Annotated in this window: 45 protein-coding genes (1 of these 45 running past the window's edge); 32 read left to right on the forward strand and 13 right to left on the reverse strand. The window is 47.1% G+C overall.

Annotated elements, in window-relative coordinates:
* Nucleotides 1–408: 408 nt before the first annotated feature.
* From GON05_RS11725 to GON05_RS11745, 5 genes are all read left to right on the forward strand, one after another.
* Nucleotides 409–783 (forward strand): hypothetical protein, encoded by a 375-nt coding sequence (locus tag GON05_RS11725; RefSeq protein WP_157319337.1) that lies wholly within the window; start codon nucleotides 409–411, stop codon nucleotides 781–783.
* A gap of 165 nt (nucleotides 784–948) precedes the next feature.
* Entirely contained in the window at nucleotides 949–1,341 is a 393-nt protein-coding gene (locus GON05_RS11730; protein ID WP_157319338.1) for a DoxX family protein, read from the forward strand.
* 202 nt (nucleotides 1,342–1,543) lie between these two features.
* A complete protein-coding gene (locus GON05_RS11735; protein ID WP_157319339.1) occupies nucleotides 1,544–2,875 on the forward strand; it encodes a hypothetical protein in 1,332 nt (443 codons plus the stop codon).
* A gap of 42 nt (nucleotides 2,876–2,917) precedes the next feature.
* Nucleotides 2,918–3,148 carry a hypothetical protein gene (locus GON05_RS11740; protein ID WP_157319340.1) on the forward strand — a complete coding sequence of 77 codons (231 nt, stop codon included), beginning with the start codon at nucleotides 2,918–2,920 and terminating at the stop codon, nucleotides 3,146–3,148.
* Between the two features lie 131 nt (nucleotides 3,149–3,279).
* The gene (locus tag GON05_RS11745; protein ID WP_157319341.1) at nucleotides 3,280–3,792 is read left to right on the forward strand and encodes a hypothetical protein; all 513 of its coding nucleotides are present in this window, start codon (nucleotides 3,280–3,282) and stop codon (nucleotides 3,790–3,792) included.
* 432 nt (nucleotides 3,793–4,224) lie between these two features.
* On the opposite strand, the gene GON05_RS11750 is transcribed toward GON05_RS11745, so the two are convergent.
* Nucleotides 4,225–4,503 carry a hypothetical protein gene (locus tag GON05_RS11750; RefSeq protein ID WP_157319342.1) on the reverse strand — a complete coding sequence of 93 codons (279 nt, stop codon included), beginning with the start codon at nucleotides 4,501–4,503 and terminating at the stop codon, nucleotides 4,225–4,227.
* Between the two features lie 309 nt (nucleotides 4,504–4,812).
* Between GON05_RS11750 and GON05_RS11755 the strand changes: the two genes are divergently transcribed.
* From GON05_RS11755 to GON05_RS11790, 8 genes are all read left to right on the forward strand, one after another.
* Nucleotides 4,813–6,699: a sensor histidine kinase gene (locus GON05_RS11755; protein ID WP_157319343.1), complete on the forward strand. Its 1,887-nt coding sequence runs from the start codon at nucleotides 4,813–4,815 to the stop codon at nucleotides 6,697–6,699.
* Nucleotides 6,680–8,221, forward strand: coding sequence for a response regulator transcription factor (locus GON05_RS11760; RefSeq protein WP_181646582.1), 1,542 nt, complete (start codon nucleotides 6,680–6,682; stop codon nucleotides 8,219–8,221). Before GON05_RS11755 ends, GON05_RS11760 begins: the two co-directional genes overlap by 20 nt.
* Nucleotides 8,222–8,233: 12 nt before the next feature.
* A complete protein-coding gene (locus tag GON05_RS11765; protein WP_157319345.1) occupies nucleotides 8,234–9,901 on the forward strand; it encodes an extracellular solute-binding protein in 1,668 nt (555 codons plus the stop codon).
* Nucleotides 9,902–10,073: 172 nt separating this feature from the next.
* On the forward strand, nucleotides 10,074–10,970 hold the full coding sequence (locus GON05_RS11770) for an ABC transporter permease (protein ID WP_309492383.1): 897 nt from the start codon (nucleotides 10,074–10,076) through the stop codon (nucleotides 10,968–10,970).
* Nucleotides 10,971–11,001: 31 nt separating this feature from the next.
* Nucleotides 11,002–11,877 (forward strand): carbohydrate ABC transporter permease, encoded by an 876-nt coding sequence (locus GON05_RS11775; protein WP_127455767.1) that lies wholly within the window; start codon nucleotides 11,002–11,004, stop codon nucleotides 11,875–11,877.
* 85 nt (nucleotides 11,878–11,962) lie between these two features.
* On the forward strand, nucleotides 11,963–13,525 hold the full coding sequence (locus tag GON05_RS11780) for an extracellular solute-binding protein (protein WP_157319346.1): 1,563 nt from the start codon (nucleotides 11,963–11,965) through the stop codon (nucleotides 13,523–13,525).
* A gap of 27 nt (nucleotides 13,526–13,552) precedes the next feature.
* A complete protein-coding gene (locus tag GON05_RS11785) occupies nucleotides 13,553–14,560 on the forward strand; it encodes a glycoside hydrolase family 130 protein (RefSeq protein ID WP_157319347.1) in 1,008 nt (335 codons plus the stop codon).
* 46 nt (nucleotides 14,561–14,606) lie between these two features.
* Nucleotides 14,607–15,557: a DUF1861 family protein gene (locus GON05_RS11790; RefSeq protein WP_157319348.1), complete on the forward strand. Its 951-nt coding sequence runs from the start codon at nucleotides 14,607–14,609 to the stop codon at nucleotides 15,555–15,557.
* A gap of 702 nt (nucleotides 15,558–16,259) precedes the next feature.
* Here the strand turns inward: GON05_RS11790 and GON05_RS11795 are convergent.
* Nucleotides 16,260–17,126 carry a DMT family transporter gene (locus tag GON05_RS11795; protein ID WP_157319349.1) on the reverse strand — a complete coding sequence of 289 codons (867 nt, stop codon included), beginning with the start codon at nucleotides 17,124–17,126 and terminating at the stop codon, nucleotides 16,260–16,262.
* Nucleotides 17,127–17,247: 121 nt separating this feature from the next.
* On the opposite strand from GON05_RS11795, the gene GON05_RS11800 reads away from it, so the two are divergent.
* Nucleotides 17,248–18,621, forward strand: a complete 1,374-nt coding sequence (locus GON05_RS11800) for an aminotransferase-like domain-containing protein (RefSeq protein ID WP_157319350.1) — start codon at nucleotides 17,248–17,250, stop codon at nucleotides 18,619–18,621.
* Nucleotides 18,622–18,671: 50 nt separating this feature from the next.
* Nucleotides 18,672–19,124, forward strand: coding sequence for a GNAT family N-acetyltransferase (locus GON05_RS11805; protein ID WP_157319351.1), 453 nt, complete (start codon nucleotides 18,672–18,674; stop codon nucleotides 19,122–19,124).
* 17 nt (nucleotides 19,125–19,141) lie between these two features.
* Here GON05_RS11805 and GON05_RS11810 read toward each other — a convergent pair whose 3' ends face one another.
* A complete protein-coding gene (locus GON05_RS11810) occupies nucleotides 19,142–20,491 on the reverse strand; it encodes an MATE family efflux transporter (protein WP_157319352.1) in 1,350 nt (449 codons plus the stop codon).
* 203 nt (nucleotides 20,492–20,694) lie between these two features.
* Between GON05_RS11810 and GON05_RS11820 the strand changes: the two genes are divergently transcribed.
* The 7 genes from GON05_RS11820 to GON05_RS11850 all read left to right on the forward strand — a co-directional run bounded on the left by GON05_RS11820 (nucleotide 20,695) and on the right by GON05_RS11850 (nucleotide 29,999).
* Entirely contained in the window at nucleotides 20,695–21,711 is a 1,017-nt protein-coding gene (locus tag GON05_RS11820; protein ID WP_157319354.1) for a response regulator transcription factor, read from the forward strand.
* Nucleotides 21,712–21,730: 19 nt separating this feature from the next.
* Nucleotides 21,731–23,521, forward strand: a complete 1,791-nt coding sequence (locus GON05_RS11825) for a sensor histidine kinase (protein WP_185157206.1) — start codon at nucleotides 21,731–21,733, stop codon at nucleotides 23,519–23,521.
* Nucleotides 23,522–23,631: 110 nt separating this feature from the next.
* A complete protein-coding gene (locus tag GON05_RS11830) occupies nucleotides 23,632–25,170 on the forward strand; it encodes an extracellular solute-binding protein (RefSeq protein WP_157319356.1) in 1,539 nt (512 codons plus the stop codon).
* An 81-nt stretch (nucleotides 25,171–25,251) separates the two neighbouring features.
* Nucleotides 25,252–26,157 carry an ABC transporter permease gene (locus GON05_RS11835; protein WP_246239056.1) on the forward strand — a complete coding sequence of 302 codons (906 nt, stop codon included), beginning with the start codon at nucleotides 25,252–25,254 and terminating at the stop codon, nucleotides 26,155–26,157.
* Nucleotides 26,157–27,020 (forward strand): carbohydrate ABC transporter permease, encoded by an 864-nt coding sequence (locus GON05_RS11840; RefSeq protein WP_157319358.1) that lies wholly within the window; start codon nucleotides 26,157–26,159, stop codon nucleotides 27,018–27,020. Before GON05_RS11835 ends, GON05_RS11840 begins: the two co-directional genes overlap by 1 nt.
* Nucleotides 27,021–27,072: 52 nt before the next feature.
* Nucleotides 27,073–28,581 (forward strand): sulfatase-like hydrolase/transferase, encoded by a 1,509-nt coding sequence (locus tag GON05_RS11845; RefSeq protein WP_157319359.1) that lies wholly within the window; start codon nucleotides 27,073–27,075, stop codon nucleotides 28,579–28,581.
* An 8-nt stretch (nucleotides 28,582–28,589) separates the two neighbouring features.
* Nucleotides 28,590–29,999: a sulfatase family protein gene (locus GON05_RS11850; protein ID WP_246239057.1), complete on the forward strand. Its 1,410-nt coding sequence runs from the start codon at nucleotides 28,590–28,592 to the stop codon at nucleotides 29,997–29,999.
* Here the strand turns inward: GON05_RS11850 and GON05_RS11855 are convergent.
* Entirely contained in the window at nucleotides 29,996–30,457 is a 462-nt protein-coding gene (locus GON05_RS11855) for a nuclear transport factor 2 family protein (RefSeq protein WP_157319361.1), read from the reverse strand. The genes GON05_RS11850 and GON05_RS11855 overlap by 4 nt on opposite strands.
* 298 nt (nucleotides 30,458–30,755) lie before the next feature.
* Here GON05_RS11855 and GON05_RS11860 point away from each other — a divergent pair, with 298 nt between their 5' ends.
* The 5 genes from GON05_RS11860 to GON05_RS11880 all read left to right on the forward strand — a co-directional run bounded on the left by GON05_RS11860 (nucleotide 30,756) and on the right by GON05_RS11880 (nucleotide 35,299).
* Nucleotides 30,756–31,109 carry a Na-translocating system protein MpsC family protein gene (locus GON05_RS11860; protein ID WP_127455782.1) on the forward strand — a complete coding sequence of 118 codons (354 nt, stop codon included), beginning with the start codon at nucleotides 30,756–30,758 and terminating at the stop codon, nucleotides 31,107–31,109.
* 414 nt (nucleotides 31,110–31,523) lie between these two features.
* A complete protein-coding gene (locus tag GON05_RS11865) occupies nucleotides 31,524–32,570 on the forward strand; it encodes a Nif3-like dinuclear metal center hexameric protein (RefSeq protein ID WP_157319362.1) in 1,047 nt (348 codons plus the stop codon).
* 24 nt (nucleotides 32,571–32,594) lie between these two features.
* Nucleotides 32,595–33,644 carry an ABC transporter substrate-binding protein gene (locus GON05_RS11870; protein WP_157319363.1) on the forward strand — a complete coding sequence of 350 codons (1,050 nt, stop codon included), beginning with the start codon at nucleotides 32,595–32,597 and terminating at the stop codon, nucleotides 33,642–33,644.
* Between the two features lie 4 nt (nucleotides 33,645–33,648).
* Nucleotides 33,649–34,428 (forward strand): ABC transporter ATP-binding protein, encoded by a 780-nt coding sequence (locus tag GON05_RS11875; RefSeq protein WP_157319364.1) that lies wholly within the window; start codon nucleotides 33,649–33,651, stop codon nucleotides 34,426–34,428.
* The gene (locus tag GON05_RS11880; RefSeq protein WP_157319365.1) at nucleotides 34,409–35,299 is read left to right on the forward strand and encodes an ABC transporter permease; all 891 of its coding nucleotides are present in this window, start codon (nucleotides 34,409–34,411) and stop codon (nucleotides 35,297–35,299) included. Before GON05_RS11875 ends, GON05_RS11880 begins: the two co-directional genes overlap by 20 nt.
* 790 nt (nucleotides 35,300–36,089) lie before the next feature.
* Here the strand turns inward: GON05_RS11880 and GON05_RS11885 are convergent.
* From GON05_RS11885 to GON05_RS11900, 4 genes are all read right to left on the reverse strand, one after another.
* Nucleotides 36,090–37,505, reverse strand: coding sequence for an S-layer homology domain-containing protein (locus GON05_RS11885; protein ID WP_157319366.1), 1,416 nt, complete (start codon nucleotides 37,503–37,505; stop codon nucleotides 36,090–36,092).
* A gap of 169 nt (nucleotides 37,506–37,674) precedes the next feature.
* Nucleotides 37,675–38,532, reverse strand: a complete 858-nt coding sequence (locus tag GON05_RS11890) for a carbohydrate ABC transporter permease (protein ID WP_127455907.1) — start codon at nucleotides 38,530–38,532, stop codon at nucleotides 37,675–37,677.
* A 20-nt stretch (nucleotides 38,533–38,552) separates the two neighbouring features.
* Nucleotides 38,553–39,440, reverse strand: coding sequence for a carbohydrate ABC transporter permease (locus tag GON05_RS11895; RefSeq protein WP_127455908.1), 888 nt, complete (start codon nucleotides 39,438–39,440; stop codon nucleotides 38,553–38,555).
* A 90-nt stretch (nucleotides 39,441–39,530) separates the two neighbouring features.
* Complete coding sequence (locus GON05_RS11900; protein WP_157319367.1) at nucleotides 39,531–40,787, reverse strand: sugar ABC transporter substrate-binding protein; 1,257 nt, start codon at nucleotides 40,785–40,787, stop codon at nucleotides 39,531–39,533.
* Nucleotides 40,788–41,207: 420 nt separating this feature from the next.
* Between GON05_RS11900 and bglX the strand changes: the two genes are divergently transcribed.
* The 3 genes from bglX to GON05_RS11915 all read left to right on the forward strand — a co-directional run bounded on the left by bglX (nucleotide 41,208) and on the right by GON05_RS11915 (nucleotide 47,811).
* Nucleotides 41,208–43,370, forward strand: coding sequence for a beta-glucosidase BglX (gene bglX, locus GON05_RS11905; protein ID WP_157319368.1), 2,163 nt, complete (start codon nucleotides 41,208–41,210; stop codon nucleotides 43,368–43,370).
* A gap of 31 nt (nucleotides 43,371–43,401) precedes the next feature.
* Entirely contained in the window at nucleotides 43,402–46,746 is a 3,345-nt protein-coding gene (locus GON05_RS11910; RefSeq protein WP_157319434.1) for a GH36-type glycosyl hydrolase domain-containing protein, read from the forward strand.
* A gap of 99 nt (nucleotides 46,747–46,845) precedes the next feature.
* Entirely contained in the window at nucleotides 46,846–47,811 is a 966-nt protein-coding gene (locus tag GON05_RS11915) for a LacI family DNA-binding transcriptional regulator (RefSeq protein WP_181646584.1), read from the forward strand.
* A gap of 136 nt (nucleotides 47,812–47,947) precedes the next feature.
* On the opposite strand, the gene GON05_RS11920 is transcribed toward GON05_RS11915, so the two are convergent.
* Nucleotides 47,948–48,418: a GlcG/HbpS family heme-binding protein gene (locus GON05_RS11920; RefSeq protein WP_157319370.1), complete on the reverse strand. Its 471-nt coding sequence runs from the start codon at nucleotides 48,416–48,418 to the stop codon at nucleotides 47,948–47,950.
* A 114-nt stretch (nucleotides 48,419–48,532) separates the two neighbouring features.
* Nucleotides 48,533–49,324, reverse strand: coding sequence for a class D beta-lactamase (blaOXA, locus tag GON05_RS11925; protein ID WP_157319435.1), 792 nt, complete (start codon nucleotides 49,322–49,324; stop codon nucleotides 48,533–48,535).
* Between the two features lie 156 nt (nucleotides 49,325–49,480).
* On the opposite strand from blaOXA, the gene GON05_RS11930 reads away from it, so the two are divergent.
* The gene (locus GON05_RS11930; protein ID WP_157319436.1) at nucleotides 49,481–50,863 is read left to right on the forward strand and encodes an aminotransferase-like domain-containing protein; all 1,383 of its coding nucleotides are present in this window, start codon (nucleotides 49,481–49,483) and stop codon (nucleotides 50,861–50,863) included.
* Nucleotides 50,864–50,902: 39 nt separating this feature from the next.
* On the opposite strand, the gene GON05_RS11935 is transcribed toward GON05_RS11930, so the two are convergent.
* The gene (locus tag GON05_RS11935) at nucleotides 50,903–52,273 is read right to left on the reverse strand and encodes a catalase (protein ID WP_157319437.1); all 1,371 of its coding nucleotides are present in this window, start codon (nucleotides 52,271–52,273) and stop codon (nucleotides 50,903–50,905) included.
* Nucleotides 52,274–52,698: 425 nt separating this feature from the next.
* On the opposite strand from GON05_RS11935, the gene GON05_RS11940 reads away from it, so the two are divergent.
* Entirely contained in the window at nucleotides 52,699–54,309 is a 1,611-nt protein-coding gene (locus tag GON05_RS11940) for an extracellular solute-binding protein (RefSeq protein ID WP_157319371.1), read from the forward strand.
* A gap of 1,044 nt (nucleotides 54,310–55,353) precedes the next feature.
* Here the strand turns inward: GON05_RS11940 and GON05_RS11945 are convergent.
* Nucleotides 55,354–56,634: a glycoside hydrolase family 125 protein gene (locus GON05_RS11945; RefSeq protein WP_157319372.1), complete on the reverse strand. Its 1,281-nt coding sequence runs from the start codon at nucleotides 56,632–56,634 to the stop codon at nucleotides 55,354–55,356.
* 28 nt (nucleotides 56,635–56,662) lie between these two features.
* Nucleotides 56,663–57,671, reverse strand: the 3' end of a protein-coding gene (locus GON05_RS11950; protein WP_157319373.1) for an alpha-mannosidase. It continues 1,748 nt past the right edge of the window; only the last 1,009 of its 2,757 coding nucleotides appear in the window; its start codon lies off the right edge, out of view — the gene reads right to left on this strand; its stop codon occupies nucleotides 56,663–56,665.

Genomic DNA, 57,671 nt, shown 5'->3' on the forward strand with positions numbered 1-57,671 from the left:
TCTCAAAATTAACCTACGTATACGCAAAGTGGCAGTCGGTTTCGTTCATTTTAACTATTTCTGCGAAATAGGCCACTTTGTGAGGGGAAGGGGAACTGAGGTCCCTTATTTCTATGTATTGGGCGGATAATCCACCAAATACATAGAAATAAGGCCCTGTAGTTCCCCGGAAAGCCGGGAACAGCACTGAGGGCACAAATAGTGCCCTCAGGTTCCGCTATATGCCATTGGGTGCAGCCTGGCAAGTTGGCGGGGGGGCTTGGCCGAGGCTGAGGCCAAGCTGAGGGGAACCGGACCTCTTATTTCCATGGATACTGTTTTATCCCACCAAAATCAGATGGAGTTGGATACTTCCAATATGTGTTAAGATATTAATGACACTCCAATTTCCAAATAGGAGCTAAGAGCATGAAGAAAAAAATAAGACAAATTATTGTTGGAGAAAAAGAATATGTATTTGTGATTAACAATCATTACAATCAAGGTGTAAGTGAAGTTTCTCTTTCAATATCGTTAAAGAAACTGAAGAACATGATCTGTTTATTCCACTTTTGTACTTGGGACGACCCAATTACGGGGAGCCCTCTTTTAGTTGGTTTCCCCTTAAGGAAGATTGGGACAGGCGATATTGAAAATTTCAATTTACATTACCCAAGAATAGTTAAGCATTTTATTCAGTATGGTCTGGAGAATGGTTGGAATGGGGCAAACAGAATAGTTTTCAATGATGGGCTAGAAATACTCAGTAAGTTTGGATATGACGTTATACCGCTAAAACCATGAGAAACATCTACTCCGCCGCGGTATCGGTGAGATAGAGTGTAAGAACATGGCTGCAGTGCAAGGAGATTTTACAAAAAATTTCCCCTATGTCGATTTCAGCAGTGTTTATTCGTTGTACTCTTAGAAGGACAAATTTTAGTGAATCAGTTAAAGGAGAGTTGGACAATGACAAGAACAATTTCTAAAGGACGGCTATGGACGGCGAGAGTGATGAGCGGAATAGCCATTTTATTTATGTTGCTTGACAGTATCATGAAATTATTTAAACCTTCATTTGTTGTTGATTCTGTCAATTCGCTTGGTTTCCAGGAACATCATATTTATGTGATGGGCATACTCGGACTTCTGTCAACCGTTCTTTATATGGTGCCACGTACAACGATTCTGGGTGCTATACTGTTGACCGGTTATTTTGGAGGCGTAATTGCGACTCAGGTTCGTCTAGATGCCCCGCTTTTCTCCACGATTCTTTTTCCTGTCTATCTGGCAGTATTGGTTTGGGGAGGTCTTTGGTTGAGGAATGAGCAAGTACGCAAAATTTTTTCTTTGCAACAGTAGTGTGAAGGGGGCAATTTATACGAAGTTAAGCTTAAATGGAAAATGCCCTATTCACAGATAAATGCTGCGCGGTTTTGATCTTTTTATAGCCGAATCTTTCATTATTCTTTTATTGAACTGCAGTAGTTTATTAAGAGAAGGAGTCTCATAATGACATTCCCTTATAATCGAAAGACCTATCAATCGAGGAGGAGAGGTATTAATGCAATCGCACGTACAATCGGGTAAGATCGTTCAGCATAATGCTCCTACTGTTACTGCCTCCAATTCATCGAGTACACTTGAAAACGTATCGGTAGGACGGCACCCAAAGGCGATGAGCCCGGCGCAGATGATGCACCTGCAGCGTACAATAGGCAACCGCTCGGTCGCTGAACTGTTTAAACAGCATTCGAAGGTAACCAAGGCTGTTGAGAAGCCGGATGAGACGATTGCCACTGCTGACTCGATTCAAGCGGCTCCTTCAGCCACTCAAGCGGATATTCAGCGCAAGGTTTACATTAAAAGAACGCTTTTTGGCGGCTACCGGAACAAAAGCAAATCGGGCCGCGGCAGCGAAGGCTCAGGCGAGCGTAACGTGAAAACGATGATGGAGGATAACAAGTCGCGCTATTTTAACAGCAAAAATGAGATGTCCCAGTATGCTGCAAATACCACAGAGAAAATTGGTTACGTCGAGAAGACGAGTACTTGGATTCGTATTCCGAATGAGTTGACGGTTATCGGGGAAAAACATACGGCCACCACATTGCATGATGTTGTCAAAGCTGTGGGAACTGACAAGTTCATGTATGAAGGATATACAGAACATCCTGCAGAAGCTGACGACAATCCTGAACTGCAAGCAAATATGCGTCAACGTGATGCAATCGGCGATGCGAAGTTTGGTGGCGTCGGCACCGGCCCGGGGACTAAATCGCATTATGCTGAAAGCTTTTATCCGAAAATCATTAGAGGCATGCAAGGTCTTAAAGTCAGACATGATTATCAGATTATGGGGTCGGAAGCGGAAAAGAATTTATTGGGTATGGCTATTCGGTTTGCCGCAAGTGCGGAGGAAGATTCTGGCCTCTATCAGACGTACTCAGCTCAGGAAGATTTGTGGAGAAACACCGCAACTAGCCTTGAAGGCGATAACAAGTCAGCAGCACCTTTGGTTGATGCAATGCTGACTGCGGGAAGCAGTAATCTGTTTACTACATTCGTGCAGGAATTGACGGAGTATGCCACAATGAAGATTCAAGAGGAGCAAGCTCGTGCATCGGCAGCGGACAAGAGCGCATTTGAAGCTAATTGGCATATGGCCAAGGTGGATTATGACGTTGAGGGGTCAGAAATCATGAAGGCGGAGAAGGCCCGTGATTTCTCCATGTTCCAGCATATTAAGAAAGCTAAGAGTGACGGTTATCTATTGTACGGACTAGGCGATTTGCATTTGAAGCGGATAAAAGAGCTGCTGGATGCCGAAGGCATCAAGTCGGTGGATATGAATACATTCATCAGTAATCAGGAAACGACTCACCCGCAGAGATAATGGTTTTTTATAAACAAAGGAGTAAGTGATTTAAAGGGATTAATGGAAACACACCGGAAGAATACGGGATACAAGCTGAAAGCGTTAACTTCATACCTATGGGGGATTCAGGCGCAGAATGAAAACGATTTGGAAATGATTCTTTATCATTGTATGAACCGTTGGGATAGTATTGAACCAAGGGTTGGGGCTGTGGAGGCTTGGATGGAGAAACGAATGCAGGCTGCCACGTGCAACCTCTTGTGGTACCTGGTAAGTGTGCTGCTAGGATAGTTTAGACCCTCAGTTCTTTGATGTGGGTCTTTTTCTTATGTTAAACGGGAGGATAGTTTATCACTTTGACGAATCTAGAATACGTAATTAATGAACCAACAAAAAGTAGGTGAATTATAATTTTAGAGAAGATGTATGCAAAGAACTTAATGGAATCGTTATTTTACCTTTTTATATTTATTAGGTCTGATCCAAAAAATCCTGTGCTTTATAATCTTTTAAAAAAGTATCAATCCTGGTTACATAAAGACTTGGTAATTAATTATCGTTCCATAAACAAGTTAATAAATGAATTAAAATTAGTTGAAGACCACCCGTATAAAACAAAAATTATCTCTATACTTAAGAAACTAAGATTATTTAGTGGAGCTACAAAAATTGAGAAGATTTATAAGAGCATTGAACCCATTAAGTACATATTAGAAAGTTTAATAAATGTAATGGATCAGGAAGAAACAGAAAAAATAAGGATTATGGCAAGTTCGGTACATAATTATCCATCATTCATTTTAGGTAATTATTACTGTAATTCAATTGATTTCTGGAATTTACACATTAGCTACTACAATAGAACATTTCAAAGTGACTTTATGAACGATTGGAAATATTTATTCATAGAGTATTACCCGAAGTACGATAAATGATTATCGGCAACGGGAAAGCCAGATCGGGGAACCATCCCTGAGTCTGTACCATTTAGGGAAAGAGGCTTAGGTTGATGAATACTGAAGAAAATGAGTTTTTAGCTTAAATAGGTGATTATAGGATACATGATAGTAAAATTGAGGGTATTTTCTGGGAAGACACCATTCTTTCGGTAACTTTAAAAGGTTATGAAGGAGGTACAATAGTAATAAAGTTCATTGGACTGCAAAGCGTTAATGCTAATAGACCTCTCGGAATGATACTTTATGCCATCAGTGAGTTGGTTAAGAACGCGCCATATCGTAAGTTTCGCTTTGCAAACTGGCGTGATGAAGATGATGCTTATCTTGAAATCATTTCGGAAGGCATAGAAATCCTGTATTCAATTAACGAGAACTATAGTTGAATATAGGTGATATGCTCATAGCATGTCATAAAAAGTATATTTGCCGTTGTCTAGCCTCTCCAAGAATCCAGATAATTAAGAAAAAGATTAGTGGAATAAACATAATAATTAAAAACAGATATATCCAAAACGCTGGTGTTCGAAATAACTCTACAATCGTCTCTATAAAGCTATTTTTAAAACGGTGTCGATCCACTCTTTTTAGCGAATCTAGTAAGAATTTACTAGAAAAATCTTGGTCATATTGTTTTAATTTTTCCCATAATAAATCATGTAATTCTTTGTTTCCTCCATAATTATCCATGTAAACACCACACCTATTCGCTGTAGAATTTTAACTTTCGCTATAATCAAATCATTATTCTTTTCCATTATAAGACTCGATTGATTGGATAAAGTTTCAACTTTTGGAAAAGTTTTTGGTGAGTCGCCTTAGCGATTAATCTCAACGCGCCAAGGACTTATGAAATTACTCTGGGTCGTGTGCCATCAAACAATCTTCACCAAAACGGTGAAGATTGTTTGACGTTACACAACCCAATATCTAAACATCTAAAAATTTTATCCATTTTTGCAATTTTGCTGGCTGCAAGAGTGACGAGGAGTCATTATAATGGGGGAAAGCCAATGTCTGTTATTGCGGGAAGAGGAAACAGCTATGATGAAGCATACCAATGTGCTCCAATACATCAATCAGCACTTCAAAGTGAAGCTAATATTGTCGCTTTCGGTTATTATTACAATTTGCTCGCTCGTCACCGGCTATATATCGTACAAAATGAATTTGAACTTGTTCGAAAGTGAGATCAGCAAGCAGTATCTGAAAACGAGCGAGCAAACGATTGAGCAGATCGGCTCCAAAATACAGGATATTTACCGCATCACGGACTTTGTGATTTTCAACTCTTATGTGGAACGAATTGTGCAAAATATGCACGCCGAACCGGCAGCCGGAGAAAGTGTCGAGTATCGCAATTTCATGCTGGAGCGGAACCTTGAGAATGTTCTGCTGCCGCTCAAGAATGAAACGACGCACATTCGTGCCGTCTACATCGTTGATTTGCAAGGCTACAACATGTATTTCAGCCAGGCGAACCCTTCCATTCAGCTTCAGTTTCCGGATTTTTACGAGCAGGTTAAAAAGGGGATGACCAATACTTCAGCAGAAATCGTCTGGCAGCGGATGAACATCCCGGATTTCTACGAGCCGACCGGGGAGAAGAGCAGTCTTGTCGCTGCGCGTTGGCTCAAGTCGACCGAGCAGCAGACGGTATACGGCATGCTGATCCTCATTATTGACGAACAATACTTCGGCAGTTTGTTAGATCCGCTCATGGCGGGACAAACAGCCGGGGCGTATATTTACGATAAATACGATCGACTGCTGTACAGCCGGGAACCCGAGGGCAGTCCCGTTTTCGATCCCGCCCCGGGTAAGGGGCCGGGCAGCTTCATCGAGCATCGCGACGGCAACGATTATTTGTTCGTGAAAAGCGTTTACGAACCCCGCTCGTTCAAGCTGGTTAGCGGCATTTCGCTCAACGATATTAAGGCTAAGGGGCGCAAGGTCTATCATCTGGCTCTTGCATTCGGGCTAGTTAGTATCGTGTTAATGGCGGTAAGCGTATCGTTCTTCAGCGGCAAAATGCTGAAACCACTACATGTGCTCGTGAGGGCGATGCAGCGGGTGCGCGAAGGCAACCTACGGACCGTCCTCCCACGTACGTCCAATGATGAGTTTGCTTTTCTCACCGACAGTTTTAACAAAATGGTCGCAGACATTCAGTCGCTCATTCAGGAGGTATACGTCAGCAAACTGAGTGAGCAGGAAGCCGAACTCAAGGCTTTGCAGGCACAGTTAAATCCACATTTTTTGCACAATGCGCTTAATTCGATTTATTGGAAAATCATGCTGCTCTACGACGACGAAGAAACAGCGGCGCTCGTCACCAGCTTGTCGGATCTACTACGCTATTCGCTCGCTCCCGTATCGACGTCGAGTACACTGCGAGACGAGCTTGCGCAAATCCGCAACTATATCAGGATTCAAGAAGCACGGCATGGCGATGAGTTGCATGTCAGTATCGAGGCTCCAGAGGAGCTCTTAAGCTGCCGTATGCAGCGGCTATTGCTGCAGCCCCTTGTCGAAAACGTATTTGTTCATGCGTTTATGGATCAGACGGCGAGCAAGCGGCTCGCGATTCGTGTCAGCAGACGGGAAACCGAGATTTGGGTTGAAATCGAAGATAACGGATACGGAATTTCTCCTGAAATGATCCATCAATTGCTCGACGACCGGACCTTGTATGACGAACGTGGTGAACGGGAGCGGCTCGGAGTGCGTAACGTGCTGCGACGTATTTACTTGGTGCACGGCGAGTCTTACGGAATGGATATTCGGCGGTTGAGGCAAGGGACGCTCATTCAAATCAAACTACCCTATGAAATGGAGTACACAGAGGAAAGGAGGATGGTTCCTGATGCGCATTCTGCTAGTTGAAGATGAACCTTTATTCCGCAAAGGCCTCGCCAAGATGATCGCAGGCAGCGAAGCGAGCTGGGAAGTTTGCGGTGAGGCGGAGAACGGCTTGGTGGCGGAGAGTCTCATCGCTGAGCTTCAACCTGATCTCGTCGTTACGGATATCCGGATGCCGGTCATGGACGGTTTGGAACTACTCCGAAGCACGAAGGCCGTCTTCCCGGACATCGAGTTCATTGTCATTACGGGGTTTCAAGATTTTCATTATGCGCAAACAGCGCTTCGCAGCGGGGCGCTCGATTTGCTCGTCAAGCCGTGCAGCAAACCTGATATGCATGAAGCCCTTGCTAAGGCGGATGAGTTTGTGCAAAAGAAGCAGATGGCCGCACGCAAGGAGGCGAGCGAGCATCAGCTCCGGCAGGAAAACGCGTTGCGCGCCGTGTTCCTGCGTTTTCCGTATCGCCAAGAAGCGGCTCCCGAGTTGGAAAGGGAGCTGCGCTGCAGCAGGTTGTTCGTGCTGCATGTTGCCGACTTCCTCCCTGAAGATCGTGGGTATATGAAGCGTGATGTGCCGCTTTTGCAATACGCAGTCCTTAACATTATGGGCGAGCTGCTTGATGTGTATGAGACCTTGGGCACGCTGTTGTTAATTGAAGCCGGACGTTTCGCCTTGCTTCTGCCTGCCGAAGCTAGCGCCGAAGAGGAGCGGCTTCTGGATGCAGCTTGCAGCACAGTGCGGCAATTGCTCGGTCTGACGGTCCTCGTTCATAATGCCGGCCACGTCCGCAGTCTCAGCGAGCTCGCCGACTTGTACGAGGCGGCACTGGCCGAGAGCACGCAGAGCCGTGTCTCTGCAGATCAGGGCGGCAAGCCGGAAGCTGCGCTGCCGGTCAACCGTGTCCGGCAGCAGCTCATTGGCGCTCAGGCAGCGGCATTAATCATGGCTGGGCAAGCGGAAGCGCTGCAGCAGTACTTGGATGAGCTGATAAAAGAAATGAGAGCTATGGACGCTGAAGCTCTGCCGATTGAGGCATTGTCGCTCAGCTTCGCCCTGCAGGACGTAGCACGTAAGCAGTTGGAGCGGGAGTATGAGGCTCGCGCTTTGACGGAGCGTATCGGAAAGCTGAACGAATGCCGCAGTGGAGATGAAGTGTGCGCTTGGATGAAGGCAGAGACGGAGCGGTTTATGCAGGATTATGTGGAATGGCAAAACCGTTACAGCTCTAACGCAGTGTTGCGGGCGGTCCGTTACATCGAAGAGCGCTATGCTGAGCAGCTTTCGTTACAGCAGGTCGCCTCGCACGTTCATTTGAACGCCGCTTATTTCAGTCATCTGTTTAAGAAAGAGACCGGCCGCAGCTTCGTCAATTTCCTAATTGACGTGCGTATGGACAAGGCGAAGCTGCTGCTGTCCAATACGAATCTGAACGTTACGGAAGTTTCGGGTAGAGTCGGGTACGATTTGCCCAATTATTTCGCTAAACTGTTCAAAATAAATACCGGCTTATCGCCAAAGGAATACCGCAAGCACATTACTATATAAGGGGGAGCGGAGATGCTGCATGTGCTGAAGCGTGCGGCCATGCCGCTGCTGGCGGCTGGTGCGCTAATTGTTGCCACAGCTGGTTGCTCGGCAAGCCCGAGCTATTACCGTGCCGAAGACGCGCCGAAAGCTTCGACGCCAGACAAAATTACGGTGACCATCTATGACCGTGGCAATATCCCGTCCAGCGAAGGGACGATCGAAAATAACAAAATAACAAAGTGGATCAACGAAACCGGAGAGGTGGAAGCGAGATTCGTGGCTGTTCCGCGATCTCAGTCGGAACAGAAGCTGAACGCGCTGTTCGCTTCAGGGGAAGCGCCGGACCTTATGTTGGAGTATGCGCCGCAAATAAAAAATACGTTGATCGACCGCAAACTGCTGCGACCGATCGACGACATGATTGAGAAGTACAGCACGACCTATAAGGAACTGTTGAGTAAGTATCCGGTACTGCGCAAAGCGGGTACTGGAGCGGATGGAAAGTTGTATCAGTTCGGGCGCATTAACGAGACAATTCCGACGCGAGGCATCTTCATACGAGCCGATTGGCTGAAGAAACTCCATTTGGCAGTCCCTACGACAACAGATGAGCTTTACGAAGTAGCCAAAGCGTTCACGGAGCAAGACCCCGACGGCAACGGTAAAAATGATACGTATGGTATTGCTTTACCCTATAACTCTGGTTATGTTCTAAGCGAAATGTTTGGCGTCACGTACCCAGACTTCGTCGTCAAGGACGGCGAGCTCGTGCACGGGTGGGATAATATTGAGGCATTAATAGCGTTCAAACGGAAGTTGTTCAGCGAAGGCCTGGTGGATCGGAACTTTTTGAGTGACAAGAACGGGGCACGGGCGAAGCAAGATTTTCTAAACAACCGAATTGGTATCTACATGGATCAATTTAATGTGCCGATCACCTTCTATACGGATACTTACGCGCCACTGAAGCGGAACGTGCCGAATGCCGAACTGACTGTCATCCCGTATCCGTCGACACCGGTGGGGAGGTTCAACTCGGTTTTCGTCAATCCGATTCAAATGACGGCAGTCGTCAATGCCGACACGAAGCATCCGGAAGCGGTGATGAAGTACGTCGACTTCGCATCCTCTGATAATTTTATGAAGACGATGTACTATGGGTTTGAAGGCGTCCACAGCAGGACCGAGCCGGGCAAATGCCCGGTTGTGACGGATCTGGACAAATGGAGGACGGAATTCAATTATGCCACCGGCGATTTTGCGATGTTAGCTTCACCGATCTTGGCCGGCAATTGCTATTACGCCACCGAGAAGCTGGATGTGCGCGATCCGCTTCAGCGCGAAGTCAAAAATATGTTTGAATTGAATTCGGAGTATGTCGATTTCTCCCTGCCAATCGCCGGCCCGACGAACGCCGAGCAAATGCCGCAGCTGCCCAAGGAGCTGCAGGCGATTTTGAATGCTACGAAAAATCAGGTGGATGTGGATACAGGCGATATCTGGATCAAAGCGATTGTAACGCCGGATTACACGCCGGAGCAGGCGAAACGGGATGCCATTGCAGCCTGGGAGCAGGCCGGAGGCAAACAAGTTGACGATTGGTATCGGGATTTTTACGCGCACGACAGAGACAGTATCATTTTGACGAAAGACATTTATAGCATTTTTAAGGAGCAGCGTGTCGCACAGGGAAAATAAATGAATTGGAATCAGAGCAGCAGCTCGGAAGCCTTCGCTTTCGGGCTGCTGCTCTTTTGTATCCCTTTCAAGCGAACTAAAGATTTTATCCAGATTCCCATAATTCCTAGATGTTGCGGGGGGACGTAAGTATTAAACTGGTCAAGACAAAACAAAAGTGGAGGTGATAGCTGTGCTTAGTTATTTGAACAAGAAGAAATATTTGTATTTGCTGCTGCTGCCTTGCGTCGTTTATTTCCTCGTATTCAACTACGTGCCGATGTACGGTGTACTGATGGCCTTCAAGGATTTTGATTTTTCGAAGGGGATTATCCATAGTCCATGGGTTGGGTTCGACAATTTCAAGTATATGTTCGGCCTTAGCGATTTTTACAAAGTGTTCTGGAACTCCTTTTATTTAGGTGTACTGCGGATTGTGTTTGGTTTCCCGCTGCCAATCATTTTGGCCTTGCTGCTAAACGAGATGCGCAATATGGCGTACCAGCGTCTGACGCAGACCATCATTTACCTCCCGCATTTCATCTCTTGGGTGGTGATCGGCGGTATTCTCGTTAACTTCCTGTCGCCGGCATGGGGGCTCGTCAACATTTTCCTGAAGCAGCTAGGTATCGATTCGGTATTTTTTCTCGCCGATCCGCATTATTTCCGCCCCGTCGTCGTGCTTAGCAGCATCTGGAAGGAATCCGGATGGGGCAGCATCATCTATTTGGCGGCAATCGCCGGCATTAACTCGGAGTTGTACGAATCAGCCAGCATCGACGGCGCGAGCCGGTTGCAAAAGATATGGTACGTGACGCTGCCAGGCATCAAGTCGACGATTGTCATTTTGCTGATCTTGCGGCTTGGGCAAGTGATGAACAACGGTTTTGAGCAAATATTCGTGCTGCAAAACCCAATGAACCTGAATGTGTCTGAAGTGTTTGAGACGTATGCGTATCGGGTCGGCATTCTCGGCGGAAGGTTCTCCTTCGGTACAACTGTCGGACTCTTCACGTCTGTGATCGGGCTCATCTTCCTGCTCGCCGGTAATCGTATCGCCAAGCTGCTGAAGGAGGACGGTATATGGTAATCCGTGCTGCAGGTCGACGAGGAGGGTGGTTATGATGAAAATCCGATCCATAGGGGACAAATCGTTCGATGCTGTCAATTATTTGTTCGTTACATTGTTCTCTCTAGCTTGTTTGTTCCCGTTTATTTATGTAGCTTCGTTCTCCGTTACGCCTTATTCCGAATACTTGGAAAATCCGATGAAGCTTATCCCGAGCCATATCGAGTTCGGCGCGTACAAGCAAATTTTGCACATGCCGCTGATGTGGACCGGTTACAGGAACACAATCTTAATTACGCTCATCGGCGTGGCGATAAACATCGTTTTGATGCTGGTCTCCGCTTATCCGCTATCCAAAACGGATCTGAAAGGCCGAAATGCTGTGCTTATGCTCATCACGTTCACGATGTTTTTTAACGGTGGGCTTATCCCGAACTTTTATCTGGTGAAATCGTTGCATCTGTACAACACGCTGTGGAGCTTGATTTTGCCCGGAGTACTCAGCGCTTACAACCTTATTTTGATGAAAAATTTCGTCGCCGCCATCCCGCCTAGCCTGGAGGAGGCAGCGTTCATCGACGGCGCCAACGAGCTGAAAGTGTTATCGCGAATTATCGTGCCCCTGTCGAAGCCGGCCATCGCTACGTTCGTCATTTTTCACGCGGTGACGCAGTGGAACACGTTTTTCCCAGCGGTTATGTATACGTCCAAGCGGGATTTGTGGCCGTTAATGCTGATTTTGCGCGATTTGGTCGTGGACGACGGTGGGCTCGCCAAGGATGCGATGGACGCCAGCAGCGCCGGCGTGACTGTTTTTACGATCAAGATGGCGATTATTATTTTCGCGTCGTTGCCGATTTTGCTCGTATATCCGTTCCTGCAGCGGTTTTTCATGCAAGGTCTGCTCGTCGGCTCCATTAAGGGGTAAGAGGGCGTGGATCGGCAATGTTTTTCGATTATAGCTGTATTCTCATGCAGTTGTAATATAACTTTCTACGAAGGAGTCTTGGAAAATGAAAATGAAGCATAAACGCAAAGTTAGCGCCTTCGTCAGCGTAGCGCTATTGGCGGCCATCGTCGCAGGTTGCGGATCGAACGTGGAAACGTCAAGCAGCAGCGGGGGCAAATCGTCTGGCACAAATGAGCCGGTCAGCATCAGTATGTTCAACAGGGTCAATGCGCAGATCGTCGTTGACAATAACCCGGTTATCGCCGAAGTGAACAAGTTGGCTAACGTCAAGCTTTCGGTGGAAGCACCACCGATCAACAATTACAACGACAAGTTGCAGGTTCTCATGGCTTCCGGTGATCTGCCGGATCTAGTCTACAATTGGGGCGGCGCCGATTCCAATATGGAAACGTGGATTAAGAACGGTTTGCTCACACCGCTCGACGACAAAATTGCTCAATATCCGAACCTGACGAAAAACATCACGAAAGAAATGTGGGACAGCGTCAAATCCGTAAACGACGGCAAAATCTACATTGTTCCACGTACGAACGTCGTCAATCACTGGGGTTATATGATTAACCAGACGTGGTTGGACAAGCTGAATTTGAAAGCGCCGACAACGATCGACGAGTTTACGAACGTGTGTAAGGCGTTTACGCTGGGTGATCCCGACGGCAACGGCAAGGCGGATACGTATTGTGTCAGCTTCTCCAACCCGACGCTAGGCGGTAATACGATTTGGAACTCGTCTAACTTCCTGACCTCGGCTTTCAACTTGCCGATCCAGAACGGATCGAAGGATACGGACGGCAATTACAAAATCCGAGAGAAAATGTCCGGGTACATCCCTTTCCTGACGTATATGAAACAATTGAACGACGATAAGCTGATCGATCCGGAGTTTCTGGTCAACAAAATTTACGTCGATCAGGATAAATTGAACCAAAACCGCGTTGGTATCAATTACGCTCATCAATATACCGTCATGGGCAACCTGTCCAAAGACAAGGATTCGGATAAAAAGTTTACGTATCATGCTGTTCTGAAAGATAGCAAAGGCGTAGCGAGCGATTGGGTGACACCGGCAACGTGGGGCGGATGGATGATCCCGAAATCGACGAAACACGTGGATGACGTCTTGAAGTTTTTAGACTGGGGGAATACGGCCGAAGCTAACACATTGTTCCAAATCGGGATCAAAGGCCTTACCTATGACAGTTACGATCCCGCAACGAAAAGTATATCGCGTACCGCCGACGAAACGACGAAATTGGCCAGCACGACAAGTACGTACATGACGCTCGCGAATGCCGTCAATGGTGAACCGGCACTCATCGAGAACGCCGATACCCCGGAACGGCTGAGTAAATACAAGGCGCAGTTTGACGATGCGATGAAGGAGATGACGGTCATCAACGTACCGGCTGTGCGGTCTCCGAAAATTTCGAATTTGAGCAAAACGATCCCTGATCTTATGAAGAAAAAGGACGATCAGGAGATGAAGTACATTCTCGGAACCATTTCATTGCAGCAATTCAAAGATTTCCTGGAAAAGGAATGGTATCCTGCCACTGCTGATGCTGAGAAAGAATACATCGACTATATGAACAAGTTGGGCAAATAAAAGCGACATTACAAAGGAGAATCTGCTATGTCTTTGAACACGAACCAAACCATTATCGGCCAGCTGCATTCCAGTCCGGTCATTCACCGTCATCCGGCTAATCCGTTGCTATCACCGAAGGATGTACCTTACGGCCCGGCGATGGTGTTTAATGCGGGTGTTGCCAAATACGAAGGGAAATACGTAATGGTGTTCCGCAATGATTACGGCAATGCCACAGCGGAAACCATCGAACCTGCCAGCACGACGAACCTGGGGCTGGCATATAGCGATGACGGTGTATATTGGAATGTGCAGCCGCAACCAGTCTGGTCCTGGAATGATGAAGAAGTCGTTCGCGTTTACGATCCGAGATTAACCGTTATCGATGGCAGATGTTATATGTGCTTTGCGGTTGATACGAAGCATGGAGTACGAGGCGGCATTGCCGTCACGGACGACTTCAACCGCTTTGACGTGCTCAGCATGTCCGTGCCGGATAACCGGAACATGGTGTTGTTTCCGGAACGAATCGGCGGCAAGTATGTTCGGTTGGAACGACCGTTCCCAGTATACGGGCGCGGCGGCGTTGACCGTTTTGACACGTGGCTGAGTGACTCGCCAGACCTGCGCTATTGGGGCAACTCCAAGCTCGTGCTGGGTGTGGAGGACGTGCCGTTTGCCAACGATAAAGTCGGCCCAGGTGCGCCGCCGATCAAGACCGCGAAGGGCTGGCTGACGACGTTCCATGCCGTGGATATCGACCGCGCGCGCGGCAAAAACGGCTGGGAGCCGACGTGGAAAAAACGCTATTCAGCCGGCATTATGCTTCTCGATCTCGATGACCCGAGCCGAATTGTGGGCATGAGTAGGACGCCGCTGCTTGCTCCGGAAGCGGAGTACGAGACATCCGGCGGGTTCCGCAACGATGTGATTTTCCCGGGCGGAATGATTTTGGAGCCTTCAGGCGAAGTGAAAATTTATTACGGTGCGGCAGATACGGTGGAATGCTTGGCGACCGCCGATGTGGATGATTTGCTCCGACTGTGCTTGTAGGCCAGTCTAACTAAATATATGGATGAACAAGGGTAGGTGTGGCGAAATGACTCTGAAGGAGCAAAAACTAGCTTTTGAAACGGCAAAAAAGATATATGAAAGTGCAACTTTGGTATTTCATGGCGTGGACGGTTTTGATGTCTACAATGTTTCTATTCCGTTCATCCGGGATGGAAAGCGCTATTTGTTCGGGCGGATAGAACGCCGTGAGGAATGGGCGCGCTCTTGGGTCCGCCTCTTTGAGGAGACGGGGCAGGATGAATGGGCTGTAGTGAAAGACAGCATGATCTATACGCTGGAAGATCCTTATGTTACTGAAATCGGTGAAGAGCTGGTCATGGGCGGAACTCATGTACAATATGAGCGTGGCAAGTACAGCACATTTTTCGGCTATTTCTTCCGGGGCACTGATCTGAACAATTTGTACTATTTCACTACCGGACCTAACAAAATGAAGGATATTCGTCTTGTTCCGCTGCAGGACGGCAAGATCGGCGTGTTCTCGCGCCCTCGCAGAGCAGATATGAGTGTCAAATATGGGAGTGAATCCATGATAGGCTTCACGATCATTGACAGACTGGAGGATCTGACCGCGGAAGTTATTGATGACGCACCGTACATTTACGGTATTTTTGGGAAAGGCGAATGGGGAGGTGTTAATCAGGCTTATCTGCTCGATAGCGGTAAAATTGGCGTCATTGGCCACATTTGCTACACGGATAAGGATGAGAACGGCGGGGAAGTAAAGGTGTACCTGAACATGGCCCTGGTCTTCGATCCAACCACCCGGGAGTCATCCAACCTTCATTTGATTGGAAGCCGTTCTTGCTATCCTCCGGGACCTGCCAAGATGCCGCAGTTGGTCGACTGCGTTTTTGCTTCTGGAATTGCCATGCGACCTGACGGCAAAGCCGATCTATACAGCGGCATTGGCGATTGCCACACGGGGCGTATTACGATTGACTATCCATTTGAGGGATATGGGCGTATTGTTTAGATGGGTTGAAAGTCTTAATTGCGGCTGATTGGGCAAGCTGGTATGCTTAGTTCAATCATTCGCTCTATAGCCTTCTATTAAAGCTAATTGGCGTTTTAGCTTTAATAGGAGGCTTTGTTAAAAGATAAGTAATGAATCGAATCTACTCAAACAAATATTTTTCGTTGTAAATATGGCTGTGCAGCAAAGTTGAAGGGCTACGTTGTATTACATACAACGGAATGGTGTGATCAGACCGCGATTGCGGTCTTTCGTTGCACATCATACAACCATTTGTTGCAAAAGGTGAATAGTAAGCGGTTTAAATGCAACAATCGTTGTATGAAGTGCAAGATAGAGGCGAAGTGAGGCCCCTTTACGGTCAGTTGGTTGCGCAAAATACAACATAGCTGTCACAGTCGCTGTTATCGCTCCAGCAGTTCCTCTCTGAGGGGAACTACAGGGAGCTATTTCATCGAAATAGGCTCCTCGTCACGTGGAGGGGAACTGACGTCCTCTATTTGTCCGTTTTCTTGAAGAAATCGGGGTTAGGCGGTCAAATAGGGCCCTGCAGTTCCGCTTGAACGCATAAACGGGCTTAATTTGTTAGAATAGCGCCCTGTAGTTCCTCCAAGTGGCCAGCCAGCCAGCTTACCTCTCCTATGAGGATGCCCCCTCCGCCAGATGTCTCGGTAACGCAAATTGGCAGTAATTCAGATGTTCCTATTTCACCGCAAATCGCCGAGCAAACGCCACGCACAACACCACACCCATATTGACCATAAAGACGGGCCATCCAATGGACTCGTGCAATAATAATGCGGATAATAAAAGACCAAAGAAAGGCTGAAGGAGCTGCAGCTGCCCGACAGCTGCAATTCCTCCTAGAGCAAGACCGCGATACCAAAAAACGAAACCGATGAGCATGCTGAATAAGGAGACGTAGGCGAGGCTCAGGATCGATGTAACACTGGTACTGGACCAAGAATCCGGCTTGAAATACAACGAGAGCAGTGCCATAACGGGAAGCGATAAGAAAAGCGCCCAAGAGATCACCTGCCATCCCCCTAATCTCCGTGAGAGTCTAGCCCCCTCCGCATAACCGTAACCACACGCGATAATAGACGCAAGCATGAGCCCGTCACCGATAAACGAAGATGAAGCTCCATTGATTAAAGCGAATCCGACCACAAGGGAGCTGCCCAAGACGGATAGCACCCAAAAGATCGGTCGTGGACGTTCACCACCTCGCCATACACCGAAAATCGCTGTCGATAGTGGCAGAAGCCCCACATAGATTATCGCATGCGAGGCCGTGACATATTGGAGCGCTAGGGCCGTCAGTAGGGGAAACCCTACGACCACACAGAGCGCTATTAACAATAGAGGAACGATGTCACTTTTGATAGGCCGTTGCTGCCTGAAAATGAGGAGTAACGCGCCCGCCAGCACACCAGCTATAGCGGCTCGACATACGGTGAGAAACAAAGGGTGGAAATCCATGACAGCCAAACGTGTTGCCGGCAAAGATCCACTGAAGATAAGTACGCCCAGCATTCCGCTAAACCAGCCATTTGTCGTTTTGTTCATTTTAAATCACCTCAAATAGATCTTTTACTTGGTGATTTGTATTATATTAGGTACAATGGACGGTGTACACTGAGGTTATTGTGGTTTGTATGGGTACAGATTATTGTTTGGAGGTGCATGTATGACAAGTAAAAAGGAATCCATCATACAGAGCATCCGCTCTGACATCGTGGGCGGTCTCATTAAACCTGGTCAAAAACTGCCGTCGATCCGGAAGCAGAGCGAGAAATATGATTGCAGCCTAAACACCATCATTAGCGTGTATCAGGAACTGGAAAACAAAAATCTGGTGTATTCCCGTCCGAAGAGCGGTTACTTTGTTGTTGCCCAAGAAGCGCTGCTTCCTTTGATTCAAACAAAACGAATCGATTTTGCCTCCGCTGCTCCAGATCCCTCATCGATCTCACAAAGTGACTTTCGTCAATGCATGAACAAAGCAATGGATCTATTTGAGGCTTCCATTTTTACCTATCCCGATCCGCAAGGTTTACTTTCGCTTCGCCAAGAGATTCTGAAACTGTTTCAACAGCAGCAGGTATTCGCCTCCGAACAGCAAATTTTTGTCTTCTCAGGCGCGCAGCAAGCTCTTCATCTTCTATCCGGGATGCCTTTTCCCAACGGAAAAACGAACATTCTGGTTGAGCAACCAACCTATTGGGGAATGTTGGCTGCATTAAAAGCCCAAAATCAAACGGTTATCGGCATCGAAAGAACGCCTGACGGGATGGACTGGGCAGCCTTGGAGCGCCATTTTCAAAACAATATGATCAAGTTCTTTTATACCATTCCGCGGTTTCATAATCCGTTAGGCACTTCCTATACGCAAGAAGAAAAACAGAGGCTAGCAGAGCTTGCCAAAGCCTACGACGTTTACATCGTTGAGGATGATTATCTGGCTGATCTGGAAACAAATTCGAAAGCAGATCCAATTCGTGCATATCATGGCGCTAGTCATGTGATTTATCTACGAAGCTTTTCCAAAGTGATGCTGCCTGGTTTAAGGCTTGCTGCGGCAGCGGTGCCGGATTCGTTAATTCCTTCGCTCCACTTGCATAAACAAACGGCGGATCTGAGCACCTCGGTTCTTTCTCAAGGTGTATTGGAGATTTACATGAAGTCCGGGATGTATGCGCATCATGCCAAGCAAATGAAATCCTTGTACCATCATCGCATAAAAACATTAGGGGAAATTGCAAAGCGATTATTGCCACGAGAATCTTTATATTCCGTAAAGTCTAGCGGAGGGGTTTTCGCTGCAATACGCTTTCCGGGCTCTCATACAGAAGAAATGGTCAGGCGGTTGGAGATTCGGGGAGTTGATGTGGTGCCATCCGATCAGCAGTATCTTTCTTCTTTTCCCAAAATGAACTTGCTGCGGCTTAGCATCATACGGACTGACGAACAGGATATGGAAGAGGGCATTCGCATCATTGCCGAAGAATTGGAGCGTGCCCAACCTACAAGCAGTTCCCCTAAGCCATTCGCATGGATTTAAGAACTTTTGAGAACTTTTGAGCACTTCATAAGAATTGAGGCGTAATAAACATGCAAATACGAGAGTTAAAAAAGAATGAACAACCGCCATTAGAGCTGCTATTGTTAGCGGATCCTTCACAGAAGCTTGTCGAAGGCTATCTACAAAGAGGGCAATGCTTCATTGGCTTATTGCATGATCAAATCGTAGGTGTCTATGTGTTGCTGCCAACAAGACCCGATACAATAGAATTAGTAAATATAGCCGTTGATGAAGGCCATCATGGCAAGGGCTACGGAAAACAGCTCGTGAAGCATGCCATACAAATTTCCACGGGACTCGGATTTAAAACCATGGAGGTAGGCACCGGAAATTCGAGTGTTGGTCAGCTGGCCCTTTATCAGAAATGCGGTTTTAGAATAACGGGCATAGACAAGGACTTTTTTATTAGACATTATGAGGAAGAAATTATTGAAAATGGGATACAAGTTATCGATATGATTCGGCTATCTCAAGATTTATAAAGGCTAGATGGCTCCATCTAGCCTGCTTCCTCCCTGGTGACCAACACTTTGTTCTCCCAGGCCCTGCTTTTCCAACGAAATAATAAGAGAAGCCCCCGCAAGCCTTCATCCATGATGAATACACCCCACATCCCTACGAGTCCGTACCCTAGACGAATGCCTACCCAATAGGTCAACGGGACACACAGTCCCATGATGACACCCACGCCAATAAGGAGAATGAATCGCGCATCACCGGCAGCCCGGAGGGCTTCACCTATCACAATGTTCAGACAGCGTATAGGCTCCAGTAGGAAACCAAACGTTAGCAAAAACGCCCCCAGTGTAATGATCTCGACGTTATCCGTAAACATACCGATCAGCTGCTTTCTGAACAAAACGGTTAAGGTGACCGCGGCAAGTGAAAGCAGTAAGCTGAGCAGCAAGCTGCGAAACAACTGCCTGTAAGCCTCCTCCTTTTCCCCGGCGCCGACCAGTCGGCCGATAATAATTTGAGTTCCCCGTCCAAGGGAGATGGCCAGCACCATAATGAATGTCATGATATTTTGGGTATAAATCCGGGTGGAAAGCATCTCAGCGCCAAGCTGCGTGATGAAATAGGTCGTCATCAGTTGGCTGATCGAATAGACGAGGGAGCCACCGGCTGTCGGAATCCCGATGGTCAATATTTTTTTCAGATCTGCAAATCTAGCTTTGTAGAAGTTGCTGAAGGATAAGTTCAATCGAACGATTTTCCTTAAAATGATGCTGTACACCAGGAGTCCAATGAATTGGCTGACGATTGCTGAGATCGCGACACCCGGCACGCCGAGTTTGGGAAAGCCGAAAGGACCGAAAACAAATAAAATACTGCCGGTCAAATTTATCAGGTTAACGCCTAAGCTGACCGCCATTGTATATCTTGTATACCCATGCACCTGTGTGATGGATGCAATGGTCAGATTAACGGCCTGAATAAATAAAGAGCCGCCCACGATTGAGAAGTAGATGCGGGCCTGCTCCAGTGCAGCTGGCTCCAACCCGAAGGGCTGCAGCAGCTGTCTACTGAAGCATACGATACACAGGCTGACCAGAAAGCCGAACAGGAAATTAAGCGCGATGGCTCCAGCGGCAAACTTCTTGACTTCTCTGTTTTTATTCGCGCCCAAACATTGTGAAATCACGATGGCTGAGCCGGTTGAGATGACTTGCAGCAGCAAAAATAAAAAAATAATGAGCTGATTGCTAACGCCAACCGCTGCAACGGCTTCATCCGAAATATGACTCACGATGAACGTATCCGAAGTTCGCATAAACACTTGCAAGGATGATTCAATAAATAAAGGCCACGTAATGGCAAATAGGCCTAGTTTTTTTGGAATAGTCATGGGTAAAAGAGCTCCTTCAATGCTGCGCAATTTGAATCTTCTCTTTATCTTGGGGGATGATGAAACCGTTTTCTTTGCAAAATGTGGGCAAATCATTGCTTATATTGACTCCGTAAAAGAAGAATATTACGTCTTAATGATTTATTAACATAATTCATAGTGGTATGATAATCGCAACCTTTTTGTAAAGTGAGGAATCCGACATGGTACAAATCGTTGTTGCTGAAGATGAACTATGGTTGCGCAGTGAGTTGGTTGAAATGATCGAACAAATCGGTGAAGGTTTTGAGATTGTCGGTGAAGCCATGGACGGCGAGGATGCTTGGAATATGATTCACGAGCTGTGGCCTGCAATTCTCGTGACGGACATCCGGATGCCGAGACGTGATGGTTTAGAGCTCATTCGTGATATAGAGGAGGCGGGGCTTCCGATCGTTTCCATAATTGTAAGTGGTTATGACGATTTTTCTTATGCCCAGCAAGCCGTGCGGTATGGCGTTTCGGAATATTTGCTGAAGCCGCTTATGAAGGAAGAACTCAAGGATGCGCTGCATCGGTCATTGAACCGGATGGCCATGTTTAAGGAGATGCAAGGATATCTCAAGCAAATCGTAAGCTTTCTTGAGCAGATGCATGAATGGGACGCGAAGAAACGGCTTGCGAAGCTGACGAGCATATTGAATGAAATTCGCAAGCTGCAATCGGCTCGCCCAGGAACACGTAGAACGATATTGGAGATTTTTGCGGGAAAATTAACGGAATTGATCAAGGGAGATAAGATGAGCTGCGAGTTGCCTGCTCGACCGGCTTGGGATCATCATGACGATATTTTGCGCTATTTTCAGAGCTTGCTGGAGACGTTGACCCTGCAGACCAATCAATCGGCAAATGCTGAAATACGAGCAGTCATCCGCAAAGCAACCGACTATATTGAAAGCCATTACATGCAGCAGCTGACATTGGTCAAAATAGCTCAGGTTGCGAATTTGAGCCCGTCTTACTTTGGTTATTTATTCAAGCAGCATACGAATCAATCATTCGTTAACTATCTGAACGGTGTCCGGATTCAGAAAGCGAAGGCGCTCCTGGTGGAGGATGACATTAAAGTTTATGAGGCCGCTGAGATGGTTGGCTTTATTTCACTTCCTTATTTCAATAGAGTGTTCAAGGCATTGACGGACATGACACCGAATGATTTTCGGAAAGGAATGGGTTTGTAACATGCTGCTAAAAACGAAAATGCATTCGATTAAAACACGTATGACGATTGGCTTTTTATTGCTCAACCTGCTGTCGTTGCTTGTTGTCCTGCTGATATCGAATCAAGGATTTCAAAAAGTGATAGAACGTGAATTTGTGGATGCATCCAATGACGCCGCTTCACGGTTCAGTTACCGAATGAATGATTATATCGAGCAAATCATTCAGACATCTGCGCCCATGCCTGCGAATGCGCAATTCCAAGCGTTTTTGCGCGGCCAGTCCCTATTGCCAGAGCAAACCGAAGCGATTGAGAAGGAGATGCGCAAGTTTACTGCGATGAACCACCCGGAAATCGTCGGTATGTTTCTGATGTCCACGAATAACCAGATGGTGTCGATGAACAGCTTTTTTTATTCCCAGTCGTCCTATTACTGGCGGGAGCCGTGGTTTTCGCTCGATTATGATCAACAGATCCAAATCATTCCTACTCATTTGACCAACTATCCGCAACAACCCAGATATGCGGTGATTTCTATTGTTAAACCCGTCTACGACACCGTGACGATGGATATTATCGGCAGGTTCGTAATTGATGTGATGCCCAAAAACATCAGTGCTTCCTTCGGAGACGTGCGGATCGGGGATACGGGTTACTTCTTTGTCGTATCGCCAGATGATACCATCATTTACCATCCGAATGACGAATGGCTTGGCATCCCTAGGGCTAATACGCCACTGTCCAGTCTTCAGCTGAATGAAGGGAACGAAACTTTTAATCAGAATTGGAATGGGCAAAATTGGCTGATATCCGTTAATAAAACGAATCGGATGAACTGGCACGTCGTTTCCATGGTTCCTAAAAGTGAGATGGAAGTGGGAGCTAAAGCTGTGGAGCGGTCGATTATTATCGCGTTTCTAGCCGTAGCCATCATTATTGTGACGATTATTCCGCTCATGACTAGCCGGTTTGTCAAGCCGGTTATTACCTTGCGAAATTTAATGGCGAAAGTGTCGACCGGTGATTTGAATGTTCGGGCGTACCTATCCAATCAGCAGGATGAAATGCAGAGTCTGAATGTGGGCTTCAATCACATGGTCTCTAGACTGGATCAATTGATGACGACGGTCACCAATCTTCAAATGAAAGAGATGAAGCTGGAGCTTAGGCAAAAAGAAGCCTTGATTCGGGCTTTGCAAAATCAAATAAATCCCCATTTGTTATACAACACGCTGGGGATTATCAAAAGTATGGCTTTTCTAGAAAATGTGCCACGTATTGAGACAATCTCGCGTAATTTAGCCGACGTTTATCGTTATACGGCAAGATTCGAAAACGAAGAGGTCACCCTTCACGACGAGCTGAAGATTATGGCGAAATATTTGGAAATCGTGAAGCTTCGTTTTCCTATGTCGTTTATCCGTACCATCTCGGTGAATGAGAAGTTTTATGATTGCTTGTGCATGAAGTTGACGTTGCAGCCAATTGTAGAAAATGCCGTCAAATATGCCATTGAACCCAATGGCGGAGAAGGGACGATCATCATCAATGCTTTTGAAGAAAGTGGAGATCTGATCTTGGAAATTGCGGATAATGGGAAAGGGATTCTCGAGGCTCAGTTAGAGGATATTCAAGATTTGCTGCGCAAGGAGTCTGAGAGTCCCAACGGCTTTCCTTCTGCCAGCGGCTCATTAGGTCTCTCTAACGTACATGCCCGGCTTGTTCTGCGATATGGCCGTAAGTACGGGATTCGAATTGATTCGTTTCCAGGACAAGGAACGGTTGTATCCATTCGATTGCCCTATCGTAGAATAGCAGAAACAGGATAGATTCGTGAAATTGGATAGGAAATCGTGAAAACGGATAAGGAGCGTTTTTCTCTTCTGCTCTATACTGAGGATGTAAAAACTTACTTGACGAGTATGAGGGGGAGCAAAGCATGAGGAAAATGTTGACGCTTTCAATGTCAATGATCGTAATAGCAGTAGGACTGGCAGGCTGCAGCACCAGCAATGGCACTGTAGGCAAAGAGGAGTCTGTTCAGCCAACGGCCAAACAGAATACGAATGTGGATGACGGCTCGGAGAAAATGGATATCACGATGCTCGTCAGCACAGCTGCCGGCGGTGGCTGGCCGGAGAACCACCCCATGATTAAGAAATTGAATGAAAAACTGAACATCAATTTGAAGTTCCAATGGGTGCCTGGGGATAACTATGAAGAGAAAATCAATGTAATGGCAGCCTCGAACGCATTTCCTGACATCTTCCAAATCTGGAATGCAACTTCGTACAATAAATGGCAGGAGAAAGGTGTCTTTCTCGATTTGAAACCATTGCTCTCGCAGTACCCGAACTTGACAAAAGAGATCCCGGAACACGATCTGCAAATGATGAATCCGAAGGATCATATCTATGGCTTGCCGATGTATGCGCCAAGCTTCCGAAGCAATTTATCGATTCGCAAAGATTGGTTGGATAAATTGAATTTAAAGATGCCTACAACGGTAGATGAGTTCTACGACGTGGGTAAAGCATTCGCTGACAGGGATCCGAACGGCAACGGGAAGAAAGATACGATTGGCTTCAGTATGACTGTTGGTGTCAACGGCGGCTTAGGCAACATTGATTACTTGAAAGGCGCCTTCGGACTGGCGAATAACTGGAAGACGGTAGACGGCAAGCTTGTACCGATGCAATCGCAAGCGAAGGAATGGAAAGATCTTGCCGGATTCCTGCGCAAAGCGTATGCGGAAGGCGTGTTGGATAAAGATTTTGCCGTAAATAAAGAACGAGATCCGTGGAACAAATTGGAGGCAAACACGAACGGGATGGCGGAGGTTAATCCGAATGAGCTGTATACAATTAGCCTGCCAAGTGTTCAAAAGCTCGACCCGAAAGCGGACATTGTTCAGCTTGCACCGCCGAAAGGACCGACAGGACTGCAATTTGCCAATACGGTGATCAGTACGACGAAGATTGTCGTGAATGCCAAAGTTGACTCGAAAAAGCAGCAGCGAATCTTGAAACTACTCGATTACATGCTGTCGGATGAAGGATATACGTTAATTAAGAACGGTATTGAAGGTGTGGATTACAAAAAAGAAGGCGATAAATTCACTGTACTTCCAGCCTTTACTACGAATCGTCCGCAAATATTGTCTACGTGGTTTATCCGTCGCTATGATCCGGGCATCCAGATTCGTCTATGGGACGACAAAGCTTATGCGGACAAGGTTCTTACCTGGTTTAAAAATACAGAACCCTACCGATACGATAATCCTGGGGCAGGTCTTGTCTCGGAAACGCAGACGAAAGTCGGCAGTGAACTGGAGAAAAAGTTTACGAATGCCATTGTCAAAGTGATTGTCGGTCAAGAGCCTGTAGAAAGCATCGATAAAGCGGTCGAGCAGTGGAAATCAGGCGGAGGTGACCAAATTACGAAAGAGATCAACGATATTTATGCAAAAATGAAGTAGATCTTCTACTGGGGAAACCACGGTTTCGTGGTTTCCTTCTTTGTTAAACAGAGTCTTATCCTTATGGAAGGGGGAGCGACAATGACGGCAACCAAGAAACTGCTCCGCCGTGGATTACCGCTTTATGCGATGATTGCACCGGGCGTGCTTTTTTTCATCCTATTTCGTTACTTACCCATGTTCGGCGTCGCCATTGCCTTTCAGGACTATGATCCATTTGATGGCTTCCTCCATAGTGATTGGGTCGGCTTAGAGCATTTCCGCCGCCTATTTACGGAGGCTGATTTTTGGTTCTTGATGCGCAATACGTTGATCATGAGTTCATTGAATTTATTTCTCTTTTTTCCGGCTCCAATCATTCTAGCGCTGCTGCTGAACGAAGTCAGATTGAAGGCCTACCGCCAATCGGTGCAGACCATTACGTATTTGCCTCATTTTCTGTCCTGGGTGGTCGTTGTCAGTATGACCGTAATCTTGTTCTCAACCCAAGACGGAGCGCTGAATAAGCTGCTCATTTCCTGGGGCTGGGAGCGGTTCGATCTGTTAACGAATCCCGAATATTTCCGCACCATGTATTTGATTCAAAATATTTGGAAAGAGACCGGCTGGAGTGCAATCATTTTTCTGGCGGCGCTTGCTTCTGTAGATCCGACTTTGTTCGAGGCGGCCGTCGTAGATGGCGCAAGCCGATGGAAGCAAATGCTGAATATTAGTCTTCCGGCGCTCAAATCCGTCATCTTCATCATGTTCATTTTACGGCTTGGGCAGGTGCTGGATATTGGCTTCGAACACGTGTTATTGCTGCAAAATCCGCTCAATATGGACGTTTCCGACGTTTTTGACACGTATGTATATCGGTCAGGTATCCTCTCGGCACAATTCAGCTTCACTACGGCAGTGGGGCTATTCAAATCAGCCATCGGTCTTGTGCTTGTGATTACGGCGAACGCGCTTGCGAAGCGCTTTGGGGAAGAGGGGGTATATTGATGGCTGCCAAAGGAACCGATCGGCTGTTTGTTTGGATCGTATACACTCTATTAGGGCTCGCATCGCTGCTTGTTATTGTGCCTTTCATTTATGTCGTGGTCGTTTCATTTGCTACAAAACATGAAGTGCTAGCAAGAGGTTTCTTCTTATTCCCAAAGGAATGGACGCTCAACTCCTACCAATTTCTGCTGCGAGAGCAAAATTTCATCACTTCTTTTAAAAATTCGCTCGTGATTACGATCATCGGAACGGCGATTAATATCACGATGACCAGCTTGATGGCATATGGCTTATCGAAGGTCTGGCTGCCAGGCCGTAAAACTATCAATTTTCTAGTGCTTGTCACCATGCTGTTTAGTGGCGGGATTATCCCGACCTACCTGGTCATCAAAGCGTTCGGACTATTGGACAGCTATAGCTCACTCTGGCTCTCGGGGGCGATTGCGCCGTTTCATTTGATTGTGATGAGGAGTTTTTTCCAAAACTTCCCGGCCGAACTGGAAGAATCATCGCGAATGGATGGCTGCGGGGAACTTCGTTTGTTCTGGCAGATCGTACTGCCGCTTTCGATGCCGGCGGTGGCGACGTTCACTCTATTTTATATGGTGCAAAATTGGAATACGTATTTCTCAGCGCTGCTGTATTTGAACGATACGCAGATGTGGCCGCTTCAAGTCTATTTAAGGCAAATGCTCATTGAATCCAGTGATTCCTCCATGATGCTTGTCGTTGAAGGCTTCGAGTACGGTCCACCGGTCAAAATGGCTGCTGTCGTCATCGTTGCGGCACCGATGCTGCTCGTCTACCCATTCATGCAAAAACATTTCAACCAAGGGATGCTGTTAGGTTCCGTCAAAGGCTGAATATAAATAGCTGCAAATCATGAACAAAAAACGATGAGGAGTTGGGGATCAAATGAGTAAGGAAAACCAAAATATCTTATTGATTTTGACCGATCAGCAACGTGTGGATACATTAAAGGCTTACGGCGGAAAGGTGTGCCAAACGCCCAATCTTGATCAGTTATCGGAAGATAGTATTGTATTTACGAATGCCTATACGAGCTGTCCGATTTGTACGCCGGCAAGATCCTCTTTGCAAACCGGGTATTACCCGTTTAATGTGGGCATGCAGGCGAACTCGTATGGATCGCATTGCTTGATCAGAGAGCTGCCGGATCATCCGGACCTGCTCAGCCGACAATTGCAGAAGCAAAATTACAGTGTTGGTTATACCGGGAAATGGCACCTGGGTCAAGGCAATGATTCCGCAGAAACGAAACATTACTTAAGTCAGGGCGAGCATGCCATTCAATTTCCGGAATTTAAATACGATATGCGTTCACTCCCGTCGGATGTAGGTTATGAAGCGGACGATTTCCCGGGTCATGGGATTGGCGGCTATCACTATAAACAGTTCAAGGATTACTTGGAAGAAAATAACCTCTCGTTCGAGACGAAAAATAAGTTATCCGGCAATTTCGATGTACATACCGCTGCGGAAGTGGTTTCACCTATTGAATCGACGGTGGAGTACTATTTGACAGAACGGGCTATTCATTACATGGATCGATTCCGTAAACGTTCGAAGCCGTTCTTTTTTGCGCTTAACTACTGGGGACCGCATGAGCCATATATGGCACCGACCAAGCATCTCGATCTGTACCGTGACATGGAACTGGAGCCTTGGCCTAATTTTTATGATGAGGGGCATAAGAAACCGTCGATCCATAAAGCGAAAAGCGCGAAATCGAAGGAATGGGAAGCTTTTGCTCCTTATGTGAAGCATTATTATGGCTTTATGAGCTCCATTGATGAGCAAATCGGTCGAATCCTCGCTTATTTAAAAGAGCATGATCTTTATGACAATACGACGATTATTTTTTCGGCGGATCATGGTGAATCACTGGGCATTCATGGTGGATTAAGCGATAAAGCCTTTTTCATGTATGTGGAAACATGCCGTATTCCTTTATTTGTAAAACCGGCAGGAGAAAGCATGCACCGTGAAGAAAATCACTTTGTTGGCACATGCGATCTGTATGCGACCATTCTTGAGTTGGCCGGTGTCGAGCGGGAAAAAGCGGAGAACCGGGATGGACGTTCGTTTGCGCCTATGCTACGAAATAACGCTGAGGCTTTGGTTTCTTGGCCGGATTGTGTGGTAACGGAATGTTCAGGACTAGAGAGTGTGATGTATACACAAAGAATGATTCGTTATGAAAAGATGAAGTATGTGTTTAATTGCGGTGACCTGGATGAGCTCTATGATTTAAGCGAGGACCCTTACGAATTGGAAAATCTGATTGATCATGCTGACTATGCGGAGAAACTACTTTTCCTTAGATTTAGGCTGGCGGAATGGATGGTTCAACATCGAGACGGTGCCTTGAAAATATTTAAGCGTATGCGGGATCTCCCTTAGAAACGTGAATGAAAGGCAAATTTGGGGAAAGCTGGTGCTGTATCATGCAGGCTATAAGACCGAATATCGTTTTTCTTATTTCAGACGATCATCGCGACGAGGCGATAGGTGCTTTCGGAAACACGGTTCTACAGACCCCCGTATTGGATGGATTAGCGAATAGCGGCGTCTCGTTCAGGAATACGCATATTTTTGGCGGATTAACGGGAGCTGTCTGTGCCCCAAGTCGGGCGTGCGTTAATACGGGAAAATCCATTTTTCACACCATGGTCGGACAGGAACTACACAAATGTGACCACTCAACAGACATTCGTTCCGACATCAAATTAATGCCGCAAACGCTGCGGGAATCGGGTTATTACACGCATGCGGTCGGCAAATGGCATAACGACAAAGCGAGTTTTGCGAGAAGCTTTGATGACGGTGACAAGCTGTTTTTCTACGGGATGAGCCCGCATACCCAAGTGCCTGTCCAAGACTTCGATCCAACGGGCTCCTATTCCAAGGAGCGGGAATATATCGAAGAAACGTTCTCGACACAACTATTTACGGATGCCGCCGTACAGTTTGTTGAAAGCTATGAGAATGAGAGCCCGTTCTATCTGTATGTGGCGTATACGGCACCTCATGATCCACGAACAGCGCCGGAGCCTTATGCTTCTATGTATCATCGGGACGATATTCCGCTGCCTGCTAACTTTAGCCAGGAACATCCTTTTGACAATGGAGAAATGTTCGTTCGCGATGAGAAGTTGGCTTCCCTACCTAGGGATGGGGAGGAAATTCGCCAGCATATTGCAGACTATTATGCGATGATCACTCACATGGATGCGGAGATCGGGCGGATCGTGGAAGCTCTGAAAGTGAAGGGCATCTATGAGAACACGCTTATCGTGTATACCGCAGATCATGGGTTAGCCCTTGGGCAACACGGTCTAATGGGGAAGCAGAATCTGTATGAACATAGCGTTCGAATTCCCCTCATCATGTCTGGGGCTGGCCTGCCGCAAGGCAGACAGATCACGGGACTTTCCAGTAATATCGATATTTTCCCGACGGTGGCTGCAATGACTGATGTGAAGCTTCCGGAAGGAACGGAGGGCCTTTCATTGCTCCCGCTCGTCTCAGAGGAAGGGGATTCCATCCGAGACGTTGTATGTTCGGTGTACAAAGATGTGCAGCGCATGGCGATGGATGGGGAGTGGAAGCTCATCCGTTACTACCGTTCGCCCCTTACGGGATTAGGAACCGATCGTGTACAGTTATTTAATCTGATTGACGACCCTTGGGAAACGACGGATTTATCCAACGATGCGATCGGCGAAGAACCGATGGAACGGCTTAATGCTGCACTCGAGGACTGGATGCGAGTGACAGGTGACTTTCTGGCCGGCAGCCCTAGTTCGCTAATTGATTAAAGCCCTAGTTCGGAGAGGCTCGGATAGTTATCCGGACGACGTCCCAAGGGCCAGTGATATTTCCGTTCAGCCTCGGTGATCGGCATATCATTAATGGAGGCGTAACGGCGCTGATTCAACCCTTTGGCGTTAAACTCCCAATTCTCATTCCCGTAAGAACGGTACCATTGGCCGCCGTCGTCATGCCATTCATAGGCGAAACGTACGGCGATGCGATTGCCGCTGTAGGACCAGAGTTCCTTAATGAGTCGATAGTCCAACTCTTTATTCCACTTTCTCGTGAGAAATTCGATGATCTCGGTTCTTCCTACAGGGAATTCGACTCGGTTCCGCCAGCGGCAGTCCTCGGTGTAGTCTAATGCAACCAGCTGAGGATTGCGTGTATTCCAGTCATCTTCGGCTTTGCGGACTTTAGCCGTTGCCGTTTCCAATGTAAATGGCGTTAAAAAAATTCGCATACAAGTGCTCCTTTGTAATATTCGCTTTTGATAAGCGAGGCATAGTCATATGTACCAGTATATGTGGTTGCAATATTGGTGTGTGATTCTAAACTTCTTATTCCTCTTCCGAGTGAAGGTGAATGGGAGGTTTTTTTTTAGTCCAAATAAGAGCCTGTAGGTCCCCTTCGGTGAAGAAATAGCCTTTTTTCAAAAATAGATGACTCCGGTTCTCCTTCAATCAAGAGTTAGCGGAAATCTTAATTCTCGCTAAGTTCCTTGTGATATAATGGGAGAAAAAATGGTAGGGAGCGGTTGGATGAAGCATTCATACTCGCCCGGCGAACTGAAACAGGAAATTATCAAGATCTATAATTCTATCAATCAGGAAATATTCGGAACCGGCATCAAATCGCAAAAGGTTGACATCTCCGGGGACAAGGTGTTTATTTTTGCCACGCACAAGCGTATACCGGCTTTGAAAATATTGGATGGTTCGAATCGGAGTTTGACCGCTAGCGTGGACATTCTGCTTATGGAAGCCAACAAGCGCATGCTCAAGCAGCAGATTGAGAGTAAGCTTGGCCTGGAGGTTAAGCTGGTGCTTAAGGATTATGACCCAGAAACGGAATTATCAGGTACTGTGATTTTGTTTAAAGAGCCTTTGGAATAGTTGTGTTATATAACATGACGTCAATTGGCGTTTTGAACGGAAGTTTTCAACTTTTCATTGACATGAACTTTATTTGTTGTTATATTTACTGACATAAACACTTTAAAAATATTTTTGTATACAATATGCAATTACCAAAGTATTTTTCGCAGATTTATGCTATGATGGCAGTGTAAGCGTTTTACAGGAGGGGGCATTAAGGGTCGAATCCTTGTGTGAACAAGAGATCAGATGCCATAGTGCTGCTCTTTACAAACCTATTTTCATGCAGGTGCTAAGGAGCTCCAATTTCTGGAGAGCTTTACGACCGCTACTAATGACACTATCGGATTCTTTAAGTCCGTATGCTCATAAGTAGCGGTTATTTGTTATTTGGCAAGTTAGAAAAAGCAGCAGGAGAAAGGAAGGGCGCAAATGAAGCAAATCCAAAAGCAAACGGATGTAGGACAAGTACTTGAGGCACTGAATACCATTTCTAGAGGAAGGATGGTGATGGATTGGAATGAGATTACTTCGGGAACGAACCCGTACGTTGTTATGAAAACCTCGAATATCCCGGGCAAAAGTGTTATTGAAATTCCTGGTCTCATTTTCGGCGACAAAAAGCAACCGGTCAAGAAAATCGGCGTGGGCATGACCCTGACCGAATCGGTGATCGAGCTAGCCTCAGCCATGAAGCTTGACCTCATTGTTGTACATCATCCCGTTGCAGACGCCGCTAGCTCAGGGGGAGTGCCATTCTCGGATTATTTGCCTTTATACAATTTGGCGCTGATTGAAATGCACGAAGCGTTCCACGGGCTGCATCCCGGCATGACATTTTTGCATGGTCATCGCAAATTGAAGACGGACATTGCCTTCGGCGGCGTTCCGGGCAACATTTTACATAAGGGAATAGCTTTGGATGGGATTAAGACGGCGGGGGACATCCTGGAACGTATCCATCGTTTGATGGGAAGAGAAATGGATGATGACATTCTAGAAGCAGAACGGGCGATTCGCGGAGAGCACTCCCTGCAAGAAGCGACGCTTGCGAATCCGGCACAGCTGCTAAGCGGCACGGTGAATAGTCCTGTAGAGCATGTCCTGCACTTTTTTCCGCATACCGGATTTTCCATGAGCAATCTGGAAACGGCCTTGGATATGTATCCGGAGACCGATACCATTATTGCGAGCATCAGCCGGGTGAGAGAGGATCATGCTTTTGTTGACCTGGCCAAACGGCGTGGGCTTAATTTTATCGTCGGCAATTCGCATTCCGTTGAACTTATGGAGAATGGGCTGCCACTCGCGTATGCCTTAGAAATGCTGCTCTCCGATGTTGAAGTGTTTTTACTCAGAGAGCGTATAACCGCTGTTCCCCTGAAGGACGTAGGACACAAGGTGTTGGTTGATTATGGGAAAGAAATGGCGGAGACACATTTGGTGACAAAACAGCCCCAGGCTGTACAATTCCTATAAATATTTTTGAAAGGATGATTGCTCATGCTAAAAATGAAGAAAACCGCCATTATTTTACTTGCCGCTATGCTCCTGACAGCTGCCACTGGATGTAGCTCGACAACGTCTTCGACAACTGCGCCCGCCACAGCAGCGGACAAGAAGAAGGAGGAAGCCCTGCAAACCGTCAAGTTTTCTGAGGTTATCCGTTCCGTTTTTTATGCGCCGCATTACATTGCTATGGAAAAAGGATTTTTTAAAGAGGAAGGGCTGAACGTGGATATGAATACCGCGCAAGGCTCGGATAAAGGAGCGGCTGCGCTGATCGCCGGCGTCGCCGATATTTCGCTTGTCGGGCCCGAGACTGCCATCTACATTTATAACCAAAAAGGGGATAAAACACTCAAAATCTTTCACCAACTCACGATGAAGGACGGCTCTTTTTTACTCTCGCGCAATAAGGTTGATAATTTCAAATGGAGCGACTTGGGAGGCAAGTCGGTGATTGGCTGGAGGCCTGGCAGTGCGCCGCAAATGGTGCTGAATACGAAATTGACACAAGAAAAGGTTGCTCAGACGGACGTTGTGACGAATATTGCCTCGACGGCCATGGCTGGAGCTTTCACAAGCGGCAAAGGGGATTACATTCAAGTCTTCGAGCCTATCGCGTCCAGCTTGGTGAAGGAAGGTAAAGCTCATTATGTTGCTTCGGTTGGACAAGATTTTGGTGCTTTCCCTGAAACTTCTTATGTGGCCACCTCCGATTACATAAAGAAAAACCCTGCCATTATCCAGAAATTCGTCAATGCGGTAGCCAAAGGTCGAGCGTGGATGCAAACTGCATCTTCGGACGATATTGCAAATGCATTAATGCCGTTTTTTGACGGGACGCCTAAAGATATAATCATTCAATCGGTTGAACGGTACATGAAGCAGGATACATGGCCGGCCGTGCCGGAATTGAATGCCCAGCAATTTGACACGCTGCAAAAGGTACTGATCGAGAACGGTGTGCTGAAACCCGAACAGAAAGTAGCTGACATCAACGCCGTTGTGGATATGAGCTTTGTGAAAAAAATCGGGAAGGCGGAATAGACAGATGGCGCAAATTGAATTGCAGGATGTTTGCCTCAGCTATTTTACTTTGAAGCAAGAGACCGAGGCGATACGCAAAATCAATATGTCGATTCAAGCGGGTGAGTTTATTAGCATTGTTGGCCCAAGCGGTTGCGGGAAGAGTACGATGCTCTCTCTGATCTCCGGCATGTATAGACCAACAAAAGGCAATGTGTTGATTGACGGGCAGGAAGTGATCGGCACTTCGCCCAAGGTGGGATATATGCTGCAGCATGATCATTTGTTTGAATGGCGCGATATTTTGAGCAACTTGCTCGTTGGCGCTGAGGTACGCAAGATGGATTTGCAGAAAGCGAGGCGGAAAGCCATGGAGCTTCTGGACCGCTACGGGTTGGGCGGCTTTGCCCATCATAGTCCGGCACAGCTCTCGGGCGGGATGCGCCAAAGAGTCGCCTTAATCCGTACGCTCGTGACGGAACCGGACATTTTGCTGCTCGATGAACCGTTTTCCGCTCTCGATTATCAAACGCGGATAACGCTTAACGATGAAATTTTCAAGATTATCAAAGATCAAGGGAAGACCGCCGTGCTTGTCACTCACGATATATCCGAGGCCATCAGTATGGGAGACCGGGTCATGGTCATGTCCAAGCGGCCGAGCACGATTTCATCTGTTTACAATATTGAGCTTGGTAAGGGAGAGACTTTGACTCCGTGGAACAAACGAGAAGCGGCCGGTTACAATGAATACTTTAATCAAATTTGGAGGGAGTTGGAAGGACATGTCGTCACTACCGGTTAGTGAGCCAAGTATAGGTTCAGAAACGAGAAAGGAACAATCGATTGCCTTGGTTGCGGAAATTCCGGAAAAGGCAGCGTCAGTTCAATACGCCCAATATCTTCGGGTACAAAAGCGCAGGCTGTGGGCGGTTCGCCTCTCCCAACTGTTGGTACTCATCCTGTTCCTGGGGCTGTGGGAACTTGCCGCCAATATGAAGTGGGTGGACTCCATGCTAACCAGCAAACCCTCGCAAATTGTCCACTCTTTTCAGGAGCTTGCCTTTCATGGTGATCTGTTGAAGCATACATGGACTACAGCTATTGAAACCTTTATCGGTATCGTCGTGTCCATGCTGTTCGGTACGCTCGTAGCAGTTGTGTTCTGGTGGTCAACCTTTGCTTCCAAGGTGTTGGAACCGTACGTCGTCGTATTGAACGCATTGCCAAAGGTTGCGCTTGGGCCTATCTTTTACATCTGGCTCGGAGATAAGTACTCGATTTACGGGATGGCCATGGCCATATCGGTCATCGTCACCATTATTATGGTGGAGAGCGGGTTCAAAGAGATTAGCAAAACAAAGCTTAAACTCATGGAATCCTTCGGTGCGTCCAAGGCACAGATGCTGCGGATGGTGCTGCTACCGGCAAGTATTCCTAACTTGATTGCAACACTAAAAGTCAATGTCGGTTTGACGCTGGTCGGCGTCATTATGGGAGAATTCCTGTCCTCTAAAGCGGGACTCGGTTATTTGATTATCTACGGCGGCCAAGTTTTCCAAATGAACATGGTCATGGTGAGCATTGCGATGTTGGCGCTTCTATCCATTGTTATGTACGGATTAGTGAATGTCATTGGACGATTTGCGAAGAAAAAGTACCACTTTGAAACGTAGTTTGTTAATCAATTTCGATAAGGCAAGAGATGCATAGCGTGAGGAGGCTTCGAGTGATAACTCGGAGCTTTTTTTGAAGGATAAGAATTTGAATCTACTCAAACAAATATTTTTCGATATAAAGACGGCTGAGCGGCAAAGTTGAAGGGCTACGTTGCATGACATACAACGTAATGCTGTGGTCAGACCGCGATTGCGGTCTTTCGTTGCACATTATACAACCATATGTTGCAAAAGGTGAATTGTAAGCGGTTTAAATGCAACAATCGTTGTATAAAGTGCAATATAGAGGCGAAGTGAGGCCCCTTTACGGCCAAATGGTTGCGCAAAATACAACATAGCTGTCACAGTCGCAGCGATCGCTCCAGCGGTTCCTCCCTGAGGGGAACTACAGGGCCCTATTTCATCGAAATAGGCTCCTCTTCACGTGGAGAAGAACTGACGTCCTCTATTTGTCCGTTTCCTTGAAGAAATCGGGATTAAGTAAGTCGCCAAATAGTGCCCTGGAGTTCCGCTTGAACGCGGAAACGGGCTTCATTTGTTAGAATAGCGCCTTGTAGTTCCTCTAGGTGGCCAACCAGCCTTAACAAGCTAAACTGCGGAGGGGAATTAACTCCTCCAATGATTCCTTTCGCATCTACCTTGAAAAACGCGCTCGTCCTAAAAGAGACGACGAAGTCGTTTATCCTTGTTTTATGGGGCGGGGATGCTGGAGGCGGGCGGAGTCTAGGTAGCTCCAGGTTAAAAAAGAGAGGCGCTGAACGCGTCCTCTCTCTGCAGTCGTGTATCTTTAATTATTGTTCGGCAGCGCTTTGACAGCTGCAACAGCATTGTTTGCGATTTCCGTTGCATCAATACGGGTAATGTCAGCTTTTGGATTGAAGGTGCCATCTGGATTTAATTTAACGATTTTAAGAGCGATCGCTGTTTGAATGGAACCTGAGTGCAAAATGTCGATCTGGTCATTGTCTTTAATATCAACTGGAACGACCTTGATCATAGGCAGTTTGCCGCTTGATTGAAGCGTCTGAACGAGCAGGTTCGTGAATGACTCACGCGTCATTTTGGAGTTCGGGTCAATCTTGATGTTAATGTCTGTATCCACGAGTCCAAGTGTTTCCGTGATCAGTCTTACGCCTTCCGTTGCAGTAATGGCTGCACCTGGATCTGAGTGTACTTGGTGAGATTTCAAATAGTCAACAACGTTAGTCGTAATTTCAGTTGCATCTGCACGGGTAATCTCAGCTTTCGGATTAAACTTGCCATCTGAATCTAACTGCACGGCACCAATGGCAATTGCTCTTTGGATAGCGCCTGTATTTAGAATGTCGATTTGGTCATTATCTTTAATATCAACTGGAACCACATTAATCATAGGCAGTTTACCGCTTGTTTGAAGTGTCTGCATGAGCAAGTTTGTGAATGACTCACGAGTCATTTTGGAGTTCGGGTCAATCTTGATTTGAATGTCTGTATCAACAAGTCCCAATGTTTCCGTGATCAGTTTCACACCTTCAGTTGCTGTAAGGGCTTCAGTTGGAGCTGCTGGCGCTTGGTGAGCTTTCAAATATTCGATGGCGTTGAAAATTTCTTCTGCTGCATCCGCGCGAGTGATTTCGGCTTTTGGATTCATTTTCCCATCTGCACTCAATTTGATCACTCCATAGTTAATTGCGCGCTGGATGGAGCCGGAATATTCAACGGTAATCTGATCGTTATCTTTAATATCTACAACAACCGGATTAATCAGCGGTAGCTTACCGTATGTTTCCATAGCGCGAATGAGCTGATGCGTGAACTGTTCGCGGGTTAAAGTTGCATTAGGATCTAAATCTTTTGGGAGCTCAACATTGTTGACGGCAGCCGTGATAAGCGCATTGGCATACCAAGAATCATTAGTAGCTTTCACAAAATAATCAGTTGCTTTTGGCTCTTTTACGAATTTCACCAAATCCAGATTGAGCTTGAATGCATTAACAAGCAATTGAACGCCTTGTGCTTCTGACATCGCGGCTTGTGGAGCAAACAACTCAGGCGTGATGCCGGATACGATACCGCTTTGTTGTAGGGACATGATTTTGTCCTTGGCTGCAACCTTATCCAAATCCGTAAAGCTTGGCGCTGCTGCGAAGCTTTGTCCTACAAGCGTTAAAGAGAAAACAGCAGTGGCTGCTGATAGAGTCATCGTTTTGAATATTTTTTTCATAAATTTCACCTCATAATAGTTTGTTTATTTCTTTCACAATCTCATAAACGGCGGGCTGAAAGAAAAGGTTGCAAACTTTTTTTGAAATTTTTGAACGACTCTCACAAGGTGATCTTGTTTTGTCGTACAAAAAAACTGGAAAGCCGCATGGGCTCGCCAGTTCGTTCACTTACTTCATGCCTGAAGTGGTGTAATTTTCTATAATGTGTCTTTGGAAAATGATGAAGATGACAATGATCGGAGCGACCATCAGGGTAGCGCCGGCCATCTGTAAAGCAAAGTTTTGATTGGATTGGCTTTTTAACAAAGAGAGGCCAACGGATAAAGTGTATAGCTTTTCATCGTTCGCGATGATCAAAGGCCAGAGGAAGCTGTTCCAGCCCGCGATGAAGGTCAGAATGCCCTGAACGGACAGAATCGGTTTCGAAATCGGCAGCACGATTTGCAAGAAGGTACGGAATTCACCTGCTCCTTCCATACGGCCGGCTTCGAGCAATTCATCCGGAATGGTGACCATGAATTGTCGGAACAAGAAGATGCCGAACGCGCCGACAAGGCCTGGCAAAACAATACCAATCATCGTGTTTGTCAAATGCATCGCATTAAGGATGAGATAAACCGGAATCATGGTTACCTGTCCGGGAATCATCATGGTCGCGAGCACGATGTAGAAGAGCGCTTTGCTCCCTTTGAAATGATATTTGGCAAATCCGAAGCCCGCCATAGCGTTCAGAAACATCCCGAAGAAGGAGAAAACAACGATACTGAGCGTATTCCCCAGATAGACACCGAAGTTCATGCTGACGAACAGCTTTTTCACATTAGCGAGGGTAAAAGCATTAGGCCACAGTGTAGGCGGGATGCTGAGCACTTCGCTTTCCGATTTGAAGGTAGACAAGACCATCCAAATAAATGGCAGCAGCATCGCGAGCCCGAATACAGTCAGAACAATACCGGCTAACCATTGGAGCAGCCGATCGTTCGATCCCGAACCTGCTGACGGGGTTGATGCAGATTTTGCGGACATGATTTATGCCCCCTTTCTCATTAAAGATCCGTGTCTTTGTTCTGGAAGCGGAATTGAATCAGTGTCACGATGATGATGGAGAAGAACAGAATGAATGATCCAGCTGCCGCATAACCGAAGTGGCTTAATTGGAAACCATTGCGATAAATGAACAGGGCGACGGAAGTCGTGCTGTCTAATGGACCGCCTTGGGTCATAATGAAAGGCTCCTCGAAAAATTGCAGCCAACCAATCATCGTCGTGATCGAAACGAAAAAGATGGCAAAACGCAGCATCGGGATCGTAATGTACCACATTTGCTGCAAACGGGTCGCCCCGTCTAGCTCCGCTGCTTCATAATTGGATTTCGGAATCCCTTGCAGACCGGCGATGAAAATAATCATATTGAGGCCAATGGCTCTCCACAACGCTAGTAATATCAGCGATATTTTCGCAACGATAGGGTGGGTCAACCAAGGAACAGGTCCTAGATGAACCAATTTGAGCAAGTAATTTAATAATCCGAATGTCGGATTGTACAGGTAGAACCATACGACAGCGACGGCAACAACGTTGGTCACGGAAGGTAAGTAATAGACGACTCGGAACGCTTTGAAAATACGGGAAGTTCCGAAATTAATAAGGATAGCGACGCCAAGTGAACAGAGGATAACCAGAGGAACCCCGATCACAACGTAGAACAACGTATTGTAAATCGCTTTTATAAAAATCGAGTCAGAAAGTACATCCTTGTAGTTTTGCAGGCCAATGAATTTGATGTTTGAATAATCGGCTAATCCGGCCAAATCCATATTCGTGAAGCTGATCACCAAGGCAATCAGGATCGGTATTACAGAGAATAGGGTTAATAAAATAAGTGTTGGAGCAATAAAGAAATAGGGCGCTCTTTTGGCGGCAGATCCCTTCATGACAAATCCTCTCCTTTCCGAGGGATGAAGTGCTTGCAGCATTGAACAGCTAACCGACAAAAGCCGGCTAGCTGTGTAGTAGATATATTGTTATTTGGAAAGGATGGATTCGGATTTTTTGTTGAAAGCATCCAATTCGGTTTGAACGTTAGCGCCGCCGCGATAAATATTTTCAAAAGTTTTCAAAAAGTTTTGAGCGATTTCTTCCCAAGATTTGATTAGAGGCATCGGCTCGGAAGCGTTCATTTGTTCCCCAATCACTTTGTAATTCGCATCGTTCGTTAGAGCAGGATCTTCCCAAGCTTTCTTCGTTGCCGGCAATGTGTTCGTTAGTTTCAACCACTCCAACTGTGTTTCAGGCTTGCTCATATAAGCCAAGAACTTGAGAGCTTCGTCTTTATGCTCTGTGTATTGGAAGACGGACAGATCCGAACCGCCTAAGGCAGAGATGTTGTTTTGTTTCTTAGGCAGAACCGCTGTTGCCCATTTATCCTTAATGTCAGGAGCTTGATCATTGATCAGTTTGATCATCCATGGTCCGCTGATGAACATTGGCGTAATCCCTTTTTGGAATGCCGGAACGATATCCATGCCAAGGTCTTTCGGTGCAGAGCCATTTTTGAAGAAGCTGTTCAAGTAATCAACTGCGCCAACGAATTCAGGTTGGTTGAAAAGAGGTTTGTTACCGTCCAGCAGTTTGGAACCGTTTTGACGTGCGAACATGAATTCTAAGGACTGTTCTTTTGGATCGATGCTAATTCCGTAGTTGCCGTTGCCGCGTGCAGCCAGTTTCGTAGCGGCGTCGGACAGCTCGTCCCAAGTTTTCGGTGCTTCGTTATAACCAACGGATTTTAAGAGATCAGTGCGGTAGTAAAGGACACGAGTATCGATATACCAAGGAACACCAACGACTGTGTCGCCTTGTTTGGTTGTGTTGACAGCCCCAGGATAGAAGTTTGCTTCAGCGAATTCGGGATATTTGCTCAGTTCCGGCTTCAAATCCATCAATGCTTTGGCGGAGGCGAACTCCGGAATCCAGGTAGTTCCCATTTGAAGGACGTCCGGTCCTTTCTTGGAGGCAACGGCTGTCAGCAATTTGTCGTGCGCCGTGTCCCAAGGCAGAGCTTGTACATTAACTTTGATAGTTGGATTTTCTTGCATGAATTTTTCTGCGATTTTCGGAAGCGATTTGGCTTCTTCCCCCATACCCCAAACATTCAATGTGACTTGTGAGCCGCCTGCTGCTGGACTTCCAGAGCTTTGCGGCGTGCTTTTCGAAGCACATCCTGTAAGAACTCCCGCTACCAACAAAGTGCCGGCCATTACTGTGGTGATTGATTTACGCATTTCCTTTTCCTCCCAGTTGTTCTTCGTTTGTTTAATAGGGTGCACGCTTATTCATGAAAATATTAGTTATATATATACATTTTTTAACCGGATACTTTCAGGAATAAAATCAGATTCCCTACTAAATAATAGAAATACAATACGTTATACTATAAACCTGCGAAACGTTTCGATTTACTATAAAAAATATCCCATATTCTCTCTTTTGGTCAATAGAAACGTTTCGATGTCATTATAAAACAACTTGATATCGTTTTCAACTAGTTATTTTTAAACAATAAAAACGTTTGGATTACTTAAAATAGTCTTCGTTAATAGGTTGACGCCATTTTTTATAGTGTTTATAATATGAATCGAAACGTTTCGATCTACTTTAAAACAGATTGAAATCAAATGAATGAGGCCAAAGGAGGCATCTTGATGACGGATCAAAAATTGAATGCCCTGCTTAAGGAGCTCACTTTGGAAGAAAAAATATCCCAACTGCTGCAGTTGGCCGCTCCTTTCTTCGAGGGATCGGGGTCCGAGGGACAGATAACCGGCCCTATGGCGGCAATGGGTATTAACGATGACATTGTAAAAAATACAGGCTCCGTACTGGGGTTGTCAGGCGCAATAGAAACGATCGGCGTACAAGAAGCTCATATGAAAAAGAACCGTTTGGGAATTCCGCTGCTTGTCATGGCGGATATTATCCACGGTTATAAAACGATATTCCCTGTTCCGCTGGCAATCGCGTGTTCGTGGGATTTGGAAGCGGCTGAACAAAGCGCGGCAATCGCTGCGGCGGAAGCGTCCGCTGCCGGCGTTCATGTTACGTTCTCCCCTATGGTTGATTTGGTGCGAGATCCCCGCTGGGGTCGTGTTATGGAAACGACGGGAGAAGATCCTTACCTGAACGGTGAGTTTGCAAGGGCTTTTGTCCGCGGCTATCAAGGAAAAGATTTGAAGAACGACCTGACTCGTCTTGCTGCCTGCGTGAAACATTTTGCCGCTTATGGAGCAGGGGAAGGCGGCCGCGACTACAATACGGTCGACATGTCGGAACGCCAACTGCGGGAGTATTACCTGCCTGCTTACAAAGCGGCACTGGATGAGGGTGCAGAGCTTGTCATGACGGCGTTCAACACGGTAGATGGCATCCCAGCCGCAGGTAACAAGCGTTTAATGCGCGATTTGCTGCGCAAAGAATGGGGCTTTGACGGTGTCGTTATCTCCGATTGGGGCGCAGTGAAGGAAATGATCCCGCATGGCGTGGCTGCCGATGAAACGGAAGCAGCTTGCAAAAGCCTGCTGGCGGGTGTCGATATTGAAATGATGACCACTTGTTATGAGGATCATTTGAAGCAGCTTGTGGAAAGCGGAGAAGTAGATGAAGCTTTGATCGACGAAGCTGTTCTGCGCATTCTAGAGCTGAAACAGAGGCTGGGATTGTTCGAGAATCCGTATCGGGGGGCGAATGTAGACCGCGAACGTGAAATTGTGATGAGCGCAGAGCACCGCCAGGCAGCACGTGATTTGGCTGTAAAGTCCTGCGTGCTTTTGAAAAACGAGTCCGTACTTCCGCTTAAAAAGGAACAAAACATCGCGTTAATCGGTCCTTTTGCCCAAAACGGAGATATCCTTGGCCCGTGGTCGTGGCTGGGTTCAAAAGACGATGCCGTTCAGTTGTTTGAAGGCTTGAAATCAAAAACGTCCCGCATCGTTACAGCTCAAGGCAGCGACATTGAAAGCATGACGGAAGAGCAATTAGAGGAAGCAGTAAAAGCGGCGCGAGAAACTGATGTGATCGTGCTGGCCCTCGGCGAGCACTCTGATATGAGCGGAGAAGCAGGCAGCCGGTCTAATATCCGCTTGCCGGATGCTCAACTGGAGCTGACGGCCAAGTTGAAAAGCCTCGGCAAGCCGATGGTGGCCGTGTTATTCAACGGCCGTCCGTTAGATCTTCACGGTGTGTACGACGTGGCGGATGCCGTGCTGGAAGCTTGGTACCCGGGAACGGAAGGTGGCGCGGCAATTGCGGATCTTCTATACGGGGATAGCCAACCATCGGGAAGGCTCACGATGTCGTTTCCTTTTTCCGTTGGCCAAGTTCCCGTCTATTACAACAACTTCAACACTGGACGCCCGCAGGGAGCTCCTGATGCTCAGGTGCGTTATGTTTCTCAATACCTGGACATTCCAAACGCGCCGCTTTATCCATTCGGCTACGGCTTGAGTTATACGACATTTGCTTATAGTGACGCTTCGATTTCATCAGATAGAATGGCTTTCGATCAGGCGCTTAAGGTGACGGTGAAAGTTGAAAATACGGGAGAAGTCGCCGGAGAGGAAGTCGTTCAGCTCTATGTGCGCGATCTGGCTGGCGAAGTGGTTCGACCGTTAAAAGAGTTAAAAGGATTCCGCAAAATTAAGCTGCAGCCTGGCGAAGCTCAGGAAGTCGCTTTCATCTTGACGGAGGAGCAGCTTCGCTACCATCATTCCGACTTGTCCTATACAAGCGATGCCGGGGAGTTTGCTGTTTTCGTTGGTCCCAATAGCCGGGATGTTTTACAGGCACTTTCATTTCGATTAACAAAGTAAAAAGTAAGCAAGTGGAAAGCGAGTGAACAACATGGCAGCTGCCGAACAGGCGGATTTTCAACTGAAGTCGGGCAATTTGCAATTTTCCTTCCTTAGCAACGGGGATATTCGCGAAGTGATGTATAAGAACATAATGATTAACCAATGGGTGGCCAATCCCGTTGATGGATCTCTAAATAACCTGTATTTACGCGTACATTCGGCGAATGGTATCAAAATTGTACCGCTAATGGGGGCTCGCTCGGTTAGCAAGGTGCAGTACTCGGCATCCAAAGTTTCTTGGCAAGGTTTCGCTGAAGGAATCCATTACGAATTAACGTTTCATCTGACACCTTATGACATGTGGTTTTGGGAAGTCCAGGTGAAGGGGGAAGACGCGGAAGTTGATGTCATATACAGTCAGGATGTTGGCCTCGCTGACAAAGGTGCCGTACGCAGCAACGAAGCTTATTTATCCCAATATATCGACCACGCGGTTTTTGAAAATGGTACAAACGGATATGCCGTCTGCTCCCGTCAAAATATGCCGCAACAAGGGGCATTCCCCTACTTGCAGCAAGGCGGTTTAACCAAGGTAGCAGGCTACTCGACCGATGGTTTCCAATTCTACGGGTTATCGTATAAGGAAACGAACGTACCTGAAGCGTTAGTCCAAAGCAGACTGGCGAACGAAGTGTACCAGTATGAATTCGCGTTTACGGCGCTGCAATCCGAACGTGTGAAAGTGAACGGTACGGCACGTTTTGTGTTCTACGGCTTGTTCAAACCTAATCATCCGGAGACACTTCAAGGATTGGAATATCAGTCTGAAATCACGCGTGCATGGGAAGAAGCTGGCGCTCAAAGCCATGTATTCAACCAGCAGCTCGATAAGGTGGCTTTATTCGGTCATATAGGTGAACCGTTGACCACACTGTCAATGAACCAAGCTGAGATCGAACGTTATTTCCCGAACAGACGCCAGGAAGAGTTTGACGGGGAGAAGCTGATAGCCTTTTTCACGGAAACCCATGAACACGTCATTCTAAAGGAAAAAGAGCTGCTCGTAGAGCGCCCGCACGGCCATATCCTCATGTCTGGTGATAATGCTCGCCTGAAGGAAGACGTCATGACGACTACTTCGTACATGTACGGCATCTTCAATTCGCAGGTGGTAGTAGGCAACACGTCGTTCAACAAAATGCTCACAAATGCACGGAATGCCTTGAATGTGATGAAAACTTCAGGACAACGCATGTATGTGGAGATTCAGGGCCAATACCGTCTGCTCACAATGCCGTCGATGTTTGAACTTGGTTTCAACTATGCGCGCTGGTATTACAAAATGGCGGACGATACGCTTGTTATCACGAATCTGACGACCGTTGATACGCCGGAAATCCATCTGCAAATTCGTTCCGAAAGCGGCAACAAGTATCGTTTCTTGGTAACGAATCAGATCACGATGAACAACAACGAATACGAATCGCCGTTTAGCTGCAAGCAAGAAGGGCAAACGTTGTCTTTCTACGCGTCTCCGGAGTCCGACAGCGCGAAGGTTTGGCCGCATCTGTGTTACCGGGTGCGCGTTGCTGGAGCGGATATGCAAGTTGGCAATGAAACGCTGATTGCGCAAAATGTTCAACCCCTAGCCGCTTCTACGGTCGTCATGGAGCTTGGCGCCAGCAGCGAATGGAGCCTAACCATTCAGGGGCTTTTGCGGGATGAAAATCTGCCTTTCACAGAAGTCAATGCTACTGCTGAGATTGCGCGTTACAGGGACTTTTTTGCGAGCGTAATGAACGGGTTCCATCTGTCGCAAAACGGCGAAGCCGCTGATAGCTTGGAAAAAGTCAATACACTAGCTTGGTGGTATACGCACAATATGCTGGTCCACTACTCCGTCCCTCACGGTTTGGAACAGTATGGGGGCGCTGCTTGGGGAACACGCGATGTGTGCCAAGGGCCGGCTGAATACTTCCTGGCTACACAAAAATATGGTGAAGTGCGCGATATTCTCAAAACCGTCTATGCTCATCAGTACGAAGACGACGGCAACTGGCCACAGTGGTTTATGTTCGACCGCTATGCGGCGATTCAGCAGGAAGAAAGCCACGGCGATATCATCGTGTGGCCGCTGAAAGTATTAAGTGATTATTTGGCGGCTACCAAAGATTTCGGTATTTTACAGGAGAAAGTTCCATATACGAAGCGGCATGTGTTCGAGTTTACGGAAGAGCCAGCAACGTTATTAGATCATGCCAAAAAAGAGATTGATTACATCAAGCATCACTTCCTTCATGGCACTCATCTATCCTCCTATGGCGATGGCGATTGGGATGACACACTTCAGCCCGCCAATGCGCAGCTAAAGAAATATATGATCAGCAGTTGGACGGTTGCTTTGACCTATCAGGTGTTCAATCAATTGTCCGCGGCGCTTCGCGAAGCTGATGAACAAATGGCGGCGGAGCTAAGGGATTTGGCAGGTGGCATTCAGGCTGATTTCAATAAATATATGCTGGGAACGGACGTCATCCCGGGCTTCTTGTACATGGAGGAGCCAGGTAAAGCGGAACTGATGCTGCATCCAACGGATAACAAGACGGGGATTCAATATCGCTTGCTCCCGATGACGCGCAGTATGATCGGTGAGCTTTTAACAGAAGAACAGGCCATTTCGCATTACAATCTTATTAAAAAAGAGCTGTACTATCCGGACGGTGTCCGCTTGATGAACCGCCCTGCCAACTATGTCGGCGGTATCAGCACGAACTTCAAACGGGCTGAGCAGGCGGCCAACTTCGGCCGGGAGATCGGTCTGCAGTACGTGCACGCTCACATCCGTTTTGTCGAGGCCATGGCCAAATTGGGCAAAGCCGATGAAGCTTGGAAGGGACTCGAAATGATTAATCCGGTCGGCATCCGCGGTGTTGTGCCGAATGCGGAACTACGTCAAAGCAATAGCTACTTCAGCAGCTCGGACGGGAAGTTCAACACGCGTTACGATGCTCAAGAGCGTTTCGGGGAATTGAAAGAAGGCTCCGTGCCGGTCAAAGGCGGATGGAGAATTTATTCCAGCGGTCCGGGAATTTATATGAACCAGCTCATCTCTAACGTCCTCGGTATTCGCATGGAAGGTAGCGATCTTGTCCTGGATCCAGTGCTTCCGCAAGAATTAGACGGGCTGCAGTTTGATTTTCAAGCAGCGGGACGTCCGGTGACGTTCATCTATCACTTGGAAAATCGTTCGGCAAGTTATGTGACGATTAACAAGAAAGCCGTGACTGCCGAAGCAACCGCCAACCGTTATCGCCAGGGTGGCCTCCGCATCAGCGCGCAGGATCTTCACACGCTTTTAAATGAAGAAACAAATGTGATTGATGTGTATCTGTAAGAAAAATCGGCGATCTTAAGGATCGCCTTTTTCCTTTTAAAAAGTGCTTTATGATATAGTAAGAAGAAAACGAAAGTGTAGATGTTAGGAGCGGTTTTTGTGATCAGCATTAAAGATGTTGCCAAAAAAGCGGGCGTTTCAATCTCGACCGTGTCCTATGCGCTCAACGGAAACCCCAAAGTGACGGAGGAAACGAGTGCAAGGATTTTGAAGATAGCCAGCGAGCTGAACTATGTTCCGAATGCCGCGGCAAGAACGTTGAAGAAACGGGTCTCCAAAATCATCGGTGTTTATTTGACGGATTTTAGCGGAGCTTTTTACGGGGAAATCTTGCAGGGGATGAAAGAGGTACTGAATAAACGAGGTTATGATCTGATTGTCTGCAGCGGCTCCTACTCTCACCGTTTGCTGCCGCAGCGTATGATTGACGGGGCTGTCGTTTTGGACCACTCGTTCGCAAGCGAAGAATTGCTGCAATTGGCGGACCGCGGACATAAATTGGTTGTGCTGGACCGTGAATTGAACCATCCGAACATCAATCATGTTCTTCTGGACAATAAAGCGGGGGCTACCTTGGCTATCGAGTATTTGATCGAAAGAGGCCATCGGAAACTGTATGTTGTAACGGGACCGAAGGATTCCTACGACTCCAGACAGCGGCTGCAGGCAACGAAACAATCCATTGAGCGGAATTCCGATCTGATTTATATCGAGATCGAGGGGAATTTCAATAAGGATTCCGGAGAACGAGCCGCCGAGCAAATTATGCTGGAATACCAAGAACCAGTTGCCGTTTTTTGCCTGAACGATGAAATGGCGATTGGCATGTACAATACGTTGGTGAAATCGGATTTCCGGATTGGCGAACACATCCACATCATCGGTTTCGACAACATCGAGCTGACACAATACACGCAGCCGCGCCTCGCGACGATTGATTACTCCAAACGCAAGTGGGGTGCATTGGCATCCGAGCAGCTGATTAAGCTGATTGGGGAAGAAAAAGTGGAGCATGAGCGGGTGTATGTGAGTCTGGTTAAGGGCGAGTCGGTTGGAAAAGGATGAGCCGAGCTTGTTTTCCATATGAAATAAAACAACAGCGGCTTTCTAGGACTTTATTCAAGTCTTGGTCTGCCGCTGTTTGGTTTTTGTGGTGAGGAATAGTGTTGCAAATTTATAAATAAATGGATTTTAGATGCGCCTATCGGTAAGATTGATTAGAGCCGATACGGGCGCTGGTCGTCCAAGGGTCTCTAGCACCATGCATGCTATTAAAAGCATTAACTGCGGCAGTGGCTACTTCAATATCTTGAGCACTTGTGCCTCCGCTTACACCGATGCCGCCGATGACTTTGTCGTTATGGATGAGAGGTATGCCTCCACCCAGAATGGTCACTCTACCATGATTGGTCGTGTTGATACCGAACGAAGGCGAGCCTGGGAGAGCTGATTGCGCAAGGTTGGCTGTCGGCATTTGCATGGCAACGCTAGTCCAAGCTTTCCCTTGCGAGATTTCGATCCCGGCAATTCGCGCGCCGTCCATACGATGGAAAGCGATCAGGTTCGCGCCTTCATCCACAATCGCGATATCGCTGTTCAGCCCCATTTGCCGGGCCTTCTGTTCGGCGACTTCCAATAAATATTTAGCCGTTTCTAACGTAAGTTTGTGCATCACATTCACTCCTCGGAATTTGGATACTCCGATATTGTATGGTCATTCCCCCAGAGGGGTGAATTCGATCATAGGAGGTCCCAATTCGTGATATGATGAGAAGATGAGTAAGTCTCATAAAATATGCAATTGCTTGAGACACTCGAGGGTGATCGTCTTAGCGGTCGTACCACTGCTATCCACGTTGGTGGCGAATACCCATGAGGCCTTATCCGTCTCCACATAGCCGATATACCATCCGAGTCCCATATCGGAAAGCCTTGTCCCTGTTTTACCATGAACGGTGTATGCGTCCTGTTCGTTATCGATCATAATGCGTTTGACCGTTTTCATCGTTTGCTCATGGAACGGCAGCGTTTCTTCCACGAGATTCTCTATGAATTGAACTTGCTCTTGTGCGGAGATCGTTAAGCTGCTATTCAACCAGAACTTATCGATGCCGCCACTAATATCTTGATTACCATACCCAATTCGATTGAGATTGCTTTGCATCCGTTCAGGACCAATGTCCCGAGCCATCGCTTGGTAATACCAGATAGCGGAATTTCGCATAGCGGAAGCTAACGTATGATCGCGATTCCAGATATCGAATTCCCGAACGATCCCGTCCCAGCGTTTGACTTCGTACTCATCCTCTACGGCATGTTCTTCCAAACCGATGAGTGCATTAGGAACTTTGAATGAGGATTCCGGTGTGAAACGCTGGGTGCTCCTCGGGAGATTATAGGTATACATGTTATCTGTTTTCAAATTTTTGATCACGATTGTACCTGATATTCCATGGAATAATTCTTCTACATGAAGTTCCTTGTTCCCGGGCTTGGCGCTAGCCGAACTCGCGATACTGGCGAAAGAGCCTGTACTTGTAAAAAGCAGGGTAATAAGCAGTAGAACGATAACCTTCATTTTATTCATTTTTTTCATCATGCTTCACTCCTCTTTGGTTTGAAATGGAAAGAATTCACTTTCTTCACGTTGAGTATACGAGGAATGGCATGAATTTTATATGCTAGTATTCTTGAATTGTACCCTTACAGTTGGGGAGAAGAGGGGATGAACCCTATGCTATATGAAGAGATTGTGGATCAGATGATGAAACACATTGAAGAAGGGACTTTGAAGCCGGGGAACAGGCTGCCTTCTATTCGTGCTTTAACGCAGGAATTCGCATGCAGCAAAAATACGGTTATGAAAGCTTATGGCGAGTTAGAGAAGCGGCATATCATCTATTCGGTGCCCCAGAGCGGCTATTACGTCGTGAAGGGTTATCGGAGACGGGAAACGTTGGAGGGAGTGCACGGCACAATTGACTTCCTATCGGCTGGACCTGATCGGCATGCGATGCCTTATCGGGATTTTCAACACTGTATCAATCAGGCTATTGAACGCTACAAAGAAGAGATGTTCACGTACTCGGACATTCAAGGGCTTGGATCGCTTCGCGTCCAGCTGGCCAAGCATTTGCAAGAGCTTCAGGTGTTCACAGTGCCTGATAAGATTTATGTCGTTTCCGGTTCGCAGCAAGCTCTGCATCTGCTTCTATCCCTGCCTTTTCCGAATGGCAAACGCCATATCTGTCTGGAGCAGCCCACGCACGCTGGGTTTATTGAAGCTATACGTCAGCATGGAAGCGAGACTTATGGCATAGAAGTAGGAAACGAGGGGATCGATCTAACGCGGTTGGAGCAGCTTTTCAAACATAACGATATCAAGTTGTTCTACACAGTGTCCAGATTTCACAATCCGACCGGCTACAGCCATACGAATGAAACAAAGCGAAAAATCGTCGAATTAGCGCAGCGATATGATGTGTATATCATTGAGGATGACTATATGGGCGACCTGGACTCGAATGCCAAGGCTGATCCGATGTTTGCCTACGATCCTTCCGGCAGAGTGATTTATGTCAAAAGCTTCTCGAAAGTGATGCTGCCCGGCCTCCGACTTGGCTTAGCCGTACTCCCTGATGCCTTGCGGGAAGATTATCTGCGAGCTAAGTTCGCCGCAGACATACATACGCCTATGCTGACGCAAGGCGCGCTTGAGATTTACCTTCAGAGCGGAATGTTCAGTGCCCACATTGAACGTATGAGGAAACTGTATAGCAAAAAGGCTGCGCTCTTGCAGCAAGCTTTCCGGAAGTGGCTGCCTGCTGTCGCCACCTATTCGGGTTCCTTATCCGGCTTCTATTCCACTATTGAATTGCCGGTGCCGATGAAAGCGAAGCAGCTTCAGGAATACCTGAAGCATCAGCATGTTTTAGTGGATCATGCAGAGCGCATGTATCTTCCTGATTTCGTCAAAGATAATGTGATTCGCCTCAGTATTTCTCAAGTGGATGAGGATTTGATTGAGCGAGGCGTTCAGATGATCGCAAAAGGGATAACTGAGCTGCTCAGCAGGCGGACGGAAGTGAAATTTGTGAGTGGAAATAAAAAAAGATGACCCCTATACCTATAGGAATCATCTATGCATGGTTGTTAATTATCCTTGTTCATGCTGTTGAACGGCTCGTGCTACCCGCTCTCCTAGTTCGGTAGAGGCATTGTAGAGATAGTTCAGAACAATGTTTTGCGTATTTTGGGATATACCGGACAGATCGCCAGAGAGATTAGCAACCAAGTGATCTTGCTGCACAGGAGAGAGTGAGTAATAATACTGGCCTGCTTGCGTAAAATCATCCTGTTTCGGGATGTCCGATCGCATAAGATGGCCTTCTACGTATCTCCCATTCCCGCTGGTTACCAACGAATCAGGGGACCAGTTGGCCTGGTGGTTAATAGGAACCTTACGGAAATCCGGCCCCATTCGCCGGCGCTGAGAATCCCAGTAAATATTGTTGCGTCCTTGCAGCAGCTTGTCGTCTGACATTTCGGCACCTTCCAATAAATTGGCGGGTGAAAAAGCTATTTTCTCCACTTGCTCCATGTAGTTATCCGGATTACGGTTCAGCACAAGGCGGCCAACTGGCTGCAGTGGATATTGCCGTTCATCCCAAACTTTGGTATCATCCAATGGATCAAATGGAAGAGCTGTTTCATCCGAGGGGTTCATCAGTTGTACGTAAAGTCCGTATTCAACCGTGTTTCCTGCTGCTAAATGATCGTATAAATCTTTGCCTGCAAAATCCGGATTCTCCGCTGCAAGCTGAGTGGCTTCGCGACTATCTATGTACTGCACGCCGGCAAAAGGAACCCAATGATATTTGACATACGTACGGGCGCCTGCTGCATTCTTCCAAACATAAGTGTTAACACTGTGTCCAGGGACGTGACGGAAACTTTTAAGCGTGCCGGCGTCGGAATAGAGCCAAAGAAGAAAATGCGTGGCCTCCGGTGATCTCGCTATGAAGCTCCATAACCGCTCGGGATCGATGAGATTATTTACCGGTGAGGGTAAGGAGGCTTTAATAAACTCAGGAAAGCGCATGGCATCGCGTACCGCAAAAACGGGGATGTGATTGCAGAGGAGATCAAAAACACCTTTTTCCGTATAAAACTTGGTGGAGAAGCCACGCACATTGCGGGAAGTGTCCGGGGTACCCTTGTTGCTGACAGCAAACGAGAACCTTACCGTGACAGGGACCTGCTGACCGGGACTTTGAAGAAAACAAAGCTGAGTGTATGCCGCCATGGAATGGACGGTCTGAAAGTATCCGAAAGCGCCGTATCCTTTGACGTGTACCGGCCTTTCAAGAATCTTTTCATGTATAAAAGTTTCCAATGTTTCATGCAGAACGCTGTCCTGTTCCAGTACGGGACCTCGGTCACCGACAGTTTGCGAATGATGGGTGGCCGGTTTAACAGTTGACCATTGTGTAGGGGAATGACCATGAAGCTGCTGATCATTTATCATAGGCTGCGATGGCTGGATGGAAGGTCTTCGGGGAAATTCCTTATTATCTTTCATCATTGTACCTCCTGTATCAAACCGTCAATTCTCCCTGATCTCTTATTATTTATGTTGAGCATCCCTGCACTTATGACAATACTTTATGGACGAAATCGCTTACGTAGCGGGAGATTGATCTTTGACAATTGTAGTTAAAAAGTTACAATGTGTATGTTTTGCTCTGGCTAAAAGGTTTACAAAAATCACATATTCGGCAGTAGGCTTAATGGGGGAACCGGATTTGTACAAACCATCCTGACCTGGATCAGGGGGGATAGAAGGTCTTTGACAGCACAAAATCGACATATTTACTAAAACGTCTGCTGAGTTTAATCTTCAATTTGTAAGCGCTAGCAGCTTTCAAAGATGACCATAAGGGAGGACATGCAATGTTGAAGAGAAAGAAGCAAGTCGTGGCGTCCGCACTCGCGTTAGCGGTATCACTGTCCGTATTGAGCGGTTGCGCAACTAAAAAAGAGAATGAAAGCGCCGCAAACGGAAGTGCAAGCTCGAAGGCAAGCTCAGTGAATAAAGAAGGGTATCCGATCGTGAAGAATCCACTGACTTTATCGATCATGGCTCCGGATATGGGGATTCAGAACTGGAAGGATATGCCGGTTATGCAAGAGATGGAGAAGCTTACGGGCATCAAGATCGATTACCGGAATGCTCCTCGTGATAGTTTTGATACGAAGAAAAACCTTGTTTTTGCAAGCGGCGATTACCCGGACATTTTCTTTGCGTCGAAACTGACACAAGCGGAAGAGCTGAACTACGGAAGCCAGGGCATCTTAATTCCTTTGGAGAAGCTAATCGATGAGTACGCTCCGAACATTAAGAAAGTGCTGGCTGATAAACCGGATATTCGGAAGTCAATCACAGCACCGGACGGACATATTTATTCGCTTCCACGCATTGAACCGTTTCAGCCGTGGTACCGAAATCCGATGTGGTACAACGGCAAGATGCTGAAGGAGCTCAATGTGACGAAGCTGCCGGAGACGACGGATGAGCTGTATGATTTGCTGAAGCGCGCCAGAGATGAAGATCCGAACAAAAATGGTAAAAAGGATGAAATTCCGTTGTCCTCTTCCTCAGGCATCAAGCTGAGAGATATCCGTACATGGCTTCTTGGCGCATTTGGAGCTTATGAGGAAGAATTGTATGTGGATGATAAAGGAAAAGTTCACTATACACCGGCTGAAGACGCTTATAAAGGCTATGTAACGTACCTCAACAAGCTCTGGGCCGACAATTTGCTGGATCACGAATCCTTCTCGCAGACGGATGACCAGAAGAAAGCGAAGATTAAAAACGATCAAGTGCTGCTGTTCTCCGACTGGCATGCTTACATGTCCCATGGCGGGAAGCCTAACACTGAGGACGTTATGTTCAGCCCGGTTCGCAGTGACAAGGTAAGCGCTCCGGCCATCGCGAGCAACAAAGGTTTCTCGACAGGCACGTTTGCGATCTCCAAATCCAATAAATCTCCGGAAGCGTCGATTCGTTGGGTAGATTATATGTACTCACCGGAAGGCCAAATGTTGTTCAATAAAGGGCCAGAGGGCATTTTGTGGAAATATACAGACAGCACTAAGAGCAAAATTGAGTACCTGCCAGTACCGAATGGTGAAGATAGAGAGACTTACCGTTCCAAGATTACACCTAACTTCGGTATCGCTTCACCGATGGTTGTACCGGATGAGCCTGTGAAGGACGATTTCACGAAATGGGTGGAAAATGAGTCCAAAACCAAACTGCTGGACCGTGGCGCACGCGTACCGTTCCCGGCATTATACTTGACGGAAGCGGAATCTGGCGAAGTTGCGGCACTGCGCTCCGATCTCACAACTTATGTTGCGCAGATGGAAGCGAAGTTTACTACTGGACAAGAATCGCTGGACGGATGGGACAAGTATGTACAAACCCTGAAGAAAATGGGGTCGGACCGATTCCAAGAGATTTATCAAAAAGCGTACGATCGTTGGAAAAACAGCTAGTGAATGACTGAAGAAATAGAGCGGGCGTAGAGGTGAAATTGACCTTTACGCCTTTTTTGCGTGAACCTTTAAATCTGAGGGGCGAGTTCTCCCGTTTGAACGAAAGAAGGGAACTATGAGCCGTTATTTTCCTGAAAAAGCAGTATTTCCATCTGGGATGGGAACTACGGGGTGCTATTTCGGCGATTTCACTCGATAAACGTGGCGTGGAGGCGAAATAAGATCCCTGTAGTTCCGCTCGGAGGGGAATCTGTTCATTTTTCACTAAATAGGGGACACTAGTTCCTTTAAGGAAATAGACATTATACGGATAGAAGTGGGCGTAGAGGTGAAGTTGACCTTTACGCCTTTTTTTTTGAATCTTTAAATTCTGAGGGGCGAGTTGTCCCGTTTGAACGAAAGAAAGGAACTACGAGCCGTTATTTTCCTGAAAAAGCAGTATTTCCATCTGGGAAGGGAACTACGAGACGCTATTTCGGCGATTTGACCTGGAAAACGTGGCGTGGAGGCCAAATAAGATCCCGTAGTTCCGCTCGGAGGGGAAACTGTTCATTTTTAGCTAAATAGGGGACACTAGTTCCTTTAAGGATAGCCTTAGCGGAATTTTCGCTGGTTAATGAAAGTTGTAATTGGCAGGTGCGGCGGAGGTTGGTTTTATGGTGAATAGTGTGATGGGATGGAGCGTAGATGGTAGGTAATATTGAAATGTGATTGTAGAACCTGGTGCGTGTGAACGTGGACATTGGTGTTGGCGTGGGCGTGGGCATGAGTTGGGTATGGGTATGGGTATGTATGCGTGTACGTGTACGTGTACGTATATGTGATTGAGTTTGGGGAAAGTGTGAAATTGGGTTTGAGCACGGGTATGGTGATTTGCATGCGAATAGAAGGCGGTAGAGAGCCCGGAGGCGGCCGATATATGAGTAGTAGGGGACTAGAAGCATCAGGGCAATCCGAGACTACAGGGGACGCTTGTGAACACATTCAGCGCAACTAAAAAGCTCCCCGCAGCCGGTAAAGGCTAACGGGGAGCTTATTGCACAGCTAGACGAGTCCTTCGTCCATAGCCTTGCAAATGAGGGAAGCGAACAGACTGTTGGACCAAGCGAACCATGGTCTCGAGAAATTGGCAGGATCATCTGGATGGAATCCTTCGTGCATGTAGCCTGTGTCCGCATCCGTATTAATAAGCGTCTGGATAAGCTCCTTGATCTCGTCGGTATTGTTGGAAGTTAACGCTTGCACAGACAAGGCCATATGCCAGACGTAGCCGCCCGGCGTATGCGGGCTGCCGATGCCTTTGGCGTATTTACCTTCGAAATAATACGGATTATCGAAGCTAAGCGCGAACTTGCGCGTATTCTGGTAGATCGGATCGTCGATGCCGGTGTAACCGATGTAAGGGATGGTGATCAAGCCAGGTGTACCTGCATCATCCATCAGGCAGTAGTTGCCGTAACCGTCCGTTTCGTAGGCGTAAATTTTGCCGTATTTCGGATGGTCGACGATGCCGTAGGTTTGGATGCCGAAGTCGATCTCCTTCCGCAGTTTCTCTGCACGCGCAGCTAGGCGCGTATCGTTGTAGATATCCGCAGCGATTTCGATGATGTGGCCGAGAATTACGACGGCAAACATGTTGCCCGGAATGTTGTAGCCGTACAGGTTGGCATCGTCGCTCGGACGGAAAGCGGACCAGGTCATGCCGGTGTAGTTGGACGGAAGACCGCGCCCGTTATTTTGGAGCGTTTCTGTATGCTGCTTTGTTTGGCGGGTAAAATGATACAGTGACTTTTGATCATGATGCTGCTCGGTAATCATCAAGTTCACGATGGACGTCAACGCCTGGTAAACCGAATGGGTGAAAACTTCAGTAATTCCCGTTTCCTTCCAGTAAGAGTAAAGAAGCTGCACAGGGAAGCAAAGAGAATCGATCTCATATTTCCGCTCCCACATCCACGGGTTCAGGTCGCAATCGTCCGTGTCACGATAGTGCTTGTCACTTGCAGTTTCATTAAAAGCATTGGTGTAAGGATCAATGTTAATATAGAACATTTGACGCGCGATGAGACCGCTGATGATGCGTTGCAGATCCTTATCCTGCTTGGCGAAAGGAATGTAATGGCGAACTTGCTCCGTGGAGTCGCGCAGCCACATAGCTGGAATATCTCCTGTAAATACGAAGGTGGTGCCATCGTCAAGGAGTTTGGTCGTTGTTTCCAGCGTGTTCGGGAAGCAGTTTCTGAACAGCTTTTGCAGCTTGGGGTTGTGTGCCAGTTTAAAGTCGGCTTCGTTCAGAAATTCGGTAATGGAAGCGGGTAAATTCATGATGAATATTCCTCCTGTGGAATTAAGTTTAAGATTGTTTGTGCTGAAAAGCATAAGTGATAATTTCGCACTTGCCTGCAGAGGCACGGATTAGCCCGTCTTCGAGCTCGGCCGAATCGTGACGGCGCTCCAGAATGTCACTCTGGTAGCCTGCGGCGACCGGGAAGGAAGGCTTCAGCGTCAGCTGCTCCGCCTCGTTGGCGAGATTGTACAGTCGGACGATGACATCGTCATGGTCCAGGGACATCTTGAATGCTGACAAAGCAAGAGATGAGCCACTCCATTCCAACGCTTGATAACTAGTCGGCAGCGTGCCTTGCTGTTGTCCCATCGCAGTCGTGTGGAACCACGGCGATTGGAACTGGTACGCCGAGGCGAATGCGCCGGATTGGATCACATTGCCCTTATGCGGATAAATCGCAAATTCGACCGTATGATCGCCAAGACATTGGGCTTCCGGTGTCGGGAAAACGCCCCAATCGCCCAACTCGGACACACTGCGAAGCAAGGTGATCGCAATGGTGTTTTTACCGTCACGCAAGACCTCGTATTCGTTCAGCCCTTTATTGGCGATCATCAGGCCTTGTGAGCCATCCGATACACTGATGAAAGCATGTTGATGCTGGGCGTTGCTCGGATTGATCCACTCCTTGGCCGGCACTGTATCGCGTTCAGCAGCTTCAAAAATCGAATCGGCCAAATGCGTCGACGCTGTCAGTCCGGTAGGGAACAGCACCCGGAGGCGGTGGTCCTTGGCTTGGTTATTGTAGGAAGCCGATACCTGAACGCCTTTCCCGGACTGATCGAGGCTGATACGAGTGATCAGCTCGAATGGCACTAGCTCGCTTGAGCGCGAAGCCGCACGCTTGCGGAAAGGAACCATTTTCCGCTTCTCTTCTTCGAACAGCTCCGAAGCGGAAACTGGGATGAGCCAAGTATGCTTGATCTCATAGGTCACTCGATAAGGCTCATTTTCAACCAGTTTTACTTGAGCCGGCAAACCTTTGGTAGTCAAAGCAATATCTCCCTCAGGTTGA

Source organism: Paenibacillus anseongensis, assembly GCF_009757995.1.
In the GTDB taxonomy this organism is placed as follows: Bacteria; Bacillota; Bacilli; order Paenibacillales; family NBRC-103111; genus Paenibacillus_E; species Paenibacillus_E chondroitinus.

Bases quoted from the DNA above. Each gene is read 5' to 3' on its own strand.
- GON05_RS11765 (WP_157319345.1), top strand. From the start codon at position 8,234: ATGCTGCATGTGCTGAAGCGTGCGGCCATGCCGCTGCTGGCGGCTGGT.
- GON05_RS11760 (WP_181646582.1), top strand. From the start codon at position 6,680: ATGCGCATTCTGCTAGTTGAAGATGAACCTTTATTCCGCAAAGGCCTC.
- GON05_RS11855 (WP_157319361.1), bottom strand. From the start codon at position 30,457: ATGCGAATTTTTTTAACGCCATTTACATTGGAAACGGCAACGGCTAAA.
- blaOXA (WP_157319435.1), bottom strand. From the start codon at position 49,324: ATGAAGGTTATCGTTCTACTGCTTATTACCCTGCTTTTTACAAGTACA.
- GON05_RS11820 (WP_157319354.1), top strand. From the start codon at position 20,695: ATGGTACAAATCGTTGTTGCTGAAGATGAACTATGGTTGCGCAGTGAG.
- GON05_RS11740 (WP_157319340.1), top strand. From the start codon at position 2,918: ATGGAAACACACCGGAAGAATACGGGATACAAGCTGAAAGCGTTAACT.
- GON05_RS11830 (WP_157319356.1), top strand. From the start codon at position 23,632: ATGAGGAAAATGTTGACGCTTTCAATGTCAATGATCGTAATAGCAGTA.
- GON05_RS11845 (WP_157319359.1), top strand. From the start codon at position 27,073: ATGAGTAAGGAAAACCAAAATATCTTATTGATTTTGACCGATCAGCAA.
- GON05_RS11755 (WP_157319343.1), top strand. From the start codon at position 4,813: ATGGGGGAAAGCCAATGTCTGTTATTGCGGGAAGAGGAAACAGCTATG.
- GON05_RS11890 (WP_127455907.1), bottom strand. From the start codon at position 38,532: ATGTCCGCAAAATCTGCATCAACCCCGTCAGCAGGTTCGGGATCGAAC.
- GON05_RS11840 (WP_157319358.1), top strand. From the start codon at position 26,157: ATGGCTGCCAAAGGAACCGATCGGCTGTTTGTTTGGATCGTATACACT.
- GON05_RS11935 (WP_157319437.1), bottom strand. From the start codon at position 52,273: ATGATAAATGATCAGCAGCTTCATGGTCATTCCCCTACACAATGGTCA.
- GON05_RS11805 (WP_157319351.1), top strand. From the start codon at position 18,672: ATGCAAATACGAGAGTTAAAAAAGAATGAACAACCGCCATTAGAGCTG.
- GON05_RS11940 (WP_157319371.1), top strand. From the start codon at position 52,699: ATGTTGAAGAGAAAGAAGCAAGTCGTGGCGTCCGCACTCGCGTTAGCG.
- GON05_RS11860 (WP_127455782.1), top strand. From the start codon at position 30,756: ATGAAGCATTCATACTCGCCCGGCGAACTGAAACAGGAAATTATCAAG.
- GON05_RS11775 (WP_127455767.1), top strand. From the start codon at position 11,002: ATGATGAAAATCCGATCCATAGGGGACAAATCGTTCGATGCTGTCAAT.
- GON05_RS11835 (WP_246239056.1), top strand. From the start codon at position 25,252: ATGACGGCAACCAAGAAACTGCTCCGCCGTGGATTACCGCTTTATGCG.
- GON05_RS11920 (WP_157319370.1), bottom strand. From the start codon at position 48,418: ATGCACAAACTTACGTTAGAAACGGCTAAATATTTATTGGAAGTCGCC.
- GON05_RS11910 (WP_157319434.1), top strand. From the start codon at position 43,402: ATGGCAGCTGCCGAACAGGCGGATTTTCAACTGAAGTCGGGCAATTTG.
- GON05_RS11730 (WP_157319338.1), top strand. From the start codon at position 949: ATGACAAGAACAATTTCTAAAGGACGGCTATGGACGGCGAGAGTGATG.
- GON05_RS11810 (WP_157319352.1), bottom strand. From the start codon at position 20,491: ATGACTATTCCAAAAAAACTAGGCCTATTTGCCATTACGTGGCCTTTA.
- GON05_RS11880 (WP_157319365.1), top strand. From the start codon at position 34,409: ATGTCGTCACTACCGGTTAGTGAGCCAAGTATAGGTTCAGAAACGAGA.
- GON05_RS11750 (WP_157319342.1), bottom strand. From the start codon at position 4,503: ATGGATAATTATGGAGGAAACAAAGAATTACATGATTTATTATGGGAA.
- GON05_RS11885 (WP_157319366.1), bottom strand. From the start codon at position 37,505: ATGAAAAAAATATTCAAAACGATGACTCTATCAGCAGCCACTGCTGTT.
- GON05_RS11795 (WP_157319349.1), bottom strand. From the start codon at position 17,126: ATGAACAAAACGACAAATGGCTGGTTTAGCGGAATGCTGGGCGTACTT.
- GON05_RS11875 (WP_157319364.1), top strand. From the start codon at position 33,649: ATGGCGCAAATTGAATTGCAGGATGTTTGCCTCAGCTATTTTACTTTG.
- GON05_RS11790 (WP_157319348.1), top strand. From the start codon at position 14,607: ATGACTCTGAAGGAGCAAAAACTAGCTTTTGAAACGGCAAAAAAGATA.
- GON05_RS11745 (WP_157319341.1), top strand. From the start codon at position 3,280: ATGTATGCAAAGAACTTAATGGAATCGTTATTTTACCTTTTTATATTT.
- GON05_RS11825 (WP_185157206.1), top strand. From the start codon at position 21,731: ATGCATTCGATTAAAACACGTATGACGATTGGCTTTTTATTGCTCAAC.
- GON05_RS11900 (WP_157319367.1), bottom strand. From the start codon at position 40,787: ATGCGTAAATCAATCACCACAGTAATGGCCGGCACTTTGTTGGTAGCG.
- GON05_RS11800 (WP_157319350.1), top strand. From the start codon at position 17,248: ATGACAAGTAAAAAGGAATCCATCATACAGAGCATCCGCTCTGACATC.
- GON05_RS11850 (WP_246239057.1), top strand. From the start codon at position 28,590: ATGAAAGGCAAATTTGGGGAAAGCTGGTGCTGTATCATGCAGGCTATA.
- GON05_RS11780 (WP_157319346.1), top strand. From the start codon at position 11,963: ATGAAAATGAAGCATAAACGCAAAGTTAGCGCCTTCGTCAGCGTAGCG.
- GON05_RS11735 (WP_157319339.1), top strand. From the start codon at position 1,544: ATGCAATCGCACGTACAATCGGGTAAGATCGTTCAGCATAATGCTCCT.
- GON05_RS11895 (WP_127455908.1), bottom strand. From the start codon at position 39,440: ATGAAGGGATCTGCCGCCAAAAGAGCGCCCTATTTCTTTATTGCTCCA.
- GON05_RS11725 (WP_157319337.1), top strand. From the start codon at position 409: ATGAAGAAAAAAATAAGACAAATTATTGTTGGAGAAAAAGAATATGTA.
- GON05_RS11785 (WP_157319347.1), top strand. From the start codon at position 13,553: ATGTCTTTGAACACGAACCAAACCATTATCGGCCAGCTGCATTCCAGT.
- GON05_RS11945 (WP_157319372.1), bottom strand. From the start codon at position 56,634: ATGAATTTACCCGCTTCCATTACCGAATTTCTGAACGAAGCCGACTTT.
- GON05_RS11930 (WP_157319436.1), top strand. From the start codon at position 49,481: ATGCTATATGAAGAGATTGTGGATCAGATGATGAAACACATTGAAGAA.
- bglX (WP_157319368.1), top strand. From the start codon at position 41,208: ATGACGGATCAAAAATTGAATGCCCTGCTTAAGGAGCTCACTTTGGAA.
- GON05_RS11865 (WP_157319362.1), top strand. From the start codon at position 31,524: ATGAAGCAAATCCAAAAGCAAACGGATGTAGGACAAGTACTTGAGGCA.
- GON05_RS11870 (WP_157319363.1), top strand. From the start codon at position 32,595: ATGCTAAAAATGAAGAAAACCGCCATTATTTTACTTGCCGCTATGCTC.